Source organism: Methylobacterium sp. GXF4, assembly GCF_000272495.1.
In the GTDB taxonomy this organism is placed as follows: Bacteria; Pseudomonadota; Alphaproteobacteria; order Rhizobiales; family Beijerinckiaceae; genus Methylobacterium; species Methylobacterium brachiatum.
In genome coordinates, this window is the sequence record NZ_AKFK01000085.1 from 110,012 (window position 1) to 163,719 (window position 53,708).

The window sequence follows — 53,708 nt, forward strand, 5'->3', positions numbered from 1 at the left end:
GGGTCAGCCCCGTGGCGGTGATCTGCCAGGTGGCGAGGCCGTCGCTGACCCCGACCCGCTCCAGATGGCCGATACTCTCGAGAGCCGTGAGTCTGCTGTGATCACCCGGCCAGGATGCGTCCGGATTCCGCTGAATGGAGATCCGATAGTTATCGGACCCGGCGGCTTTATTGAGCAGGCGGCGCTCGTGATTGACCAGCATTGGCACTCCTAGGCAGTTCCAATCGAGACGCATTACTTACGTACAGGCTGGCCTATATGGTCAAGCTTGGCAACCCCACCGGTCCAAACGCCCCTGTATCGCGCCCGCCCGGCGCCCGGATCAGGACGCCAGCGCCAGGTCCGCGCCGGCGCAGCCCAGCCCGGCCAGGAACAGGCATCCGCCCATCCCTTCGAGGAGGGCCCGGTGCCGGGGCGCCCACAGGGAGGCGGCGGCCAGGCCGGCGCCGGCCACCACACAGAACACGCCCAATCCCATCATGACGGCCTCCACGTCGCCCTGGCGACGCGAGAACGACGATCGCGACAGCCGGAAGGTTTCCGGGATTCCGGGTTGTCGACAGGCAAATCGGCCGCCGACAGCGGAAGGGCCGGCGTGGCGGCCGGCCCTTCGGAGAATCGGGACGCGTTCGCGGCCGGACCGCGCCGGCGTCACTGGAACATGTCGGGCTGCGTCGCGGCGATGTGGCTGTAGAGCGTCTGGAAGTGCAGCCAGCCGATGTAATCGCTGCCGACATGCTCGCGGCTGTAGCGAGCGGTCTTCTCCGACAGGAGCTGCGGCTTGATGCCGGTCGCCTCGACCAGGAGCTGCTGCTGGCAGGCCCGCTCCAGGGCGATGAACCAGAACGCCGCGTCGTCGATGCTGTGGCGGCTGCAGGTCAGCAGGCCGTGGTTCTGGTGCAGCACGCCGCGGTTGCGGCCGATCTGCTGGGCCACCGAGAGGCCGCTCGCCTTCTCGACCGCGACCGCCCCGGCCGAGGCGCCGATCACCGCGTGGCTGTCGTAGAAGGCGGCCGCGTCCTGGCTGATCATGTCGAGCGGCCGGCCGGTGGCGCACCAGGCGGTGCCGTAGGTCGTGTGCGCATGGCACATCGCCATGACGTCGGGATACTCGTCGTGGACCGCCGCGTGCAGCACGAAGCCCGCGCGGTTGATCGCATAGCGCCCCTCGACCACGTCGCCCTTGTGGTCGGCCAGGATCAGGTTCGACATCCGCACCTGCGAGAAGTGCACGCACATCGGGTTGGTCCAGTACAGCTCCGGACGCTCCGGATCGCGGATCGTGAGGTGCCCGGCGAAGCCGTAATCGAAGCCGTGCAGCGCGAAGGCCCGGCAGGCCGCCACGAGGTGCTGCTTGCGGTATTCCCGCGCCTCGGCGTGGCTGGCGAATTCCGGCATCTCCGGGAAGATCAGGCCCGCCTGCTCGGGCTGGTAGATCGAGGTGCGCCTGCGGCCGGCGCTGTCGTTGGGCAGGTCGATGGCGATGTCGCTGCCGTGGGCCTGGTCGTCGAGCATGACGCGTCCTCTCATCGGGCCGTCCTCGGCCGTCTTCGCGGTCTGACAGGCACTATCGTGCCGGGCCCCGACATTGACAAACGACGAGTTTTCACGGTTTTCGTGAATCCAATTCATGGATCGCCCGATGCGCCGCATCCCGAGCTTCCCCGCCCTGCGGGCCTTCGAGGCGGCCGCGCGCCTCGGCAGCTTCGCCCGGGCGAGCGAGGAGCTGCACCTGACGCCCTCGGCGGTGAGCCATCAGATCCGTGCGCTGGAGCGCAACCTCGGGCGTGCCCTGTTCCGGCGCGCCAACCGGCAGGCGACGCTCACCGCCGACGGCGAGCGCCTGAGCGCGGGCCTCGCGCAGGCCTTCGACGCCATCGAGGCAGCCTGCGCCGAATTGAGCCCGCCGCCGCCCTCGGCGCTGGCCGTGCATTGCACGCCGAGCTTCGCCGCCAAGTGGCTCGGCCCCCGGCTGCATGATTTCGTGGAGGCGCATCCCGATATCGGCATCCGGCTGTCCAGCAACGCCGACCCGATCGACCTCGGCCGGCACGCGGAGATCGACATCCTGATCGCCTATGGCCGCCCGCCGCGCGGCCCGGGGCTGACGGTCGAGGCCCTGGGCCGCGAGGAGATCGCGGCCCTGTGCGCGCCGGAGCTGGCCCGCTCCCTCGGGCCGATCGAGCCCGCCACGGCCCAGCGCTTCCCGCGGCTGGATTCCTCGTTCAGCCCCGTGCGCTGGCCGGACTGGTTCGCCCGCAACGCGTTCTCCGCCCCGGCCGCGGCCTCCGGGCCGGCCTTCGATCGCGGCTCCCTGGTGATCGCGGCGGCGGTCCAGGGCCTCGGCGTCGCGCTGGAGAGCCTGCGGTTCGCGCAGGACGAACTCCGCGCCGGCCAGCTCGTGCGGCTCGGCGACGGCCGGCTCGAGAGCCTGTACCGGGACCTGCACTTCATCTGCTACCGCGAACGCGACCGGGACCTGGACAAGATCCGCGCCTTCCGCCGATGGCTACTGGAGCGGGAGCAGGAGAGCCGCGCCGGGGGATAGGCGCCGCCCGTCCGGAGCCGCGCACCTGCGCCCTCGCATGGGCACGCACGGCAATGCATGATAATGCCAAGCTCGCACGAGGATGCAACGCGGCGGGTACGGACCCCGAGGCTCGACCGACCGTGGGACACCGCCGGGAGAGCGCCATGTCGATGTTCGCCAAGCTGCAACGCCGCGCCGACGAAGGGCGCCCCGTCCGCGTCGGCCTGATCGGCGCCGGCAAGTTCGGCTCCATGTACCTGTCGCAGGCGCCCCGGACACCGGGCGTCCACCTCACCGCCTTGGCCGACCTCTCGCCCGACCGGGCCCGCCAGGCGCTGCGCCGGGTGGGCTGGGACGAGGCCCGCTTCGCGGCCCCGACCCCGGAGGAGGCCGCCCGGACCGGCGCGACCTGCGTCACCGACGATGCCGACGCCCTGATCGCCAGCCCGTTCGTGGACATCGTGATCGACGCCACCGGCAGCCCCGCCGCCGGCATCCACCACGCTCTCAAGGCCTGCGCGCACGCCAAGCACATCATCATGGTCAACGTCGAGGCCGACGTGCTGGCCGGCCCGCTCCTGGCCCGCCGGGCCGCGGAGGCCGGGGTGATCTACTCCATGGCCTCCGGCGACCAGCCGGCGCTCATCGCCGAGCTGGTCGACTGGGCGCGCACCATCGGGCTGGAGGTCATCTGCGCCGGCAAGGGCACGAAGTACCTGCCGGCCTATCACGCCTCCACCCCCGACACGGTCTGGGGGCATTACGGCTTCAGCGCCGAGCAGGTCGCGGGCGGCGACTTCAACCCGCAGATGTTCAACTCCTTCCTGGACGGCACCAAGTCGGCCCTGGAGATGGCCGCGGTGGCCAATGCCTGCGACCTGACCCCGCCGCGCGACGGCCTGGCCTTCCCGGCCTGCGGCGTCGACGACCTGCCCACGCTCCTGCGGCCGGTGGCGGATGGCGGCATCCTCACCGAGCGCGGCACCGTCGAGGTCGTGTCCTCCCTGGAGCGGGACGGGCGCCCGGTGTTCCGCGACCTGCGCTGGGGCGTCTTCGCGGTGTTCGCGGCGCCGAGCCGCTACGTGCAGGACTGCTTCGCGCAATACGGGCTCAAGACCGACGCCAGCGGCCGCTACGCCGCCACCTACAAGCCCTACCACCTGATCGGCCTCGAGCTCGGGATCTCGGTCGCCTCCATCGCGGTCCGCGGCGAGGCCACGGGTGCCACCGGCGCCTGGCGCGGCGACGTGGCCGCCACCGCCAAGCGCCCCCTGAAGGCCGGCGAGCGCCTCGACGGCGAGGGCGGCTTCACGGTCTACGGCAAGCTGATGCCGACGACCGATTCCCTCGCGCAGGACGCCCTGCCGATCGGGCTCGCGCACAACCTGGTCCTGACCCACGACGTCCCCGCCGGCCGGGCAGTGCGCTGGAGCGACGTGACCTACGACGCCAACCACCCGGCGATCCGCGTCCGCCGCGAGATGGAAGCCCTGTTCCGCGCCGAGCTCGGCCTGGGTTCAGCCGCACAACGGGTCGCCTGAGCGGCGGATGCGCCCGGCCGTTCGCGTCCGGCCGGGCGTTTCAGAAGGACATAGGCCCTCGGTGACGTCTCGGTCGCGCACTGCGCTCGATCCGAAGGTTGGCTGGTCGCCGTCCGCGGGACAGGGCCATGCCCCCGCATCCGCTGAGTTCCTTGTAAAGATGGCGCCCGAAAGGACCCGAACCTCTGGCCTCCCAGATTCCATGTCGGGCGGGCGGCATGAGCCATCACCCTGCATTCCACTCCGTCGATGGCATGGAAGGGTCGTTCGGCACTTGGCCCTCCGGGCCAGCGTGCTCAACTGCATGGCCACGGCCTCAGATCCCATAGATCCAAAGGACATCTGGCTCACCAGCAGGGTGCTGTCAGCCATGGCTAAGCGCCGCGACGCGCACCGCCCGGAAGCGTTGTGCAAGGTCGGGAAGAGGGCCTGATGGCTGCCTCGACCCGCCGGGCCGCGCTCGGCGCCATCCTCGCGGCCCCGCTGGGGACCGCGCCGGCCGTCGCCAGCGCTACGCACCGCCGAGCGTTCGGCGACCTCGCCCGAACCGGTTCGGCTGATCGCCGGGCACGATCGCATCGATGCCCTACGCGACGCCGCGTGCGACGCGGACGGCATGGGCCGCAACAGAGGCTTGGTCCAAGCCGCGGGGGCGATCCGGACGCGTGGCGGGCCTTCCGTCTCGCGGCTGCCGGACATCCTCCGCCAAGGCTGAATGCCGCGCGAGCCTCGACCCGCTCCCTGAGGCCGAGGAACAGGTAAGAGGGTCGATCAACGGCTACGCCGACCTCGACGATATGTCGGTAGCGCTCGCCATCGCGGTGATGAAGCTGGCGGAGGGCACGCTATGCGCCTGACGGTTGGCAATGCCGGTCGAAGTCGAGGGGATCGTCTATCCAACGAAGATGCGGATGAAGTCCGCGCAGGCGACGGCCAGCAGAAACAGCATTCCCCAGCCTAATTTGCGGATCTGGCGTTCCGCCTCGGAGGCCTTCGCTTCCAGCGCGAGGATACGCAGCCGCAGCCATTGGACCTCCTCGTCGGGGTTCATTCTGAGCTCCATGGCCGGCATCGCAACTTCCGATGGTAGGCGGCGTGGGCCCGCTGTCCATCCATCCCGGCCGCGCCAGTCCGTCATCGGACGGTGCGAGCCGACCGCTCATAACGGTCTGGTTGCAGGTTCGACTCCCGCTGCCCCGCCAGCGCATGCAGATGCCAGGAGGCGCCTGCAAGCACGCTACCGTGACAGGGCAGGGATCACTGGTTCGCGGCCCCGCGCGCATCCTGCGCGGGCGACAGCCGTCGCCGGCCGGTTTCGCTGTTACCCACAGCGTTACCCCAGTGCATGCGGCAGGTTTTGAGATGATCGCTAAGTGATGGCGCGCCCACCCAGCGACGTTTCGAACGAATTGTTTGACACGCTGGCTCAGTGGAACGCCTTCCTGGAGCACCGCAAGTCGCATGACTTGCAGGTGCCGCCATGTCCCTAGGCAGCACCTTTCATGCCGAAGCGGCAGCCCCGCCTCCCGCTAAACCCCGCCGAATCAGAAAGGCCAAGGCACCGGCACCCTTTAGCTTGCGGCTTTCGGAGGCCGAGCGCGCCCGCCTGGCTTGTGAGGCCGCGGGCGCTCCGCTCGGCACCTACATTCGCGCGAAAGTTCTGGGTGAGTCGGTCCCGGCCAGAGTCCGCAAGAGCGGCATCTCGATTGCCGACCGGAAGGTGCTGGCTCAGCTCATCGCCCTGCTCGGCCGTTCGCGGGTATTCAGCAACCTAAACCAGCTCGCCCATGCGGCGAACACCGGCTCGCTTCCCGCGACGGAAGAAACCGAAGCCGCCCTCGTCCAGGCGCTTGCCGACCTCCACGAGATTCGCCGCCTGCTGCTGATCGCCCTCGGCCTGAAGCCGGAGGCGCAGCCATGATCTTGAAGGGATCACAGCGCGGCGGCGGTCAAGACTTGGCCGCCCACCTCATGCGGATGGACGACAACGAGCATGTGCGCGTCCACGAGCTGCGCGAGTTCGCCTCCGACAATCTGCGGGGTGCGTTCAAAGAAGCCGAAGCGATCTCGCGCGGGACGAAGTGCCGCCAGTATCTCTTCTCGCTGTCACTGAGCCCTCCGGAAAACGCGGCCGTCACTGAGGCCGAGTTCGAGAAGGCGATTGACGACGCGGAACGCCGTCTCGGATTGAATGGGCAGCCGCGCGCGATTGTCTTTCACGAGAAGGAAGGCCGCCGCCACGCTCATGCTGTCTGGAGCCGCATCGACGCGGCCACCATGACAGCGCGACCGATGTCCTTTTTCAAAAGGAAGCTCGTCGGCCTCTCGCGCGATCTCTACCTCGAACATAGCTGGGATATGCCGCGCGGTATCGCGCGCGAGGGCATGCGCGATCCGCGCAACTTCACCCTGTCCGAATGGCAACAGGCCAAGCGCCAGGGGCAAGACCCGCGCTGGCTCAAGGCTGCTGTTCAATCCTGCTGGCAGGCGTCCGATAGCGGTCCTGCCTTCTCCCGCGCACTGGAGGAGCATGGCTGCTTCCTCGCGCGCGGCGATCGTCGCGGCCATGTCATCATCGACCATGACGGCGAGGTGCATTCGCTCCCGGGCGTCCTCGGTCTCAAAACCAAGGAGGTGAAGGCGCGCCTTGGTGATGGCGATGCGCTGCCCTCCGTCGAAGCGACACGCAAGACGCTGGCCGAGCGGATGACACCGGCGATCAAGCGACACGTCGCGGAGTCACGGACCAAGTTCCAGAAATCCGCAGCTACGCTCTCCCACGCCAAGATGGAGATGACCCATCGCCACCGGGATGGGCGCGCGAAGCTCGACCAGGATCAGACGCGCAGCTGGGACGCCGAAACGAAGGCGCGAGCGGCGAGATTGCCAAAAGGTCTGCGCGGCCTGTGGCACCGGATCACCGGCCAATATCAAAAGGTCCGCGCGCAGAACGAAGCGGAAGCCAAAGCAAGCCGCGACCGGCAGTCGCAAGAGCGCCAACAGCTGATTGATCGGCAGCGCGAAGAACGCGCCCGCCTCCAGGTCGAATTCAAATCCCTACGCAAGCATCAGGCGGAAGAGCTGCTGGAATTACGGCGCGAGCTTGGACGCTTCTTCAAATTCTCGCGCGGTCTTGATCCTGGGCCAGCCCTTAAGCGCGAGATGTCTATCGGGCTGGGTCTGAGCCGCTGAAGGCTTATGGAGACGGGCCATGCAAACCGGAAAGAGCAACGAGTTCGCCTTTACGTTGGCACTTATCGGAGCAGCACTATATGTAATTGCAGCTCTTATATTTACCTTCGCGCTATTCGCATCACTCTGTCTTACGGTGCTTTGTCTATTTGCCTGGAACAAACCGCTCAGATTGTTTGGCAATGTTCTGACGCCGGAAGAGGCGCGGGAATTCGTGGGACGCGGACTGCTTGCCCTAGTCCTCATCCCTTCCTTCGTTCTGTTCGCCTCTATCGTCCTGCAGATTCCGATGAGCGATGAGGTTTGGCCCTATCTGATTTTCGGTAGCTACACGGTTGGCTCGCTCAGCTTGGCGTTTGATGAGAGCAACGATGACGACGACCTTTCGCAGCTGCAGGTCCTGAAAGGATCGGACATCGAGCCTGCGCAGCCTGCGCCAGATACCGAATACCAGATTACTCCAGAGAAGCCTGCTTCCCCGCCCTTCCGCTTCGCCACCTGGGACGATGAAGAGGAGCTGCGCAAGTGAGCCTGCGCAATCTCGTCGAAATCCATCAGTTCCTGTTCAGCCTCCAATCCCAGGCAGCCCAGCGGCTCACCTGGGAGGATGCCGAGCAGGCGCGGACTGCCAGAGCGCGGGCGGAAGCGGCTGCGGCCGCCCGCCTTCGCCAGATGCTCGACGCGAACCCGAGCGGCCAGCTCGGGAACGCCAAGCTTAACGACATAGAGGCCCTGATCCGTTCGGGGCTGCTATGACCGTCCCGGCCCGCACCTACCGGAATATCCGTCGGGGGATCGAACTTGGATTCATCGACGGATATCCGCTCGTCTACGACGGCACCGAGCCGGTGGCGATTGATGCCCAAGCTGGAAAGGGCAAGCTTACCCGCTTCTTGGGCGTGAACCTCGTCTCGCCCCGCACGGACCATCTCACCAAGATCATCACCGATCCGAAGGACGGCGAGCTTGCCTGGGTGTCGTGGGTGACGCTCAAGCGCCAGGGCTATCGCGTCCTGTTCATCAACGCGGGCAACCACCACGGCTACCCGTCCGAGAGTTACAACATCAACACGCGTCTCATAGAGACGGCGGCGAACCCTGCCCTGCGCGGCATCGTCGGTGAGGCAGCCTATGACGCTGCAAGCTTTCTGGTCCCGCAGGACCCGGACTCGAAGAACCGCTGGGTGAGCCAGGGCGTCCGTAGCTTCTTCACGCTCTACAACAAGGTCACCGCCCTCTACCCCAACGAGCGCTGGCCCTGTTCACCAAGCGGCCTTTGGGATTTTTGGGGACGGCCGCGAGAAGAAATCGCCGACGATCTGCTGCTTTGGGCTGCCGATCGCCGCATGCAGGACGAAGCCGGTATGTGCCGCCTCGTAGCTGGTCTGACCGCCTCGCCAGACCAATGGAACGCTTATGCCTCGCTGATCGTCGAGCGGCTGCAAGGCTTCCAGCCGGGAATGGCTGCGCGTGACCTCACAAGCCGAAACACCTTCGATCCGGCCGATATGAAGCGCGAGCCCACTGCCCTCTTCCTGATCGGCTCGGCGCGCTCCGAGACCAGCCGGACCTTCGTCGGCGCGATGACGGCCGCCGTGATCGAGCGCTTTGCTGATGCTCAAGGCCCGATCCGCGCGCTCGTGATCGGCGAGGAGTGGGGGCAGCTATACGTCTCGAATTTCTATGAGGTGCTGACCCTCTACCGCCAGGGTGGGATCAACTTCCTGGGCGTCTTCCAGAACGCGGCGGCCCAAATCGAAACCCGCTACGGGCGAGAGACCGCGCGCATCTGGAAGAAGGCTGTGGCTCACACCCTTTATCGGGGCCTGCCGGACAGCGACACGCTCAGAGAGATTGAGCACCGCTCCGGCAAAACGTCGGTGATGGTGCGCGGCTTCAACGTGAACTCGAACCAGGTGAATGGTTCGGGCGACAACCTCGCAGAGCAAGCTCGGCCGCTGCTTCAGGTCGAAGATATCAGGTGGGCAACGAGCGGAGAGACCGCCCTGCTCGATGCGCGCGACTGGGGCTTCTTTCGTTTGGAGATGCCGGAATTTTGGAAAAGATTAGATATGACCAACCGGCTCCGTCTCGCGAAACAGCACGAGCGAAAATCGTAGCGTTGTTATCGTTTCAAGCGGGTAAAAACGACTTTTCCAGCCGTGTTCATAGCCCTCTGCCACATCCTAGCAGTCCAGAAGACGCCTTCGAGGCGATCCGTGCGGTAATCATAGATCAAGCGAGCAGCCCCATAAAATTCCACATCGTCTGATACATTGGCCGTGGAGCTCGACTGCTTGTAAAAATAGCAAATTGCAGGAGGCTGCAGCTTAATTCCTGGTATAGGCTCAATAACGATAGTGTCGGATCGTTCGATTGGTGTGTCGCGATTCGGATTCTCGAAAGACATCTCCAACGACCACCAAGTTTGCTTTATTTCCGCCTTCGATTTTACGACCGACAAATCCTCAAGTTGGCCCTCAGGCACATGCCTCATATCGAAGGAAGCATCCTGAGCGTTCGCGGCTAGAAGTAGCTGCTCTTGACGCGACCAATTCGAGTGAAGCTCAACGTTCCATTCGCCATTCAAGTCAGGAAACCATTTGTTGAGAAAAGGATACTTTCTCCAGATTGCTCGCCAAATAGGATTCCACAGAACTGCTGATAAAACGATCCAAGCCAGCCCTGGGATAGAAGCTAGTTTTATCTCAAAATGGACTAAATGTTCCAAAAGTCGCCCGAGGAACAATAATCCTACGAGCAGCCATCCGAACAGAAGGAACAAAACCTTTTTATCTAAAATCCTGTACATATCCTACGCATCATAGTTGCATTCGACCCGAAATCCAATCACCTTAGAACAAAACATGATCGATTCGGCCAGCCCATGACCCTTGCAAACGCACACGCACTTTTCACCGGTCTCAAAACGGACCCAAGCTTTTTAGCGAACCTGACCATATCCGATCGGGAGCGCAAGGCGCTTCTAGAAGCGCGTCAAGAGATTCGCACAACTTTAAAAAATGCAGCTGCCCGTATCCCAATAGACGACACCTATTGGCAGGCAGACTACACCCGGAAGGTCGCGGCGCGCCAGAGACCTCAGATACAGATAAAGTTCATGACACAAGGAAGTTTTGCATACGGCACACTGAACGCGCCTGCACAAAAGCCTGCACAGGAGATCGACCTAGATGACGGGATGTATGTCCCTGTCGATTTCTTAGAAAGCGGCGAGCCCTCTCTCGCTGCCAAACAGTTATTCAAATTTGCGGAAGAGGCATTGAAACCGTTATGCGAAAAGCAAGGGTGGTCGCTTGATGACACGAAGGATTGCTGCGTTAGAGTAAAACTCTGGCCCGGCGCGCACGTTGACCTGCCTATCTATTCAATCCCTAGGGATCGCTTCGTTCAATTGCGCGAAAACATGGAACGCACTGCGACTGCCAAAATGACGTTTGATTCCATCAAAGGTTCGTGGAAGCTCCCTTCGGATAAGATAATGCTCGCGCATCGGAACGGTGTTTGGAAGCAGTCCGATCCACAGCAACTCCACGATTGGGTTGATGAGCGCGTCGATCGGTACGGGCCAATTTATCGCCGCTTGTCACGGTTCTTCAAAGGCTGGCGCGATCACACCTGGGAAAAGTCCGCGCTGTCGTCACTCTGCTTGATGTGTGCAATCGACGAGGCGTTAAAGCGTATCGACGGATTCCCAACGGAAAGCCGCGACGATGAAATCACTATGGAAGTGGCTAAACTTCTCCCCGAGATTTTGGGGGGGAAGGTAAGCAACCCCGTAATAAAAGAACTTTGTATCAATGAATGGGATCAAAAGGACCGGGAGGCCATCGTGGACGGCGCCAAAGCGCTGCGAGATGAGATGACAGCCGCTCTTGAGCGGACCGGAGATGCCGAACAGGTAGTTATCAAGCTGCAGAAAAGATTCGGGGTTCGCATACCCTATCGCCCCGACGCAGTGAAGATCGCACCGAAGATAGCAGCAATCCAAAAAGCTCCTGCGGCTGTAGTTGCGGCCCCCAGAGTGACTGCCTCGACATCCGGATAATGGACCGCCGGCAAGCACTCCGTACAATTGACGCAACGCTCAAGGCTGCGGGATTTGTCTACACTGGTCCCGGAGCTTGCGAATACGAAGGTCCGATAGCCGTACATGGCAAACCTGTTCAGGTCTTGCTGAAAGTTCCGGATGTTCTTTTTGCGACCAAACCCATAATCAACTTAAAAGATCGTTCGCAGATCCCGGCCGAGACACTTGCGCATGTGGAGGAAATAACCGGGATCTGTTACGCATCCGGCGCGGGATTGCCGCTGGATATCTATAAACCCGGCGAAGCTATTCTAAGGGTGATTGATGAGGTGCGTCGTACGCTTGAGCTCTCGTATGCGGGTCGAGGCAAGCAGGAACTTATCGATGAGTATCAGCAGTATTGGAAACCCACCCTTTCAGTTCGATGTTTCTTGCCGAAAAAAGAAGTTGGTCGCAAGCGAAAAGCCTCCTTGTTTGTTGCTAGTAAGGGTGGCGAGCCAAAGTTTGTGGGCTTGTCCGAAGCAAAAGAACTAACGGGCTTTGAGGTCGGCGCCATCACGCCTGCACGTGTTTTGCCGGTGCAAGGCAATCTGCACCCGGCAGCTTCTATAACTATACCACACCAGCTAGCTCAGCTTAGAACGTGGTACGAGGGTCAAGCAGGAATTATCGACGGTCCCTGGGCGGAGATTTACAATTTCTTACTTGATGGCGGCACGTGTTTTTTAGCTGCGTCAAATGCATTTCTAGGTTTTCGTATCAGCGTCCCGGCGCATATTGCAGCGGCGGTAAAAAAAGGCAGCATCAGAAAGACGAGTCTGCCATCCATCGTGGAAAGAATGGCTAGCAGCGTGGCTGTCGAGCGACTTTCCGGCCGTTGGTCGAGCCTTCCCGATATCGTAGCGCGAAACAATCCATCAGATAAAAATCTTTCGTCATGGAAAGTGGCGATTGTCGGCTGCGGAACCATAGGTAGCCATTTGGCGCGACTGTTAGTTCAGACAGGCGCCGGATGTGAAAACGAATTGAGCTTATTCGATCCTGAGATCCTGACGGAAGGGAATATCGGCCGACATCTTCTTGGCCTAGATTCAGTTGGTGATTTCAAATCGGAGGCAACTGCGAAAGAGCTGAAGCGATTCCACCCACAAGTGAAAATAAACGCGTATGTTGACAGCGCCTTAGACCGTGTCGACTTGTTAAGAAAGCATGATCTTGTAATCGATGCTACAGGGGAATGGAATGTTCAATCCAATTTGAATAATATGTTTTTAAACAATGCTTTGACCGATACAAAGGCGCTGCTTCATTCTTGGGTTTTCATGAACGGGGCCAGCGTGCAAAGTTTTCTTAATTTGCGTGACGAATTTGCTTGTTTCAGGTGCTTGAAGCCTGTGTTTGACGGCCCGTGGCGCTTTCCAGCAGGCGACGAGCGCGATGAGCTGAATCTTCAGCCCGCGAGCTGTGGAGATGGCTCGTTCATTCCGTTCACCGTTGATGCTTCCACGACGGCGGCGAGCCTCGCCGCTCGCGCAGCCTTGGATTGGGCAAACGGTGCACCTGGCGCACGCTTGCGGACGGTTGTCGTGGATTATAATCGCGGTCGTGTTCAGAAGCCGCGCTCTCCGTCGTTCTCACCCAGCTGCCCAGCTTGCTCGCCGTTCAGGAGCCGGGAATGACGAGCGTCCTCATCCCACGTTCTTTGACGCTCGCGATGCAGGAGCATTCAATCCATTGGCCGAAGGGGAAAGAGCGCGGCGGCATACTTTTAGGATTTCGTAAAGTAGAGGCACTCCAGATTACCAGTCTAACATTTCCAGGGCCATGGGATTCAGCAACTGCGACTCGATTCTTTCGTTCGAACCGTGCACATCGAATGCGAGCCATTAGAGAGTGGCTTAGGTCCGGAATGACCATTGATTGGGTGGGCGAATGGCATACGCATCCTGGTTCCTCGGCGAGCCCCAGTTCTGTCGATCAATCAAGCTGGCGGGCGATTGCAAAGAGCTCGAACAAACCAATGGCGTACGTCATATTGTCCGACGCGGAAATGTATGTCGGGATACAGTTCCCCGGTGCAAGGGAGGCCCAAAAGCTTCACCAGCAGGAACAAGACGAAGCGTTTGTGCTGTTTGGCTAGTGCCGCTCGCCGGAGCGAGCACAGCGTTCAGGCTGAGGCGTTTCGGGCGGACAGCAGTACCGCGAGAATACCGCATCCAACCCGGCGCGAGGGTTGGCCTTGCGGGAGGATCAGGGTCCAGGGGCACGAAGGCTCTTGGTCGCGTCCAGGTGCGATGAACCTCGTGCAGGGTTCCAAGGGCGGCACACGCCTTTGGTCGATGGGGTCCAGGGGAGAGCGAAGTCTCCTCCTGGTCGTGGTCCAGCGGCGAAGCGCTTGGTCTGGGTGGGTTTCGGGAGGGGCAGGAACGCCACCTCCTGAACGGATGAAACGGCGGACGTTTTTGTGGTGCGATGAGGCTCGATGCCGAGGGAGCGCCGCTGCGTGGGGGATGCAACGGGGGCGCGCAGCGGCCCCCTTGCCAAGATTGCGGTGTATTACACCGCACATCTTGCACGTCGCGCTAACCGCTCTTCCAGGCTCAAACAGACGGTCACCGCTTCGGACGTCGCAGCCAGCTCCAAGCCCCTGCTCCGTGCCCAATTGCCGTCTAACACGTCTCTCGCATTCTGCTGGAGCTGTACCAATTTTTGGTATAAACTGGTAGCTAGAGGTAGGCCATGGCTAGAAACACATCGATCTCACTCGGAGATCACTTCGCGCAGTTCATCGACCGTCAGGTGGAAGGTGGGCGCTACGGCTCTGCCAGCGATGTGGTCCGTGCGGGCTTGCGCCTCCTCGAAGAACGCGAAGCCAAGCTTGAGGCGCTGCGATCCGCCCTGGCCGAAGGCGAAGCCAGCGGGGACTTTCTAGAGTTTGACAGCAACGCCTTCCTCGCCTCGATGCGCCAGTCTGCCGGGTAATAGTGCGCGTCCGCCTTTCCGCCGCCGCCCGCCGCGATCTCTCCGGCATATGGACCTACTCGGCCAAAAGCTGGGATGCGGCTCAGGCTGACCGCTATGTGCGCCAATTCGCCGATAGCTTTGACAGCCTCGCCCGCGGCTCTCTCAAGGGCCGCAGCGCAGACGACATCCGCACCGGCTATTCCAAGCTCGCGGTCGGCTCTCACCTCGTCTTCTACCGGATGGGCGCGGCTGGCGTCATCGAGGTCGCGCGCATCCTGCATCAGCGCATGGATATCGACCGGCATCTGTAGCAAATTCACCCAATCTTTTAGCTGCGCTGCTTTCGAAGAAAATAATGCCCGCTCGTTTTAGCGCTGGTCCAGTAATTTCCAGATATTTCGTCGCTAGCCGAGTTAGACAACTTCAATATTGCCGCTCCTTGATACGGCGGCCCAGATCCAGGATTTGTGTTATTGGGAAATACGTTGAAAACATAATATAACTGAGCCCTGCCAGAATTTTTGTCTTTTTGCGCCTGTGCTATTAGCGTTTCCGACTCTGATCCCGGAGAGGTGACTTCCATACTAATCGTCAAGATTGTCTGCTTGATATGTGCGAGCGCCGCAACCTTTCCAGATTTGCCTTCTGCGTTGTGCCAATGAATCTCCATGTCCCACGCCCCATTCAGGTCTGGAAAAATCCATCGATTCAGAGGGGGAACAAGCCACCATATCCATCGCCAAGCGACAATCACAATGAACGTAAGCAACAGTCCTAGACCTGTCGTTCCCGCAAATGCGATTTTCGCCTTCGATACTACGTCGGAGAAATTACCGTAGTCCATACCGTACAAGACGGCCGCTATCGAGGCCGCGGCATATAGACCGGCAATAGTTATGATAATCCGCAAGACGGGAAGAATGCTTATCATAGCTCGCCTTCGAAGTGTATCTCGCGTCCTTCCGAAAAAGTTGCTACTCCGAAACCGCGAGTAGCAATTCCTGTCAGTTTGACACCAGGAAGACACGATCCGAATAAGGCTGCCAAATACCTTCCACCAAAGGGCTTGCGTTGAGTAATAAGCGCTTTCTTCGATATGGGCGGCGAGAAATATTGCGCAATCTTTGTAACCTCCATTCCTTCAGAGAGTATATGAAAACCATCGTGATAGTCGCCAGCGGCCTGTGATATTTCAGCAAGATAATCTACTGTATCCTCATGAAAGTGGGGGTTTTGCCTGCTTCGCAGTGGGTAGATGGGCAGGCCTTGGGGGTTGTCGCAGACAATCAGTCCAATCCCGGAAAACCCAGGACCCGCGGCCTCCATTGTACTTTTCAAAACATCTGCAAATCGACAAATTGAAAATTCTAGGGATGCGGAATAATCATCACTCCGCAGTGCTGTGCTTCTAAACATGGTTCTCGTCATATCGAAATTAGTTGCCTACCATGGATCATAAATCAGATATACCCGGGGGTCGAGTTTCATCCGCAATCCGGATGATCTCGGCCACAAGGCCAGCGGTTCGCTCTGTCAGCTCGGCGTCATGTCGAAGCTGCTGCACAGGGCCAAAGGTACCCTCGTCCATCGTGCATAGGCGTTGAAGCCGGGCCAGATCGAGAGCCAGCATGCGAAGGTAGCGGAATGCGGCTCGCTGCTCGTCGGCCGTCATGGTGCGGGCCGATACCAGTCGAGAATGCGCAAATTTTTGAAGGGCCGACGCTCATAGAAAGCGCGAAGCTGGTTCTCCCATAGGTCGGCCCACTGCGCATGAAACGCCGTCATGTGGCCGCGCTCTGGTTCCGCTGCTGCCCTGCGGTGCGCCGCAATCCGGTGCTTCACGAATGCGAATGAATAGCTATAGGTCGAGTGGAGACGTTCAGAACGGTATGTTGTCATCCTGCGGCCCTTCTGGTGGGACGTAAGGAACGGCAATGGAAAAGATGCAGTTACGGACCTTGACGATATACGGGCTATCTTCCGGTATGAGGTCGGCTTTCCCGTCAATCCAGTAAGCGCGGCGGCAACCAATGTCGTATGCCAGCACATTATCGAATTTTTCTTGGTCTGCCGCCTGTTTGAACCATACGGCCCGGACCGCATCGGCCTCTTGCCTCGATTCCGTTATGGCGTCGCCAAAATGCCGTTGCCCGTGCCGGTACTGATAGAAGTTGACCCAAAGGCCGCGCCATTCCTCGGCCTCGGTGGCATTTTCGGGCCGGGCGGTTTCAAGATGGGCGGTCATTCTGGCCGCTCCTGGTGATCGAATGCAGATTCTACCGCGAAAAGCCGCGCTGTGAATCCCCTTTGTCTCGACGGTAGGTCGCCGGAGGCCCGCGCCCCCAGCGCTGTAGGGCCGTAGGCGGCCGGTCAGGATCGAGCGCAGGAACCGCCCTCCAGCTAGCGCAAGCGGCTCTCGTCAGGTCAGGGAAGCAGGCTCATCCGCGCCAGCCTTGTCCGTTCGCGGCTGAGGGCCATAGATTGGATTGGTGAAGAGCCTTGGAGAGCGGAGAAGCCATACGTTTACGATAGGACGCACGGTAGCCTTATGAGGCTTTTGCGTTGCAGGTTAGCAATTGCCGCGAGTCAATTCGCGGCCATCGGGTCTATGCGCCATGCCAGTATAGGAATATATTCTTGTAATTGTCGGCTTTGTGGCGTATGGTTCTCTATTCCCGCCCAGCAACAAAGAAGGAGGACGGCCATGACAATGGACGACGAACACCGCTTTTCTGAGCGGATCACCAAGGAAGCGACATCGGTCTCGATGGCCGACTTCGACCTCGATGCTTACCGTCCCTATCTCGATGGCATTGACCTCGACGCGGCTCAGGAAGCGGAGCTACTGCGGACCCTCTGGGACATTGTTCGATGCTTCGTCGAACTCGACGTTCCTTCAGAAACCTGGGGGCAAATTGTCGCCAGCCTGACCGAAGGCATCGAAGATGATTCGGCTCCGATAGAATAACGAACCGACACAGGAGACCACATTCAGCTTAGAGGAGACCGGCACATGACAACACGAACAACAAGAAGGGCAACGAGCCAGCAGACTCTTGCCGTGATTTACTGCCGGATTTCCAGCAAGAAGCAGGACCGTGAGGGCGATGGCCTTGCCTCGCAGGAGACGCGCCTTCGCGAGTATGCCGCCCGCTGCGGCTACGAGATTGTAGAAGTGTTTCGCGACAAGCTGACGGGCAGCGAGAGTCAGCGCCCCGGCCTTCGCGATATGATCGCCTTCGTAGCTGGCGATAAGAAAAACAGCTACCGCATCCTATTCGATCACCTCGACCGCTTCACTCGCGATTTTTACCTCCATGCGGATTTGCGCCGCGCGGTCGCGAAGACCGGCGCGCTGCTGGAGACGCCTGCGGGTGTTTTGGACGGACGCTCCTCGTCGCGCCTGATGGAGAATGTGACGGTCGCATTCGCGGACTATCACCGCGTCAACAACGCCGAGCAGACGCTCAACCGCATGAAGTCGCGTCTCCAGAATGGCTTCGCGGTGTTCTGCGCGCCGAGCGGCTATCGTTTCGGCCGCGTGTCCGGCTTGAACGGCAAGGTGCTGGTTCGGGAAGAGCCCACAGCCTCCATCGTTGTCGAAGCGCTGGAAGGCTACGCGTCAGGCCGGTTTGAATCCCAAGCCGATGTCGTTCGCTTCCTGGAGGAGCATCCCTCCTATCCCAAGCCCAAGAACGGCAAGGTTCCCCATCAGCGCGTGGGCGATATGCTCCGCAACCCGATCTATGCGGGCTACGTCGAAGCGCCCAAGTGGGACATTGCTCGCCGCCAGGGCCACCATGAAGCCCTCATCAGCCTGGAGACGCATCAGCGCATCCAGGACCGGCTCAACGGCCTGCGCTCGACCTACCGCACCGACCTCAGCGTCGATTTCCCGCTGCGCGGCTTCGTGGTCTGCGACGACTGCGATGGCACCCTGACTTCCTGCTGGTCCACGAGCGGCAGCAGCCAGCGCAAGCGCCATCCCTACTACCAGTGCTTCCACAAAGGCTGCGCGAGCTACGGGAGGACCATCCGGCGCGATGTGATTGAGGGAGAGTTCGAGGCGATCCTGAAAAGCGCCCAGCCCCGCCCGCAGCTCTTCCAAGCCGCAACGGCGATGATGAAGGAGCTATGGGCTCGCAAACAGAAGAACGTGGCGGCGGAAACGAAGGCGCTTCAGGCGGGCCTCGCCCAGATCGACAAGCAAGTCGATCAGCTGGTGGACCGCATCGTCGAAACGAGCGTCCCGGCTGTGGTCCGCGCCCTCGAAGAAAAGCTGCAACGCCTCGAGAATGAGAAGCTGCTCCTGCGTGAAAAAATCGCGTCCGGTGTCGTTCCAGCTGGCAGCTTCGACCTCCGACTTAGAACCGCCCTCGCGTTCGTCGCAAGCCCTTGGAATCTTTGGAGTACAGGCCGGATCGAGGACCGCCGCGCGGTGCTCAAACTCACCTTTGCCGACCGGCTTCGTTACAAGCGCGGCGAAGGATTTAGAACCGCAAATTTGACCTTGCCGTTCAAGGTCTTAGCGGACGTTTTTGGCGGTGAAATGGGAATGGCGCGCCCGAAAGGATTCGAACCTCTGACCCCCAGATTCGTAGTCTGGTGCTCTATCCAGCTGAGCTACGGGCGCCTGTCACGGCGGCGGGGCTTGGCCCGCCGGTGTGAAGGGGCTTCTAGAGGGTCGGATCGGGCTTGGCAAGACCGATTGTGCCGCGCCCGAAACGACCGGCTTTACGGGGCCCGGGCGCTCGCCTGCACGCGCTCCTCGGCGGCGCGGATCGCGTCCGGGGTGCCGACATGGAGCCACTGGCCGTCGAGGCGCATGCCGGACAGGCGTCCGGCCGCGATCGCCCGGTCGAACAGCAGGTTGAGCGAGAAGGCCCCCTCCGGCGTGTCGTCGAACAGGCCAGGCTGCAGGATCGCCACGCCCGCATAAATGAACGGGGCGACCTCGCGCTCGCCGCGGCGCTCCAGGCGGCCGTCCGCGTCCATCACGAAATCCCCCGCGCCGTCGTAGCCGAGGCTGGTGGCGGTGGGCGCCACCAGCAGCAGGGCGTCCATGCGCGCCGGGTCCCAGGCGTCGATCAGCCGGCGGAGATTGGGGGCCGGGCCTTCGAGCCAGAACGAATCCGAGTTCAGCACCACGAAGGGCGCGTCGCCGAGCAGCGGCAGCGCCTTGCGGATGCCGCCACCGGTCTCGAGCAGCGCGGCGCGCTCGTCCGAGACCTGGATGGCGGGCCCGCCCGTCCGGCGGGCGAGATGCCCCTCGATCAGGTCGGGCAGGTAGTGGACGTTGACGATCGCGGTCTCGATCCCGGCCTCGGCGGCCCGGTCGAGGGCGTGGTCGAGGAGCGCCTTGCCGGCCACCTCCACCAGGGGTTTCGGCACCGTGGCGGTCACCGGCCGCATGCGCTTGCCCAGGCCCGCGGCCAGCACGAACGCACGGGTGACGGCGGGGGCGGGCTCGCTCATGCGGGAATCCGGATCAGGCGTTGATGATCATGGTTTCAAAAGGTCTGGGACCTTTTGCGGGTGCAGGGCGGAGCCCTGCGAACCTCGGGACGCCGTCCCGAACCCTGCCAAAGGGCCCCGGGCCCTTTGGGATCCCGTTTCTTTCGCGCGCGACTCGATGTCGATAGACATGAGTCCTAGGACTCGGAGTCGGAAGCGACGAGGCCCGGCAGGTGCGCCGCGTGCCAGGCCCGCAGCTCGGCCAGCGCCGGATGGGCGAGGTTGCGGGCGAGATAGCCCTCGATCCGCGGCAGGTGGGCGAGATAGCCGGGCTTGCCGTCGCGCCGGTCGAGCCGGGCGAAGATCCCTAAGATCTTGGTGGCCCGCTGGGCGGCCAGCAGGGCGTAGGCGGTGGCGAAGGCGCCGACATCGAAGGCCGGGTCCCGGCTCCGGCGCTCGCGGGCGTAGAGGCCGAGCAGCCGCAGCTCGAACTCCGCGCTGGTATCGACACGGGCATCCTGCAGCAGCGAGGCGACGTCGTAGGCCGGGTGGCCCATCACGGCGTCCTGGAAATCGATCAGCCCGACCCGCTCCAGCCCGTCGCGCTCGGGTAGCCAGATCAGGTTCGGCGAGTGGTAGTCGCGCAGGGTCCAGGTGGCGCGGTCGGGGATCGCGTTCTGCAGGGCCGCGCGCCACAGGGCCACGAACTCGGCCCGGGTGTCCGCCGACAGGGTGACGTTCCGGATCGCCGGCGCGTACCATTCGGGCATCAGCTCCGCCTCGAACAGCAGAGCCGCCTCGTCGTAGGTCGGCAGGACGTGCTCGATGCCGTCCGCCACCGGCAGCACCGCCGGCAGAGGCGTGGCGTGGAGCTTGGCGAGCAGGCGCACCGCCTCGGTGTAGCGCTCGGGCCGGGGCGCGCCGCCCTCGACCACGGGCTCGCTGCCCAGATCCTCGAGGATCAGCAGGCCCTCGGGCAGATCCTCGCCGTAGATCCTGGGGGCCGAGAAGCCCAGCGCCCGCAGGCCGCGGTCGAGGGCCACGAAGGCGTGGACGCTCTCGGCCAGGTGCACGATGGCGCTGTAGGGTTTTCCGTCGCGGACCGCCGGGCCGTCGGGCCGGGGCGGGGCGATCATCAGCACGGCGCTGGTGCCGTCGGGCTTGGTCAGGCGCTCGTAGGCGCGGGACGAGGCGTCGCCCTGCATCAGGATGCGCTCGGCGATGTCCCAGCCGCTGCGCTCGAGCAGGCGGCGCACCGCCCGGGCCCGGTCGAGCCGGGCGCGCATGCCGCCGGTGCCATCGATCCGGGCGAGGCGCGCCTCGGCGCCGAACTCCGCCCGCAGGGACAGGTCGATCGTGAGCACCGGGCCGTCGCGGGGCGGCATCCGGTCCGGCCACTCGACCAGGGTGATCGCGTCCTCGGCCATCTCCTCGAAGCCGAGCTCCACCAATTCGTCGGGGTCGCGCAGGCGGTAGAGGTCGGCGTGGACGATCGCCCGGCCGTCGCGGGCCGTATAGGGCTGGATCAGCGTGAAGGTCGGGCTCGGCACCTCAAGGCGCGGATCGCCGGCGAGCTCGCGGATCACCGCCCGCGCCAGGGTGGTCTTGCCGCCGCCGAGGCCGCCCGAGAGCGCCACGACGTCGCCCGGGAGCAGGAATTCGGACAGGAACAGGCCGAGATCCTCCGTGGCCGTCTCCTCCGGCAGCACGAATTCCCAGGGTGCCGGCGGCGCGGATGCGCCCGCCGTCTGTTCGTCCCGATCGTCCCCGTCCAAAGCCCGCCTCCGAGACCCGAGGGCGCATGGTCTTAAAACGGGCCGCGGATGCAAGCGTTTCCGGCCCCGGCGGCGCGCTTCCCGCCCCTCCGGTGCATCGAAACCACGCTTCGAAGCGTCAACCGCCGGTTGGCCGCGCTCGGTCATCCTTGGCCATCGCCGCGGAGAATTGGCTGGCGTATCCCTTGCTTCGGCGCGGATCCCGCGCGTTTCGGCCCAGCCGAGGCCGCAGGCCGCGTTCCGCCCGCGGCCCTACCCCAACCCGCCTGATCCCCACACGGAGCCCCGCATGAAGCGCGCCGACCTGACCGAGAAGCTGCTCGACATCAAACGCGAGAAGGGCTGGAGCTGGGCCCATATCCACGAGGCGATCGGCGGCCTGTCGCCGTTCCTGATCACCGCGGCCTGCATGGGCCAGATGAAGCTGCCCAAGGCGCAGGCGCGGCGGGCGGCGGAGCTGTTCGGCCTGACGGTCGCCGAGGAGCGGATGCTCAACGAGGCACCCTATCGCGGTTCGATCCCGGCGATGCCGCCCACCGACCCGCTGATCTACCGGTTCTACGAGCTGGTGATGGTCTACGGCACGACCTTCAAGGAGCTGATCCAGGAGGAATTCGGCGACGGCATCATGTCGGCGATCGACTTCAACATGGAGATGGCCCGGGAGGCCAACAACAAGGGCGACCGGGTGAAGCTGACCATGTCGGGCAAGTTCCTGCCGTACAAGTATTACGGCAACGACGACGACACGCCGGAATACGGCTTCAAGGAGGGGTAGGGGCGACGCCCCGGCGCGTCCCCGTCACCCCGATCGCGGCGACGGGGAGGCGCCAGCCGACACGACGGACATTCCGAACGACTCCCCGCATCCCGAGGCGACGAAGCCCAGCGGAGGCCTCCAGGCAGCGCGCGGCCCGCTCGAGGGCGCCTTCGAGGCGCGCTCCGCCCCGCCTCAGGATGAGGGCGCGGGTGGGACATCGCCCTCACGCCGCCGCCGCCCGGCCCTCCGCCTCCAGATAATCCTGCACCGGCTGCGCGGGGCCGCTGCGCAGCAGCACGTAGAGGAACGGCACCAGCAGCAGGGTCGCCGGGGTGGCGAAGGCGATGCCGCCCATCACGGCGCGGGCCAGCGCGGCGTTCTGCTCGCCGCCCTCGCCGGTGCCGAGCGCCATCGGGATCAGGCCGAAGAACATCGCCGAGGCGGTCATCAGCACCGGCCGCAGACGGGTCTCGCCGGCGGTGATCGCCGCCTCCAGGGCGCTGCAGCCGGTGGCCTCCCGGTGCTCCTTGGCGAAGGTGACGAGCAGGATCGAGTTCGCCGAGGCGATGCCCACCGACATGATCGCCCCGAAGATCGACGGGATCGAGAAGGCGGTCCCGGTGATGAACAGCGCGAAGGTGATGCCGCAGAACGCCATCGGAAGCGCGGCGATCACCACGAACGGCTCGCCCCAGCTCTGGTAGTTCACCGCCATCAGCAGGTAGACGGCGATCAGCGCGATCCCGAGCCCGACCTCCAGGCGGAAGAACGCGCTGCGCATGTTCTCGATCTGGCCGCGCACCGTGATCTTGTCGGGCGCCTGCAGGTTCTTCTGCTCGTCCTGCACGATCGCGTCGATGTCGCGGGCGACCGAGCCGAGGTCCCGGTCCTGGACCGAGGCGAAGATGTCGAAGGTCGGCTGGATGTTGACGTGGTTGATCACCGTCTGGGTCGGCACCCGGCGCAGCTCGGCCAGGCTCGAGAGCAGGGTCAGCACGCCGGGGCCGGTACCGGCGGTGGCGGCCGCGCGCACGAACATCGGCGTGTTGCGCAGGTCGGTGAGCGAGGCGTTGCGGTATTCCGGCGTCTGCACCCAGAGCTGGTAGGGGATGCCGGTCTTGGGGTCGGGCCAGAAGTTCGGTGTTACCTGGTAGCTGCCCGACAGCGAGATGTTCATGTTCTGCGCCACCTGCTGCTCGGTGAGCCCGAGCTCGGAGGCCAGGCGCCGGTCGACGTCGACGTAGAATTGCGGCGCGTTGACGATCTGCTGGAGGTGGACGTCGACCAGGCCCTTGGTGTGCTTGAGCCGCTGGACGATGCGCTGGGCGACCTCCAGGTCCTTCTCCTTGTGCCGGCCGGAGACCTGCACGTCGATCGGCGTGATGACGCCGAAATTCAGGATCTGGGTGATCATGTCGGCGGGCTGGAAATAGGCGATCAGGTCGGGAAAGCGCTTCATCAGCACCGCGCGCAGACGCTTCTTGTAGAGCGCCACCGAGCCGTGGCCCTCCTTGAGGCTGATCAGCATCTGGCCGTCATTGTAGGAGACGAACGAGCCGTCCGAGAAGGCGAAGTTGTAGTTGGTCGAGGGCAGGCCGATATTGTCGAGGATCTGCTCGATCTCGCCCGGCGGGATCACCTCCCGGACGGTGTCCTCAACCTCGGCGAAAACCTGCTGGGTGGTCTCGATGCGCATGCCCGTGCGGGTGCGCAGGTGCAGGGTCATCTGGCTCGCCTCGATCTCGGGGAAGTAATCCTCCCCGACGAAAACGAACAGCACGCCGGTCATCCCGAAGACGCAGCCGACCACCGCCAGGGTCGCGATCCGGCGGGCCAGCACCGCGTGGAGCAGCCCGACATAGCCCCGGTGGAACCGGGTGAAGCCGCGCTCGAACGCCCCGTGGGCGCGCCCGGCGAGGCGGAACGCCGGCGCGGAGACGAGGCCGAAGGCCCGGGCGATGCGGCCCTGGCGGGGCGGGGCGCGCTCGTCCCGGTCCTTGGCGTGCTTCTGGGCGTATTCCGGCGCCACGATCACGTCAATCATGAGCGGCACCAGGGTGCGCGACAGCAGGTAGGAGGTCAGCATCGCGAACACCACCGCGAGCGCCTGCGGGGTGAACAGGTATTTCGGCGTGTCGGTGAGCGCGAACACCGCCGTGAAGGCCGCGCAGATCGACAGGGTCGAGATCAAAGCCGGCTTGGCGATGCCGGCGGCGCCGTGGACCACGCTTTCGCGGAACTCCTCGCCCTCCTCGAACAACCGGTAGGTGTTCTCGATCGCCACCGTGGCGTCGTCCACCAGGATGCCGACCGCGAGCGCGAGGCCGCCCAGGGTCATGACGTTGATGGTCTCGCCCAGCGCGGCCAGCACGGCCAGGGAGGTCATCACGCAGAGCGGGATCGAGATCAGCACGATCAGGGTCGAGCGCCACGAGCCCAGGAACAGCAGGATCGCCAGCCCCGTGAGCGCCGCCGCGATGGCGGCCTCGTGCAGCACGCCCTCGATGGCGTTCGAGACGAAGACCGACTGGTCGAACAGCGGCTTGATCGTCAGCCCCTCGGGGGCGGCGGCCCGGATCGTCGGCATCGCCGCCTTGACGTTGTTGACGACGTTGAGGGTCGAGGCGGTGCCGTTCTTGATCACCTGCATCAGCACGGCCTGGCCGCCATCGGCCCGGACCACGTTGATCTGCGGCGGCCCGCCGTCGCGGACATAGGCGACGTCGCGCATCAGCACCGGCTGGCCGGCCACGACCTTGATCGGCGCGAGGTTGAGGGTCTCGATCGAGGGCGGCGTGGCGTTGAGCTGGATCGGGTATTGCTGCTCGCCGATCTTGGCGAGGCCCGACGGCACCGTGAGGTTCTGGGCCGTCATGGCGTTGGTGACGTCGAGCGGCGTCAGGCCGAGCGCCTGGAGGGCGTTGAGGTCGAGATCGACCATGATCTGGCGCGGCGCCCCGCCGAACGGCGACGGCAGGGTCGAGCCCGGCACCTGCGCGAGCGTCTGGCGGATCCGGTACTGCGCGTAGTCGTAGACCTGGTTCAGCCCGTCCTTGGCCGAGGTCAGGGCCAGCTGGATCACCGGGACCGAGGAGGCCGAGTAGCGCACGATGATCGGCGGCTGGGTGCCGGCCGGCATCGCGGCCCGGATCGAGTTGGTCGAGGACACCACCTGGGCGATGGCCAGATCGATGCTGACCGCGGGATCGAAATAGACGCGCTGGACCGCCGTGCCCTGGAGCGTGGTCGATTCCATGCGGCGGATGTTGTTGACGTTGTTGGAGATGCCGTACTCGGCATAGGTCGTGATGCGCTGTTCCATCTCCGGCGTGGACAGGCCGGTATAGGTCCAGACCACGACGACGACCGGGATGTCGACGACCGGCAGCACGTCCTTGGGCATGACCACGATCGCGCCGACGCCGCCGAGCATCATCAGCACGGCGAGCACGTAGGTCGTGATCCGGAACTTGAGAGCGTAGAGGACGAGGCCCATGCGGTCTCCGCCGGCCGGCGCCAGGCCAGCCCCTTCGCGTCGCGTGCCGGCGCACCGGACGCCAAGCCTGTTTCGCTATCATGTCCGCTAGAGCAAGGGACGGGCCGCGACGCCGCAGGGCGGGCCTATCCGGGCGGATTGGTCGCGCAGATCGCCCGCAGCGCCGCCCAGGACGGGGCGTCGAGGAGCGGCGGCCGGTCGGCGGCCGGCGGGGCGGCGCGCGAGCGGATCGCGGCGGCCCGCTCCCGGGTGAACGGGTGGCTGCGCAGGAAGGCGAGGCTCTCGTCCCGGTCTTCGGCGATCCGCTCCAGGATGGTCGCGAGGGCGGCCGCGTCGCCCCCGGCGCGGGTGACCGCGGCGACCGCATAGGCGTCGGCCGCCCGCTCGGCCTCCCGGCTGTAGCCGGCGGAGAGCACGTTCTCCCCCAGCGCGACGATCACGGCCGAGCCGGCCACATCGCCGACGAGGTAGCCGAGCAGGTAGGCGATGCCGGAGCTCCGGATCAGGGACCGGGTCGGGTCCCGGGCCGCGACGTGGCCGAATTCATGCGCGAGCACGCCGGCGAACTCGTCCGGCGAGCGCGCCTCATCGAGCAGCTTCGAGAGGACCACGACCCGGCCGCCCGGCAGGGTCAGGGCATTGGCGTCGGTGCGGGAGCGGCGCACGCTCACGCGCAGGCCCGGCGGCAGGTCCCCGCGCAGCCGGGCCACCAGCCGGTCCAGGGCGGCCCGCCCCTCCGGCGCCGCGCAGGCCGGCGGGTTGCCGAGCAGAGCCCCGATCTGGTCCTCGACCAGGGCGCCGATGCGCTCCTCCACCGCCGCGGGCACCAGCGGCGCGATTGCATCAGCCAGGACCGGCACGCCGAACGCCGCGAGGCCGAGGAGCGTGATCCCGGCCGCCATCGACCAGAGCGCCACCGTCAGGGTGCCCCCCTGCCCGGCCGGCCCGGCATGCAGGTCCGGGCAGAGCGCCTCGAGGGCCGCGGCCAGGGCCTCGTCCGAGAACTCGACCCGCTCGGGCGTGTCCGCCGGCCCGACCCGCATCAACGGTGGGCGCGCATCCTCGGCCCGCAGGTCGAGGCCGTTCCAGTCGCGCCGCAGGTCCGGGCCCGACACCGCCAGGCGTCCCGCTTCGAGGCGCAGGGAGACCGGCACGGGCCGCGCGGTGCGGCCGTCGAAGTAGCGGCCCGCGCCGGTGAGCGCCGCCATGCCCGGTCCCTCAAAGCCCGATATCGATGATGCCGTGCCCGTCGAGGGCATCGGCCATGCCCTCGCCCAGGCTGCTGCTGGCGCCGCGGGCAGCGGCGACGATCGCCCCCAGGGCGGCCGCATCCGAGATCCACGTGGTCTCGGCGACGGCGCGCCAGAGCCCGGCCTTCAGGACGCGCACGTACAGGACCACCGAGGCGGCCAGGTACCAGGCATAGATGGCCACGACGATCGCCATTCCGAAGATCGGGCCCTCCCCGTTCTGCGAGACCGCCTGGCCGAAGAACAGCGTGGCGAGCACCGCCAGGACGGCCGCCCCGAGGGTGATGACGACACCGAGCTTCAGGCACTGGACGATATAGGCCAGGTACGGCCGGTAGAGGTCCCACGCCGTCAGGTGCGAGACGAGGCGGACCTCGTCCAGCCGGATGGCGCTCAGGAAGGCCCGGGTCTCGCGGGCGCGGTAATAGGGATACAGCACCAGGACCATCGGGGCCGCCACAACGAGCAGGACCACGAACACGGCCGCGAGGACCTGGACGACGCTGTCGCAGCCGATCGGCACCCAGTCGGGCAGCACTTCGGCCCTCTCCTTCGGCAAAGTCAGGGGGGCATCCAGCATCGGCCCGCACCCATCCTCGGCCAGGCCAAGGGCCAGCAGAAGCACGACCGGCACTGCCACGAGGGCCCAGAGCAGCAGCCAGCTCCGCAGCACCGCCAGGCCGCGGGCATCCGATTCCATCCGGCTCGTGCCGACCAGAGTGTGGCGGATGCGGTAGCGCTCGAGGGCCGCGCGCATGAACGGGAAGGCGAGGCCGAGGGTCGCGAGAACCAGGAGCCACCCGGCCGTGGCCAGAGCCGCGTAGGCCAGGCCCGAACCGTCCTGGCCGAGCCGGATGCCGCGCCACAGGGTCCGGGTGGCCCGGTAACGCCGCCCGCGATAGAGCGCGAACTGCCCGAGCAGGAACAGCACGCCGAAGCCGAGGCCGGAGGCGACGAGGGGGGAATCGGGCAGGAGCAGCGACAGGGCGGACAGGCCGGTGGAGATCGGCGCCAGGAGCACGATCGCCACGAGGAAGCCCAGGAACAGGTCGCGGCCATGGCCCGTATAGGCGGCGGGCGAGCCGTCCACGAGGGTGCGGCTCCAGAAGAACCGCCGCAGGTTCGTCGCGTACCAGAACCGATAGATGCCGAAGGTGACCAGCGTCAGCAGGAACCCCTTCACGACGATCCCGGTCAGCCCGGCGAGCGACCTGTCGAAGGCGATCTCGCCGCCGCGCTCGGGCATGTCAGCCGAAACCGTGTTCCGAACGTCCATCCCGCGCCCCACGCGGGCCGCCGATTCGCGGCCGGCCGGAAGCGTTGCGCATCGCGCGGAGCGGTTCAAGCAACGCCCGGCCCGCGCCAAGCTGTCGCCCAGGCGCGCAAGGTCGATCCGCCGGAGGCCGCAGGTTGCGGCGGGTCAAACCCCGCCGGACGACCCGCCGCCGAAGCGGCTCACCGCAGCAGCGCCGACTTGTCGACCTGCAGCGCCGCGCCGATCTCATCGAGCGCCTTGTGCTCGACCTCGCTGATGCCGCCGAAATCGGCCACGTCGGCGCCGATCAGGAACACGTCCTGGCGCTGGTCGATCGGCCGCTCGACGATGGCGCCCACCAGGCGCAGGTTCTCCAGGCGGCCGGCGCGAGTCTTGGCCCGGGCGATGGCCTCGTAGAGTTCCTGCTCGACCCGCAGCGTGTCGTAGGACTTCTCGAGGATCGGGTTGGCGCGGATGCCGCTGATCGCCGATTCGATCTCCTCCTCGGCGACGTCGCCATCGGCCACGATGACGTTGGCCGCGGCCGAGACCGCGGCCTGGAGGAAGACGGCATCGCCCGCATACGACATGATCGTGCGGCCGAACCGAAGGATGGCGTCCTGGAAAATGCTCATGCCGACCTCCCGTGCGGTCGGAGATGGCGGATATTGTGGCGGCCGAGTCAAGATCCGGCCGCGCTTGCGCCGGGGACTGATGGTCGGCGCTCGCGTTATGGTTTCGCAGGCCGGCGCATTGCGGCGCCGCATCCGGTTTCTGGTTGAAGGCGGCCGTCCCGCCTTCTCCGTCATTGCGAGCGCAGCGAAGCAACCTAGGGACGCGCTACCTTCGGGGATCGCGCGCTGCCCTGGGTTGCTTCGCTGCGCTCGCACTGACGGTGCGAGACCACAGGCCCCGCACCGTTTGACGCCGGCGTCACCGCCCCCGTCAGCAGCAGCGGAATCCCGAGGTGTTCCCCACACCGAAGCGGGCGTTCTCGCGGTTGCGGAAGAACTCCAGCTCCGACATCGGCGCCTGGTCGGGATGGGTCTGGCGGATATGGGCGGCATAGGCCGCGTAATCCCCCTGCCCCACCATCAGGCGGGCGCCGTCGCAGACGCATTTGGACAGCGTCTGGAGGCGGCGGCGCAGGCTCTGCTGTGGTTCCATGGCGCGCCCTACTCCGCCGCGGCCAGGCGCGGCTCGGTCTCAAGCGCGGTCCAGCGGTCGGCCCGCCACGCCTTCAGGCAGGCGGCGATGCCGAAGCCCGCGATGGCGACCACGAGGCCGATGAACAGGGCCGCCAGCACGGCGTCGATCCGGTCGTTGAGGATGATCTGGTCCATCTGGGCGGCGTTCTTGGCCGGGGCCAGGAGCTTGCCCTCGGCCGCGGCCGTCGCGTAGCGCTCGGCATGGGCCAGGAACCCGATCTTCGGGTCGGCGGAGAACAGCTTCTGCCAGCCGGCCGTGAGGGTGCACAGGCACAGCCACGCGGTCGGGATGATGGTCACGAACGCGTAGCGCTCGCGCTTCATCTTGAAGATCACCACCGTGCAGAGCGTCAGCGCCACCGCGGCCAGCATCTGGTTGGAGATGCCGAAGAGCGGCCACAGGGTGTTGATGCCGCCGAGCGGGTCGGTCACGCCCTGGTACAGGAAGTAGCCCCAGGCGCCGACCGCGATGGCGGTGGCCGCGATGCTCGGCCCCCAGGAAGTGGTGTTCTTGAACGAGGGCACCGCCAGGGCGACGAGATCCTGCACCATGAACCGGCAGGCGCGTGTGCCCGCATCCACGGCCGTGAGGATGAACAAGGCCTCGAACAGGATGGCGAAGTGGTACCAGAACGCCATCATCGCCTTGCCGCCGATGGCCGAGGAGATGATGTGGGCCATGCCCACCGCCAGGGTCGGGGCGCCGCCGGCGCGCGAGATGATCGTGTGCTCGCCGACATCCGCGGCGGTCTGGGTGATCACCTCGGGGGTGGTGGCGAAGCCGAGCTTGGTCACGGCCGCGGCGGCGGTCTCGGGGGTGGTGCCGAGCAGCGCCGCGGGCGAGTTCATGGTGAAGTAGACGCCCGGGTCGATCACGCAGGCCGAGACCAGCGCCATGATCGCCACGAACGATTCCATCAGCATGCCGCCGTAGCCGATGAAGCGGGCATCCGCCTCGTTGGCGATGAGCTTCGGCGTGGTGCCGGACGAGATCAGGGCGTGGAAGCCCGAGACCGCGCCGCACGCGATGGTGATGAACAGGAACGGGAACAGCCCGCCCGCCCAGACCGGGCCGGTGCCGTCGACGAACTTCGTCATCGCGGGCATCTGCAGGTGCGGGGCGACGACGGCGATGCCCAGCGCCAGCCCCACGATGGTGCCGATCTTGAGGAAGGTCGACAGGTAGTCCCGCGGCGCCAGCAGCAGCCAGACCGGCAGAATCGAGGCCACGAAGCCGTAGCCGATCAGCATCCAGCACAGCTGCGGGCCCGTGAAGGTGAAGGCCGGGCCCCAGACCGGGCTCGCGGCCACCGAGCCGCCGCCCACGATGGCCAGCATCAGCAGGACGAAGCCGAGGATCGAGACCTCGCCGATCCGGCCCGGGCGGATGTAGCGCGAGTAGACGCCCATCAGCATGGCGATCGGGATCGTCGACATCACCGTGAAGGTGCCCCACGGGCTCTCGGCCAGCGCCTTGACCACGATCAGCGCCAGCACGGCCAGCAGGATCACCATGATCAGGAAGGTGCCGAACAGCGCGATGATACCCGGCACGGTGCCGAGCTCGGCCCGGATCAGCTCGCCGAGCGACCGGCCGTCCCGGCGCATCGACACGAACAGGACCATGAAGTCCTGGACCGCGCCGGCCAGCACCACGCCGGCCAGGATCCAAAGCATGCCGGGCAGGTAGCCCATCTGCGCCGCCAGGACCGGGCCGACCAGCGGGCCCGCGCCCGCGATCGCCGCGAAATGGTGGCCGAACAGGACGCCGCGATTGGTGGGCACGTAGTCGAGCCCGTCATTGTGGCGCACCGCCGGCGTGAGGCGCTTCGGGTCGAGGCGCATCACCTTCTCGGCGATGAACTTGGAATAGTAGCGGTAGGCGATCATATAGACGCAGACCGCCGCGACCACGATCCAGAGGGCGTTGATCGTCTCGCCGCGCTGGCTGGCCACGATCGCCAAAGCCGCGGCGCCGAGCGCTCCCACGAGGGCCCATGGCCCGTGCCTGCCGATCGCCGTACCCATCTCGCGTTCCCTTCGATTGCCTCGCGCTCGGGGCCGCCCAAGGCCGCCGGCTGGGACTCGCGGGTCCCGGGCTACACCGGCGGTTTATCCTATTCGTCCGGCGTTGACGCAAGCGATCCGAGCTGTGATGCAGCTTCGCGGGCGGCATGACGCCCCAATCTGTCACATCGGGTCATCGGCACGGCCCCGACCGCCCTCACGGGCCGGCCTGTGGCCCCCGTCGCCGCCCGGCGTGAGCGAAGGAAGGGCGCCGGCGCGGTCCGGCCCTCGGAGGAGCGGACAACCATGGCGAAGGTCGCATTCCTGGGTCTCGGCGTGATGGGCGGCCCGATGGCCGGGCACCTGGCCAAGAAGGGCCACGACGTCACCGTCTACAACCGGACCACGCCCAAAGCCGACGCCTGGGTGAAGGCCCATGGCGGCGCCTTCGCGGCCACGCCCCGGGAGGCGGTCGCGGGCGCCGAGATCGTGTTCGCCTGCGTCGGCAACGACGACGACCTGCGCAGCGTCGTGCTGGGCGATGACGGCGCGCTCGCCGGCATGGCGGCCGGTTCGGTGTTCGTCGACCACACCACCGCGTCGGCCGAGGTCGCCCGGGAACTCGCCGAGGTGGCCAAGGCCAAGGGGCTCGGCTTCATCGACGCGCCGGTCTCCGGCGGCCAGGCCGGCGCCGAGAACGGCGTGCTCACCGTGATGTGCGGCGGCGAGCCGGAGACCTACGCCAAGGTCGAGGCGGTGATCGGCGCCTTCGCCCGCGCCTGCCGGCTGATGGGCCCGGTGGGCTCCGGCCAGCTCACCAAGATGGTCAACCAGATCTGCATCGCCGGCCTGGTCCAGGGTCTGTCCGAGGGCGTCCACTTCGCCAAGCGCGCCGGCCTCGACGTGGAGGCGGTGCTCGACGTGATCTCCAAGGGCGCCGCCGGCTCCTGGCAGATGGAGAATCGCGGCAAGACCATGAACCAGGGCAAGTTCGACTTCGGCTTCGCGGTCGACTGGATGCGCAAGGATCTCGGCATCCTGCTGGACGAGGCCCGCCGCAACGGCGCCAAGCTCCCGGTCTCGGCGCTGGTGGACCAGTTCTACGCCGAAGTGCAGGCCATGGGCGGCAACCGCTGGGACACGTCGAGCCTGGTGGCGCGGCTGGAGCGCTGAGGCTGGCACATCTCCCCTCGCCCCGCTTGCGGGGAGAGGGGAACCTACGCCCCGCCTGGAAAGCTGCGCGACTGCGGCTCCAGTTAAGACATCGCCCTCACAACCCAGCCGCCTCGTCCGGATCGAGCCAGCGCCAATCCGTGCCCATCTGGTGGCGGAACCATGTGAATTGCCGCTTGGCGTAGGCCCTCGTATCCGCCTGGCCGCGGGCGATCGCTTCTTCTAGATCCAGCGCCCCGTCGAGATGGGCGATCAGGCCCGGCACGCCGTGGGCGCGCATCACCGGCAGCATCGGGTCGAGACGCCGGGCGTGCAGGCGGGACACCTCGTCGAGGGCGCCCTCGGCGATCATCGTGCGGAAGCGGGCGTCGATGCGGGCGCGCAGCTCCGCCCGGTCGGGCGCCAGGAACAGTTTCTGGAGGTTCCGGCCGGCGAGCGGCCCGGGCACGGGGTCGCCATAAAAACTCGCGATCGGCCGGCCCGTGGCCAGGAAGATCTCCAGGGCGCGCATCACCCGCATGCGGTCGCTCGGGCGCAGGCGGGCGGCGCCCTCCGGGTCGTGCCGGGCGAGGTCGGCGTGCAGCGCCTCGGTCGGGCGGCCCTCGGCCGCCTCCCGTACCTGCGCGCGCACCGCGTCGGGGACCGGCGGCAGCTCGGAAAACCCCTGCTCCAGGGCCCGGAAATACAGGCCGGTGCCGCCGACGAAGATCGGCAGACGGCCATCGAGTTCCACCAGCAGGGCGGTGGCGTCCCGAGAGAACTGCCCGACGGAATAGTTCACAGCCCCGTCGACATGGCCGTAGAGCCGGTGGGGCACCCGCGCCTCTTCCTCGGGGTCGGGCCGGGCGGTGAGGCGGCGCAGGTCGCGATAGACCTGCATCGAATCGGTGTTGATCACCACGCCGCCGTGGCGCAGCGCCAGACGGGCGGCCAGCGCCGACTTGCCCGAGGCGGTGGGCCCTGCGATGAGGATCGCCGCCGGGCGCCCCCCGGTCTCCTCCCGGTCTGGCAAGGCGAAACTCCACGATGCTGGTCGCGGTCCTGATAGCAAACCCGGCTCGGCCGTCCATCACCGGTGCGGTGCTGGCCGGGGCGCGCGCCGTGCTCGGGACGGAGCACCCGCCGCGGATCCTGCACGGGGAGGTTGCCGCCGAAATCCTGGTGCCGGGCGATCCCGCTGACGCGGGTGCTCTGACGGAACGGCTGCGGACCGCGCTCTCCGGCGAGCCGATCGACCTCGCCGTGCTGCCGGCCGACGCGCATCGGCGCAAGCGGCTGTTCCTGGCCGACATGGATTCGACCATGATCGAGCAGGAATGCATCGACGAGCTTGCCGGGACGCTGGGTCTCAAGGACCATGTCGCGGCGATCACCGAGCGGGCGATGCGCGGCGAGATCGCGTTCGAGCCGGCCCTGCGCGAGCGCGTGGCGCTCCTCAAAGACATTCCCGTGACGGCGGTGGACGGGCTGATCGCCGATCAGCTCAGCCTCACCCCGGGCGGGCCGACGCTGGTGCGGACGATGCGGGCGCACGGCGCCCGCACCTGCTTGGTCTCCGGGGGCTTCACCCTGTTCACCGGCCCGATCGCCGGGATGATCGGCTTCGAGGAGCATCGGGCCAACGTGCTCGGCGTGGCGGACGGGCGGCTCACCGGCACCGTGGAAGACCCGATCGTCGGCAAGGCGGAGAAGCGCGCGACGCTGATCGCGCTGCGCGACGCCCTCGGGCTCGCCCCCGCCGAGACCCTGGCGGTCGGCGACGGCGCCAACGACCTCGACATGCTGGCGGAGGCCGGCCTCGGCGTCGCCTTCCGGGCCAAGCCCGCGGTGGCGGCCGCCGCCCGGGTCCGGATCGAGCACGGCGATCTCACCGCGCTCCTGTACCTGCAGGGCTACGCCGCGGCCGAGTTCGTGGGGTGAGGGTTCAGTGAAAGGTGCGGGTGAGCGTGATCACCGCGCCGAGGATGGCCAAGGTCTGAAAGCCGATTGCGCCGACGAGCCAGCGCAAAGTTTCAACTTTCGCGGACGCGATATCGGCCTGAGTCGTGAGCTGCAGCGCTGCGATATCGCCGCGGGTCTGGATCTTCAGGGCTTCGATGTCCCCGTGGACGACCTGTATGTCCGCCAGCGCGTCGGCGAACCCTTCAGCCTGCTCGGGCGACAGCTTCGCCTTCTCGCGCAGGGCGCGGGCGAATTTCAGGGTGTCGAAGGCGACGGCGGCCATGGCATTCGACAGGCTCCGAGCCGCACCGACTCGCCGGAGCGGTGTGCGGCACCGATCCGCCGCGTCAATGCAGCCGCTCCCATCCCCGAAAACGCGAAGGCCGCCGCTTCCTCTCGGAGCGACGGCCCTCGGTGTCTCGATGCGGGATCGGCTTAGAGCACCTCACAAAACTCCCGGTTCCCGGGAGCTCTCCCTTCGCACGCGACGGTGCGGCGGGAGTTTTGTGAGAGGCTCTTATTCAAGCCCGAGCGCCACGAAGCGCACGTCGCCGGTGGCGCTCGCCACCAGCAGCAGGACCGACTTGCGCCCGTCCTTCTTGAGGGCCTCGACCCGCTTGGTCACGTCGGCGGGGGTGTTCACAGCCTCCTGGCCGACCTCGACGATCACCTCGCCGGGCTGGATCCGCTTGTCGGCGGCGGTCGAGTTCGGATCGACGCGGGTGACGACCACGCCCTTCACGGTATCCTTGATCCCGAACTTCTTGCGCAGCTCGTCGGTGATGCCGGAGAGGTTGAGGCCGAGCGCCTGACGGGTCGCGCTCTCGGGCTCAGGCTGGCGCAGGTTGGCGAGCTGCGGCTTGTCGGTATCCTCGAGCCGGCCGAGCGTGACCGGCTTGGTCAGCTCCTCGCCCTTGCGGACCACGACCACGTCGACCTTCTGGCCGACCGGGGTCGAGGCGACGATCCGGGGCAGGTCGCCCGACGCCTTCACGGGGGCGCCGTTGAACTTCACGATGACGTCGCCGACATCGATCCCGGCGGTCTTGGCCGGGCCCTTCTCGTCGACGCCGGCCACCAGGGCGCCGCGGGCGCCGCCCTTGAGGTTGAGCGCCTCGGCGGTGGCGTCGTCGACGTTCTGGATGCGCACGCCGAGCCAGCCGCGGCGGACCTCGCCGAAATCGCGCAGCTGGTCGATCACGGGCTTGGCCGTGTCCGAGGGCACCGCGAAGCCGATGCCCACCGAGCCGCCGGTGGGCGACAGGATCGCCGTGTTGATGCCGATCACCTCGCCGTCCATGTTGAACAGCGGGCCGCCGGAATTGCCCTTGTTGATGGCCGCGTCGGTCTGGATGTAGTTATCGTAGGGTCCGGACTCGATGTTCCGGCCGCGCGCCGAGACGATGCCGGCCGAGACCGAGCCACCCAGCCCGAACGGGTTGCCGATGGCGATCACCCAGTCGCCGGGGCGCATCGTGTCGGACTTGCCGAACGGCACCGCCTTCAGCGGGCGCTCGGCGGTGGGCTTCACCCGCAGCACGGCCAGGTCGATCTTCGAATCCTTGCCGATGATCTCGGCCTTCAGCTTGGTGCCGTCGTGCAGGATCACCTGGATGTCGTTGGCGTCGCCGATGACGTGGTTGTTGGTGACCACGATCCCGGAGGCGTCGATGATGAAGCCGGAGCCCAGGGAGTTCGACTTGCGCTGCTGGCGCGGGGTGTCGTTGTCGCCACGCTCGCCGCCCTTGCCGCCACCGCCGCCGCGGCGGTTGAAGAACTCCTCGAACAGGTCCTCGAAGGGCGTGCCCGGGGGCAGCTGCGGCATGGTGCGGCTGTTGCGCGCCTCGACCGTGGTGGAGGCGGAGATGTTGACCACCGCGTCGGTGACCTGATCGGCGAGGTCGGCCAGGGAGGCCGGGCCCTTGGCGAAGGCCGGGACCGGCAGGGACGCGGTCGCGAACGAGGCGCCGACCAGGATCGCCGCCATGAAGGAGCGGGCGCGGGAACGGGGCTGCGCCTGCGCGCGGCCGAAGGGCGCCCGGCGGGCGCTCGCGACGGGGTGCATGGTCGACCTCTTCAAGAACGCGTTTCCGGTTGCGCGGGCCGCCGACCGGGATCGGCCGCCCGCGGATTGTCTCGCATCGTAATCCGCTGGCGCCGGGGCGCCAGCGGTCAGCGCGTCGCGCCGGTCGAGGCGGTCGGGTCCGTGGGCCCGCGGGGCGTGCGCGGCGCCGAGGCCGTCGCCCGACCCTGCGGGTCGCTGAAGTAGCGGAAGAAGTCCGAGCTGGGGCTGATGACCAGCCGCGTATCGGAGCCCTTCAGCCCGGTCTCGTAGGCCTGCATCGAGCGGTAGAAGCTGAAGAAGTCCGGGTCCTTGCTGAACGCCTCGGCGAGGATCCGGTTCTTCTCGGCGTCGCCCTGGCCACGCAGCTGCTCGGATTTCTGGGTCGCCTCGGCGAGGATCACGGTGACCTCGCGGTCGGCCTTGGCCCGGATCGTGGCGGCGCTCTGGTCGCCGTTGGCGCGGATGTCGGCGGCCTCGCGCTCGCGCTCGGTCTTCATCCGCTTGTAGACGGCAGCGGAGTTCTGCGCCGGGAGATCGACCCGGGTCATCCGAAGGTCGACGATCTCGATGCCGAGCGCCTTGGCCTGCCGGTTCACGTCCTCCTGGATCTGGTGCATCAGCTGGCCGCGCTCGGTCTTGACGATGGCGTCACGGGTCGAGCGGGCGAGCACGTTGCGCAGGCCGGAATTGGTGAAGCTGGCGAGCCGCTGGTTGGCGAGCCCGATATTGCCCACCGCCTGGTAGAAGCGCAGCGGATCGAGGATGCGGTAGCGCGCGAAGGCGTCCACCTCCAGGTTCTGCCGGTCGGCGGTGAGCACCGTCTGGACCGGCAGGTCGAGGTCGAGCACGCGCTTGTCGAAGATCACGACGTTCTCGACGAACGGCACCTTGAAGTAGAGGCCGGGCTTTTCCTCGCCGGTGGCGTTGAGCACCGCGCGGACGCGGCCGAATTGCAGGACGAGGGCCTGCTGCATCTGGCCGACGGTGAAGATCGAGGCGTAGAGCCCGATCGCGACGATCGCCGCGATGGCGATCAGGCCGGTGCGGAGAGCCTGTTTCATCGGGCGGCTCCCGTGGCGGCCGGGGACTGGGCGCGGGCGCCGAACTCGGTGAGCGGCAGAACCGGCAGGACGCCCGCCGCGGCGGTGCCCGAGCCCGGCTGCGCGCCGTTCTGGTCGATGATCACCTTGTTCACGGAGCCCAGGACCTTCTCCATCGTCTCCAGGAAGAGCCGCTCGCGGCTGATGGCCGGGGCGGCCTTGTAGGAGGCGTAGACTTCGCTGAAGCGGGCGGCCTGGCCGGTGGCGTCGGCGGTCGCCTTCGTCCGGTAGGCCTCGGCCTGCTGGAAGATCTGCGACGCCCGGCCCCGAGCCTGCGGCACCTCACGGCTGGCGTAGGTCTTGGCCTCGTTCTGCGCCGTGTCGGCGTCCTGCTGGGCGGCGTTCACGTCGATGAAGGCCGGCCGGACTTCCGGCGGCGGGTTCACCGAGACGAGCTGCACCACCTCGATGCGCACGCCGGCGCCGTACTCGTCCAGGGCCTTCTGGACCATCTCCTTGACCTCCTGGGCGATGCTCGACTGCTCGTTGGTCAGGATCGCCTGGATGTTGCGGCGGCCGATCACCTCGCGCATCGCGCTCTCGGAGATCGCCTTGATGGTGCCCTCGGGATTCTGGAGGTTGAACACGAAGTCGGAGGCCTTGAGCGGGTTGATCCGCCACTGCACCTCGAAGTCGAGATCGACGATGTTCTCGTCACCGGTGAGGATCAGGCTCTCGTCCGGGACATCGCGGTTGCGGCCCTGGCCGCCGGGGCCGGCGCGGAAGCCGATCTGGATGGAGTTCTGCGAGCCGACATCCGGCTTGACCACGCCGCCGATCGGATAGGGGAAGTTGTAGCGCAGGCCCTCGCCCTTGGTGCCGACGTAGCGGCCGAAGATCGTCTCGATGCCGACCTGGCGCGGGTAGACGGTGTAGAAGCCGGTGGCGAGCCAGACCGCGACGGCCAGCGCCGCGATCACCGCGGCGCTGCGTCCGCCGCCGATGCCGCTCGGGCTGCCGCCGCCATAGCCGCCGCCGGTGTTGCCACCGCCCGGGATCAGACCGCGCAGGCGGTCCTGCCCGCGCCGGAGCAGGTCCTCAAGGTTGGGCGGGGTCTTGCCGCCGCCGCCGCCACCCCACGGGCCGCCGCCGTTGCCGCCGGGCCGACCCCACGGGCCGCCGCCGCCACCGCCGCTCTGATTGCTCCAAAGCATCCTAGCCGTCGTCTCCTGCCTGCCCGCGCCCGGTCCGCACGCTGAGCGTGCTCCCCGGGCTGCGTCTCCCTGCCTGAACGGCCACGCTCACCCGCCTAGTCCCGCCCACCGGCCCGCTCGCGATGCGGGCGGGTTGGTTTGGCGGCTAAACGCCTGCGCGGGCGTCTCTTCTCGCGAGGCGCGGAGCCCCATGAGAACGCATGCCCGACAGGCACCTGCGGGTGTGCGCCCCATGCTGTCAAGGCTGGCAGGTGGGCACGCACAGGCCGGAAGACAACCGCGGCGGCGCGCCTCAGCGGATGCGCGCCCAATCGACGAACGCGAAGGCGTGCTCGTCGCGCGGACCGGCCGGGTGCGCCTCGCGGAACGTCTCCCGGAACGCGGCGCGATCGAAGGCGGGAAAGCGCACGTCGCCCTCCGGCTCCGCCTCGACCTCGGTGAGGTGGAGCCGGTCGGCATGCGGCAGGGCCAGGGCGTAGATCTCGGCCCCGCCCACCACCATCAACTCCGGTGCGGCCGCGGCCGCGACGGCGGCGTCCCAGTCGTGGACGATCTCGGCGCCCTCGGCGTGGAAGCCGCGGTCGCGGGTGAGCACCAGGGTGCGGCGGCCCGGAAGCGGGCGTCCGATCGAGGCCCAGGTCCGCCGGCCCATCAGCATCGGCTTGCCCATGGTGAGCGCCTTGAACCGCTTCAGGTCGCTGGACAGGTGCCAGGCGAGCCCGTTGTCGCGGCCGATCACGCCGTTGCGGGCGACCGCCACGACCAGCGCGATGGCGGGGCTCATACCGCCACCGGGGCCGAGATGGCCGGGTGCGGGTCATAGCCCGCGATGGTGATGTCCTCGTACCGGAAGGCGAAAAGGTCACGGACCTCCGGGTTGAGCGCAAGCCGCGGCAGCGGGCGCGGCGCCCGGTCCAGCAGGGTCCGAGTCTGCTCCAGGTGGTTCCGGTAGAGATGCGCGTCGCCGAACGTGTGCACGAAGTCGCCGACCCCGAGCCCCGTCACCTGGGCGATCATGTGGGTCAGGAGCGCGTAGCTCGCGATGTTGAACGGCACGCCCAGGAAGGCGTCGGCCGAGCGCTGGTAGAGCTGGCAGGAGAGGCGCCCGTCGCTCACGTAGAACTGGAACAGGCAGTGGCAGGGGGCGAGTGCCATCCGGTCGAGATCCGCCGGATTCCAGGCCGAGACGATCAGGCGGCGGGAATCGGGGTTGCGCCGGATCTCGCTGAGCAGCCAGGCGATCTGGTCGACGCTGCCGCCGTCGGGCTTGGCCCAGGAGCGCCATTGCTTGCCGTAGACCGGGCCGAGATCGCCGTGCTCGTCCGCCCACTCGTCCCAGATCGTCACGCCGTTGGCCCGCAGGGCGGCCACGTTGGTGTCGCCCGCCAGGAACCAGAGCAGCTCATGGATGATCGAGCGCAGATGCAGCCGCTTCGTGGTGACCAGCGGGAAGCCCGCCGACAGGTCGAAGCGCATCTGGTGGCCGAACACCGAGAGCGTCCCGGTTCCGGTCCGGTCGTCCTTGGCCACGCCCTCGTCGAGGATGCGCCGCAGCAGGCTGTGATAGGCGTCCATCGGATAGTCCTGCGCGTGAGAGGGGCCGCGGGCAAGCGCACGACCAGTCTATCCACGATCATCACCGGTGACGAAGGGGCCTGACCGTCGTCCCGCGCTCAGGTCGGCCAGAGCACGTAGGTCACCAGGGCGAGGTTCGACCAGCCATGCAGGGCGATGCCGGGCCAGAGCCGGCCGGTGCGCCAACGCAGCCAGCCGAGCACCAGCGCCAGGGGCAGCAGCGAGACCGGCCGGGCGAGCCCCCAGGACGAGACATGGGCGGCGGCGAAGATCACGGCCGTGACCAGGATCGCGCCGACCGGCCCGACCGCGTCCCGGGCACGGGCGAAGGCCTCGCCGCGCAGCAGCAGCTCCTCGGCCACGGGGGCCAGCACCGCGAGATAGAGCAGCCAGGCCACGACCGCGCTCTGGCTCATGAACGGCGACAGCGTCACCTTCCGGCCGAAGCTCGCGCCGAACAACTCGGCCGTGCCGGTGACCCAGGCGATGTGCAGCACCGGCCAGACCAGGAGGAGCGCCAGCAGCGCGACCGGCCGCATCCCGTTCGGGCGCTCGCGATCGAGCGCCAGGCGCCGGCGCCAGCCGGCCCGGTCGCGCCACCACGCCCCGCCCAAAACCAGGGCGGCGAGGTAGACCTGGCGCAGGGCGTCGACCGCGAAGGCGCGGTGGGCGAGGTCCACCGCGCCGAGGAACGGGCGCCGCTCCGGCGGCAGGAACGGGTCGATCCCGGCCCAGAGGTCGAAGCCGACCCGGACGCTGGCGAGGGACAGCAGGCTCGCGGCGCCGAGATAGGCCAACACGAGGGCGACGAGCGCGCCGAGGCGCCAGGTCGCCCTCCAGATCCGGTCGAGCCGGCTCGACCCGTCGGGCGCGGAACCGCGCGACTGCGCATTTCCGGCAACAGCCGCATCAAGAGGTTCGCCCTGAGACAGTGGCGCGACACGATCGGGCTTCAAAACCGGACCGATCCCCTCTATATCTTGGGAGCCGGTCGCGAGGCCGGCTATGGCGATAAACGGTCTTCGAAATAAACCTATCGGACCCGGGGGCGGTACCCGGCGCCTCCACCTGAGCCCAGGACCGATGGCCGCAAGGCCGACGGAGACGGACTGGTCTCAGGCGGGGGCGAAGCTAGGATCGACGAAGGCGTAAAGGTAGATCTTTCGCTCGGCATGGTTCCGCCGTTATCGGGCCGCTGCAAGAGTTGCCAACGACAACTTTGCTCCGGTGGCGGTGGCCGCGTAAGCGGTCTCCAAGATCGGTCTCAAGTCCTCGCGGTTAGCATCGCGTAGGCGGGGCAGGAAGGCGCCCGGCACCAGAAGCCTTCACTCATTTCCTCGGTCCGGCCATCCGCGGCGGGGCGCCGGGCGCAGACCGGGCTAGAGCGCGACCGCAGATGGCAGACGACCTGATTCGCTACGATCTCCTGGTGCAGGACGCCCTTCGCGGGGTGGTCCGCAAGGTGCTGACCGACGCCGCCCGGGACGGCTTGATGGGGGACCATCACTTCTACGTCTCGTTCCGGACGGAGGCGCCCGGCGTGCGGATGTCGCAGGCCCTGCGCGAGAAATACCCGCAGGACATGACCATCGTCCTGCAGCATCAGTTCTGGGATCTCAGCGTCAACGAGCACACGTTCGAGGTCGGCCTGTCCTTCTCGGGCGTGCCGGAGCGGCTGCTGGTGCCGTTCGACGCCCTGTCGGGCTTCTTCGACCCCTCCGTGCAGTTCGGCCTGAAGTTCGACCTCACCGAGGCCGGCGAGGTGCCCGAGGAGGCCAACGCCGCCCCGGCCAAGACCGGCCCGCGCGGGGCCGGCTCCGAGCCGAGCGAGGTCCGGCCGAAGGGCTCCGGGCTCGCCACGATCGGCTCGGCCGCTCCGAAGGTCCTGCCGGCGCCGGCCGCCCAGGGCGACAAGCCCGGCGCGAAGCCGGACGAGAAGGCCCCCCGCCCCGCCGCCAAGAAGGACGGCGAGGAGGGCAGCGCCGAGGTCGTGAGCCTGGACGCGTTCCGGAAGAAGAGCTGAACGCGCCGGGCCGAAACGTCGGCCCGGGGATTCATCGGTGGACGAGACTGTCGCGCCGCCGTCATGTCGACGGCGGAGCGCGCACATCGCGCGAAACGCTTCGACGAAGATGTGAAGCTCGCCGCGACGTTCTTCGACGCCACGGCCATTCTCGCGATCGGAACAGCGTTCAGCGTCCCGCGGATGTGTTCACCAACGACGGCCGGGCTTTCCCGCTCGCGTCCCTCATCCGACATCTGATCGGGCAGATCGCGATTCGGGTGTTCCTGGGCGCCGAGGCGCTTCGATCGCCCTCCGAAAGATCACCTCAATATCGCGGCGCGCCTGCGCCTAATCCGTCGTCGGCGCGGCTTCATGCGCCCGAGCCGGCGTTTCGAGCTCGGTGACGGCGCGGCGCTCGCCAGCACCTCGAAGGGCGGTCGTCACGAGCCGAGCAGTTTGACGAAAGCCGCACCGGCCCCGAAGAACGCGGCCGCGGCGGCGATGCCGGCGAAGCCGATGGAGAGCGGGCCGAGCAAGCGATCCCGACCGATCTTCAGGGCCTCGGCCTGAAGCTTCGACTGCTCCGCGATCAGCTTACGCTGCTCCGCCACGAACGTTTCCGTCTCGGCGCAATCCAGCGTGGCGGGCGCAGCGGTATCGGACATCGGGGAGGCTTCGTCCGGTCCACAAGGCGCGAACCGGCAGGGACTGCGTCAACCCGCTCGGGCCCGCAGCTCCGCCTCCATCCGCAAGCCGTGCTCCGGCCGGAGCGTCACCCGGTGGAGCGGCGTGACCGGCGGGTGATCCGCCGGCAGATGGAAGCGCACCGCCCGGACCACGTGGGCCAGCACGATCACCGCCTCCTGGATGGAAAAGCTCTGGCCGATGCAGACCCGCGGGCCGGCGCCGAAGGGCAGGTAGGCGAAGCGCGGGATCGCGTCCCGGTTCTCCGGCAGGAAGCGTTCCGGCATGAACGCCTCCGGGTCCTGCCACAACGTCCGATGGCGGTGGAGCACCCAGGGCGCCACCATCACCAGGGAGCCGCGGGGCACCTTGATCCGACCGAGGCGATCGTCCCGGGTCGCCTGCCGGCTCAGGAACGGCACCGGCGGGAACAGGCGCATCGCCTCCTCGATCACCGCCCGCGTGTAGGGCAGCCGCTCGACGGCGAAATCGCCCTCGCCGGCCGCGTCCACCTCGGCCTCGACCCGGGCCTGCGCGGCGGGATCCTGCGACAGGCAGTAGAGCGCCCAGGTCAGGGAGTTGGCCGTGGTCTCGTGCCCGGCCGCGATAAAGGTTACGATGTTGGCCTTGACCGCGAGGTCGGAGAGGCCGTTGCCGGTCTCGGGATCCTGGGCGGCGAGCAGCAGGGTCAGCAGGTCGCGGGGCGCCTCGCCCCGCGCCATCGCCGCCTTGCGCCGGGCGATGAGCTCGTCGACCACCTCGGCGAAGAACCGGCCGGCCGGCCGCGCCCGCAGGCGGCCGATGCGCGGCACGAAATCGGGCACCCCGAACACGTCGAGGGGGTCGATCGGCCCTACGGCCTCCAGGAACCGGGTGATGGCGCGCCCCAAAGCGTCCGGATCGCCCGGTAGCCCCTGGGTAAAAATCGTCCGCTCTAGCACGTCGAGGGTGACGCGGGTCATCTCCAGGGCGACGTCGACGGGCTTGCCGCCCCGGCGGGCGAGGCGGCGCCCCAGCTTGGCCCCGGCCGCGTTCATCGCGTCGGAAAAGCCCTGGACCGTGCGGGCGTTGAAGATCGGCGCGAGGGTCCGGCGCTGGAGCCGCCACTCGTCGCCCTCGGCGCTGAGCAGGCCGTTGCCCAGGCCCGGCGCCAGAACCCGGCGCTGGAGGTCGTCCTTGCGGTAGCCCTCGACATTCTCGACCAGGAGATAGCGAATCAGCGCCGGGTCGCTGACCACGGTGATCCGGCCCATGGCGCCTTCGGCGGCCACCACCGGCTCCTTGAAGTGGACGTCCATCCAGGTGGTGATCGGGTTCTTGCGGGCGGCCCGGAGGAAATCGAACAGGCCCAGCGGCTCGTGCAGCGGACGGGGCACGGGCGGGCGGAACCGGACGGCGGGCGCCCCCTCGGCCAGATCGCGGTCGGTTCGGTCGATCGTCGCGCTCATCGGCTCCTTGTCCGGCGGGAACAGAGCCCCGCTCTTGTCCGGCGCCGGGGAAAACCGGCATCGCGATTCACCCGCGCCTCATTTAAGTAGGCACCGCACTGCACCAAACGTAGAGGCCACGATGTCGCCCACCGAGACCGGAACCGCCACCCGCACCGAGTCCGACACCTTCGGGCCGATCGAGGTCCCGGCCCACCGGTACTGGGGGGCGCAGACCCAGCGCTCGATCCAGAACTTCAAGATCGGCACCGAGCGCATGCCAGCGCCGCTGGTCCACGCGCTGGGCCTGGTGAAGCAGGCCGCCGCCCTGGTGAACAAGGATCTGGGCGCGCTGGAGCCCAAGCTCGCCGACGCCATCGCGGCCGCCGCCGCCGAGGTCGTGGCGGGCAAATACGACGAAGAATTCCCGCTCGTGGTCTGGCAGACCGGTTCGGGCACGCAGTCGAACATGAACGCCAACGAGGTGATCGCGAGCCTCGCCAACGAGGCGCTCGGCGGGAAGCGCGGCGGCAAGACGCCGATCCACCCGAACGACCACGTCAACCGCGGCCAGTCCTCGAACGACACCTTCCCGACCGCCATGCACATCGCCGTGGCAAGGGAGATCAGCGGCCGGCTGATGCCGGCGCTGACCCATCTGCACACGGCGCTCGACGCCAAGGCCAAGGCGTTCGAATCGATCGTCAAGATCGGCCGGACCCACCTGCAGGACGCGACCCCGGTCTCCCTCGGCCAGGAATTCTCCGGCTACGCCGCCCAGGTGGCGCTCGGCGGCTCGCGCGTCGCCGCGACGCTGCCCGGCGTGCTGGCGCTCGCCCAGGGCGGCACCGCGGTGGGCACCGGCCTCAACGCGCATCCCGAATTTGCGGATAAGTTCGCCGCCAAGGTCGCGGCGCTGACCGGCCTGGAATTCACCAGCGCCGCCAACAAGTTCGAGGCGCTTGCGACCCACGACGCGCTGGTGTTCACGCAGGGCGCGCTCTCGGCGCTGGCCGCCGGCCTGTTCAAGATCGCCCAGGACATCCGCCTGCTCGGCTCCGGCCCGCGCTCGGGCCTCGGCGAGTTGTCGCTGCCGGAGAACGAGCCCGGCTCCTCGATCATGCCCGGCAAGGTCAACCCGACCCAGTGCGAGGCGCTGACCATGGTGTGCTGCCAGGTGGTCGGCAACGCGACCACGGTGAGCTTCGCCGGCTCGCAAGGCAATTTCGAGCTGAACGTGTTCAAGCCGGTGATCGCCAACGCGGTGCTGCAATCGATCCGGCTGCTCGCCGATGCGGCGGTGAGCTTCACCGACAATTGCGTGGTCGGCATCAAGGCCAACGAGGACAAGATCGCCGACCTGATGAGCCGCTCGCTCATGCTGGTGACCGCGCTCGCCCCCTCGATCGGCTACGACAAGGCCGCCGAGATCGCCAAGACCGCGCACAAGAACGGCACCACCCTCAAGGAGGAGGCGCTGCGCCTCGGCTACGTCACCGAGGAGGAGTTCGAGCGCGTGGTCCGGCCGGAGACGATGCTGGCCCCCAGCGCCGACTGACCTTTTTGAGTGCGGCCGGCGCGGGTCACGCTGCGTCGGCCTCCGGAACCGGGAGGCGATCCGTGGCCGAGATCATCAACCTGCGCCAGGTCCGCAAGGCCAAGACCCGCGCGGCCGAGGATGCCAAGGCCGAGGAGAACCGGATCGCCTTCGGGCGTCCGAAGAAGGCCAAGACCCTGCAGCAGCGGCGCAAGGCCCTGGAGATCGAGCGCCACGAGGGCCACCGGCTCGAGCGCGGCGAGCCGGAGCCCGATTCGTCCCCATGACGCGCGCATCGTGAGCGCGGGGCTCAGCAAGCGCTCGGTGGTGATCGCGGGCCATCGCACCAGCGTGTCCCTGGAGGACCCGTTCTGGGCGGCGCTCCGGGAGGTCGCGGAGACGCGCGGCCAGTCGGTCCAGGCGCTGATCGGCGCGATCGATGCCGGCCGGGGCGGCCAGAACCTGTCCTCGGCGATCCGGGTGTTCGTGCTGGACGCGGTGCGGGCCGGGCCAATCGGCAAATCGTGAGCACGATCCGGCCGGGTCGGTCTTCCGATCCGACGCCGCGTATGGAATCTGCGCGACACAACCACGCAGGACGCTCGAGTCATGACCAACCGCGAACCGCTGCTCAAGCCGATCCCGATCACCGAGCTGCGCCCGACCCAGATGACGGTGGGCTACCGGGAGGTCGCCGAGAAGCGTCGGCGGTGGCGCAGCTACGACGGCGAGAAGAAGAAGGCGTTCCTCGGGGCGCACATGATCCCGACCGTGCTCGGGCCGAAGAAGAACCACTACGTGGTCGACCATCACCACCTCGCCCGGGCGTTGCACGAAGAGGGCGTGGAGAGCGTGCTGGTCACGGTGCTGGCCGATCTGCACCATCTGGAGAAGGACGCGTTCTGGACGGTCTGCGACCACAAATCCTGGGTCTATCCCTACGATGCCGAGGGCGTGCGGCGGGACTTCAAGGACATCCCCAAGGCGATCGACGACCTGGCCGACGACCCGTTCCGGAGTCTCGCCGGCGAGCTGCGCCGGGCCGGCGGCTTCGCGAAGGACACGACGCCGTTCAGCGAGTTCCTCTGGGCGGACTTCCTACGCCGCAACATCAAGGAGAAGCGCGTCGAGAACGATTTCTCGGAGGCGCTGGAGAAGGCGATGGCGCTCGCCAAGTCCAAGGAGGCCGGCTACCTGCCCGGCTGGTGCGGCCCCTCGGAGGGCTGAACCGCCGCCGGCTCAGATCCCCCAATAGGGCGCGGCGTCGTAATACCGGTGGATCTGCTCCTCCCAGGCGCCGTCCTCGGCCGGGTCGGTGCCCTCGGGGGTGCGGGCGGGGGCGGCGCGCAGCTGCTCCTCGGTGATGTCGAGCACGTAGGCGTCCTGCTCGGGCTCGAAGTGCAGCACCGACCAGGGCAGCGTGTAGAACTCCTCGCCGAGGCCCAGGAAGCCGCCGAAGCTCATCACCGCGTAGGCGACCCGGCCGGAGATCTTGTCGAGCATCAGCCGCTCGATCCGGCCGACCTTGCTGCCGTCCGGCCGACGCACATCCGTGCCGATGACCCGATCGCTGGCGATCAGGCTGCGCGGCTGCCGCGCCGCGGGTTGAGGATTGGCCGCCATGCTCGCCTCCCGGGTCGTGATCGGCGTTTCGATCTCTGCCCGAAAAACGCCCCGGCCGTGGGCGACGTTCCGGTCCGGGCCTGCGCCCGCCCCCTCAGCCGGACGAACAGCTCCCCGCATGCCGATCCCGCGTCTCACCCCGAATCGCCGCGCGCGCCTCGCGCTCGCCGCCCTGATCCTGTCCGCCGCGGGGGCGCACGCCCAGGACCGCGGCAGCGTCAACCCGAAGCCGCTGCCGCCGCTCGAGCATCCGGACGCGCCCTCGACCCCGGCCAAGGCGCTGTTCGGACGCGTGACCCGGGCCTCCAGCGGGCCGGCCCATATCTACGGCTTCTACGCCAAGGGCTGCTTTTCCGGCGGGCAGGCGCTGCCCCTCGACGGGCCGAACTGGCAGGTCATGCGCCCGTCCCGCAACCGGATGTGGGGCACGCCCTACCTGATCGATTTCGTCGAGCGCCTGTCGCAGAAGGCCGCCCGGGTCGGCTGGCCGGGCCTGCTCGTCGGCGACATGGCCCAGCCCCGCGGCGGCCCGATGATCACCGGCCACGCCTCGCACCAGATCGGCATCGACGCCGACATCTGGCTGACCCCGATGCCGGACCACCGCATGAGCCGGGCGGAGCGCGAGGAGACCTCGGCCACCGACATGGTCCGCCCCGACCGCCTCGACATCGACCCGGAGGTCTGGACGCCGACCCATCTGCAATTGATCAAGGTCACCGCCGAGCAGCCGGAGGTGGAGCGCATCTTCGTCAACGCGGCGATCAAGAAGGCCCTGTGCCGGGAGGCCTCGGGCCGGAGCTGGATGTCCAAGGTGCGCCCGATGTACGGGCACAATTACCATTACCATATCCGGCTCGCCTGCCCGGCCGGCCAGGACGATTGCCAGCCTCAGGGCGCACCCGCCGCCGGGGATGGCTGCGACGACCTCAGCTACTGGTTCTCGGACGCGGTGCTGCACCCGAAGCCGCCCAAGGTGCCGCCGAAGCCGAAGCCCGCTATGACCATGTCGGCCCTGCCCGCCGCCTGCCGCGCCGTGCTGAAGGCGCCGTAGCCCGATGGAGCGTCACCGAATGCGGATCCGCAGCCTCCTGCCGATGGCGCTCGTCCTAACCCTCGCCGGGGGGCAGGCGTTCGGCGAGACGCCGACGGAGCCGCCGGCCAACGCCCTCAAGGCGGCCAAGCTCGCCGGGCTGGCCGGCTTCGTGAACACCCATTGCGAGACGCTGCGGACCGACGGCGACCGCTTCAAGAGCGTCGTCCAGGCCATGGGCGTCGATCCCGCGGATCTCGAGCGCGATGCCCTGCTGCTGCAGGCCCGGTCCTACCTGGCCGTGTACGAGAAGGACGTGCCGGCGAGCTGCACCCGCGCCGACGCGATGTTCGGCCGGACGGGCACGGTGGTCCCGGGCGTGTTCGTCCCGCGCTGAGGCGTTCCGACACGCGGCGCGCGGATCGTTCGCCGAACCGGGCGCGACGTGCTAACGCCACCGGATGCCCCGCTGGCTTTTCCTCATCCTCGTCACCGCCCTCGCCCTCTCGGTCGTGGGCGGCGTGCTCATCGTCCTGCGCAGCCCGAGGAGCAGCACGCCGCAGCCCGACCCGGCCGCGGTCACCGCGCCCGCGGCGCCGGCACCGCGGCCGGGCGGCAACCCGTAAGGGTCAGGCGGCGATCCCGGTCCCGACCGGGCAGCTCACCCCGGTGCCGCCGAGCCCGCAATAGCCCGCCGGGTTCTTGGCGAGGTATTGCTGGTGGTAGGCCTCCGCGAAGTAGAAGGTCTCCAGCGGCACGATCTCGGTGGTGATGTCGGGGAAGTCGCGCGCCCGCAGCGCCCCGGCATAGGCCGCGCGCACGGTTTTGGCGGTGGCCTCCTGCTCCGGGCCGTTGGTGTAGATGCCCGAGCGGTACTGCGTGCCGACATCGTTGCCCTGGCGCATGCCCTGGGTCGGATTGTGGCTCTCGAAGAAGATCCGGAGCAGCGCGTCCAGCGGCAGCACCGCGGGGTCGAAGGCCACCAGCACGACCTCGTTGTGGCCGGTCTGGCCGGTGCAGACCTCCTCGTAGGTCGGGTTCGGCGTGTAGCCCCCGGCATAGCCGACCGCGGTGACGAACACGCCCTTCGGCAATTGCCAGAACCGGCGCTCGGCGCCCCAGAAGCAGCCGAGCCCGAGCACGATCGTCTCGGTCCCCGGGGGATAGGGCCCCTTGAGCGGGTTGCCGTTGACGAAATGGGTCTCGGCGGTCGGGATCGGGTTCGGGCGGCCCGGCAGGGCGTCGGCGGGGCTCGGCATCTCGGGGCGCTTGCGGAACAGGAACATCGTCTCTGGCCTTCAGGGTCTTCAGGGCGTGATCCGAATATGGGCACGCCCGGTCCGGCGAGAAAGCTTCGGGCTTCCGTCCCGACCGTACAGACCGCGCGAAAACCCGCCGCGCCGTTCAAATCGCAGCCGGAGCACTGGACCGGAGCCGCAATTTCCGGCTTGTAAGCGCGCGAGGCCTCGACCCGCAGGTTGAGGCGTGAAGGGCTGAGCCGGATGGACGCGGGCTGGACCGCTACGAGCCACGTGCTGGACAACCTCCGGGCGGAGTCGAACCGGGGCGACCCGTTCGCCGCGGCCGTGCGGGCAACCCGGATGCCGACGATCGTCACCGATCCGCGGCAATACGACAACCCGATCGTCTTCGCGAACGACGCCTTCCTCAACCTCACCGGCTATACGCGGCTGGAGGTGACCGGGCGCAATTGCCGCTTCCTGCAGGGGCCCGGGACCGAGGCGGCCGCCGTGGACCGCCTGCGGGCCGCCATCCGGCAGGGAGTCGACATCAAGATCGACCTGCTCAACTACCGCAAGGACGGCTCGGTCTTCCAGAACGCGCTCTATGTCGGGCCGGTGCGGGACGCGACCGGGACGGTCGTCTACTACTTCGCGTCCCAGATCGACGTGAGCGAACACTACGCCCTCACCGCCGAGATCGCGCGGCTGAAGGCCGAACTCGCCGAGGCCCGCGCCCAGCTCGCGGCGCGGTAGGGCCGCGCCCTCAGGGCTTCGTCAGGAACCCGATCGGCTCCCGGCCCGGCTGGCCGAGCCAGAGCAGGACCGCGCCTAGCCCCAGCCCGATCAGCGAGGCCGGGGCGAGGGTCAGCGGCAGGCCCAGCAGGTGCCAGAGCCAGGGCGCAGCCCCTTCGAGGCTGCCCTGCAGAGTGCCGGACTTGTCCTTGGACAGGGTGGCGATCACGTCCGAGAGCGGCGTCACCCGCAGGCCATTGTTGGCGATCGAGCGGGCGCCGTCATAGACCAGCGCGACGAAGCCGCCGGCCATCAGCAGGAAGCCCAGGACGCGGGCCAGGAAGCGGAACATCGCGGGGTCTTCTGAGCCATGCCTGCGCGCCCGGGCGGGCGCCCGAACCGGGAGTATGGGGCCGGGCCGCCCGGTGCAAGCCGCGGCACGCAGGGACTCGCCTGCGGCGCGCTCGGAGTCGCCTGCGGCACGCACAAGGTGCGCTGCGGCATAGGCGCGGTTGCCGCCCCAAGGGGGCCATGCCACAGGGACGCCCGGCGGCGGAGGGTCGTCGAGGACAGACGATCTTGGACGTGCACGCCCAGAAGCCCGGCCTGGTGATCTTCGATTGCGACGGCGTCCTTGTCGACAGCGAGCCGCTGAGCCTCGCCTGCCTGACCGCCGGCCTCAACCGGATCGGCGTCGCCATCGAGTTCGAGACCGTGCGGGCGCGCTTCACCGGCACCTCCATGGTGTCGATCATGGAGCACATCGCGCGCGATTACGGCGTCACCGCACCCCCGGGCTTCGTCGAGGCGGTCAAGGCGGAGACGCTCGCCCTGTTCGATGCCGAGCTGCGGGCGATGCGCGGCGTTGCGGAGGCGGTCGCGGCCCTGGGCCTGCCGTCCTGCGTCGCGTCGAGCAGCGACCCGGTGCGGCTGCGCCATTCCCTGAGCCTGACCGGGCTGCTGCCGCTGTTCGGCGAGAACGTCTTCTCCTCGGCGCAGGTCGCCCGGGGCAAGCCCTTCCCCGACCTGTTCCTGTTCGCCGCCGCGCGCATGGGCGCGGCGCCGGAAACCTGCCTGGTGATCGAGGACAGCGTGCCCGGCGTCACCGCGGCGAGGAGCGCCGGCATGCGGGTCGCGGGCTTCACCGGCGGCGGCCATTGGGGCCACGACCCGGCGGGGGCCGACCTGGTGCGGGCCGGTGCCGGCCGGGTCTTCTCGGATTTCGCGGACCTCGCCGCGGTGATCGCCGGGGCCTGAACCATCGCGTCTCCCGGGCGGCCGGGCGGGACCGGTTTCCTGCCAAGCCGGCGCCGAAAATCGGAAGCGCGTTCCGTTGACGGGCCGGCGCCCCGGGCCCATCTTTGCCCTCGCCGAACGGGGCGGACGTCCTGGCCCGCCCCCACGGCCGCGGTGATTTGAGAAGCGTAGCTTGCGCCGCGTCATCAAACGCTAAAGCACTGCGACGGCGCACGCGCCGCGCGGTCCTTCAGTCTGGAGGACATTGGATGTCGATCCGAACCGGCTCCTTTCGCCACCCGCTCCGTGATGCGCACGGTGCCCCGACCTGCTGGCGGCGCTGTCGACTCCGAGCGGATGACGCGCCCATGGCCCGCGGTTTCGCGTCGAAACCGGGCCTGCGCGCCAAAGCCTGAACGGGCCGCGATCCGGCCCGACACGGCAGGCCCGCCGGGCGCACGCGCTGCCCGATCGGCGATAGCGCGTTCGTCACATCAAGGGGCTAGAGACCCGCACGATCGACGTGATCGGCGAGACCTGAGCCGCACCGAACCTTCGCAGCACTTCCCGCATTCCGGCACGGCCCTGGCGCCGGCCAAGGCAGGATTCCGTCCCATGCACAGTCTCGATGTCGGGCTTCCGCCGACAAACCGTCCCGACCCCTTCACCGACGACCTCGCCCCCGAAGACGTCACGCTCTCCGACCGGACGGCGGCGGATCGGGCCGAGCCGCCGCGGGTGATCGAGATCGGCGAGGTCACCGCCGGCATCGCCGTGCCCGAGGGGCGCGGCGTGCGGTTCTTCTCGTCGTCACGGGATTTCGACGGCCTCGACGGCGCCGTGTTCCGCAACGCCGAGCAGGCGGCCCGCGCCGCCCGCGAGCGGGCTGCGGCCCGGGCTCGTGCGAACGCCCGCGGCGGCCAGGCGGCGGAGATCCGGCGCCGCCGGGCCTGACCCGGCCGTTACTTGGCGCACTCGTCCCGGGTGCGCTTCATCGCCTCCGCGAACCCGGCGAGCGCGTATTCGTCGCTCGTCGGGTTGCCGCGCAGCGAGGTGGTCTTGATCACGAGCTTCGGGTTGCGCGCGCTCATCTCGGAGACCACCCGGGCCTCCTCGGCCGGGTTCTGCAGCCAGGCATTGCCGTCCTTCACGACGAGGCCGTAGCGTCCGGTGCCGAGGTTGAGGGTTGGGTCGGTCGGCGCGGCCGCCGAGCCCGGCTTGATCTGGGAGGCCGCGGGCTTCGACGGGAAGCCCAGCATCACCGCGACCTCGTTCTGGACGTTCTCGCCCTTGCGCACGCTCACGAACAGGTAGGCGGTGTCGCGCTTGAGGGTCTTGGGCGAGCGCGCCTGCGGCTGGGCGATGGCGTAGCAGAGCTTGGCGCGGCCATCGCCGTTCACGAACACGTTCCAGTCGCCGAAGATCGCCACCGGGGTGGCCTGCTGCATCCCGGGGGGCGTCGCGGCCTTCCTCTCGGCCCGCGGGGCGCGTTCGCGACGCGACCGGCGCCCGCGCTTCGCCGGCTCAGCATCCGAGAAGCCGTCCGGCTCCGCCTGCTGAGCCTGAACCGCCGTCGCCGATAAGGCCGCTGCGCCGACCGTGGCCCCGACGAGGCCCGTGACGAGACCGGAGGCGAGCAGGGCGAGGGCTCCGACCGGGAGCAGGCGGGGGACGCGGACCATCTTCACTTCCTGAC

General features: G+C 67.3%; 60 protein-coding genes, 1 tRNA gene and 1 other RNA gene (1 of these 62 cut by a window edge). 30 read left to right on the forward strand and 32 right to left on the reverse strand.

What is annotated here, in order from left to right; all coding sequences use genetic code 11:
* From WYO_RS24170 to WYO_RS24175, 3 genes are all read right to left on the reverse strand, one after another.
* On the reverse strand, positions 1-202 hold the 5' portion of the coding sequence (locus WYO_RS24170; RefSeq protein WP_007567547.1) for a hypothetical protein. The gene continues 32 nt to the left of window position 1, outside the view; 202 of the gene's 234 nt are visible here — the first part of the coding sequence; the start codon lies at positions 200-202; the stop codon falls past the left edge of the window.
* Positions 203-322: 120 nt separating this feature from the next.
* Positions 323-481 (reverse strand): hypothetical protein, encoded by a 159-nt coding sequence (locus WYO_RS31755; RefSeq protein ID WP_007567548.1) that lies wholly within the window; start codon positions 479-481, stop codon positions 323-325.
* 170 nt (positions 482-651) lie between these two features.
* On the reverse strand, positions 652-1,530 hold the full coding sequence (locus WYO_RS24175) for a class II aldolase/adducin family protein (protein ID WP_244424291.1): 879 nt from the start codon (positions 1,528-1,530) through the stop codon (positions 652-654).
* 112 nt (positions 1,531-1,642) lie between these two features.
* Here WYO_RS24175 and WYO_RS24180 point away from each other — a divergent pair, with 112 nt between their 5' ends.
* The 3 genes from WYO_RS24180 to WYO_RS24190 all read left to right on the forward strand — a co-directional run bounded on the left by WYO_RS24180 (position 1,643) and on the right by WYO_RS24190 (position 4,928).
* On the forward strand, positions 1,643-2,548 hold the full coding sequence (locus WYO_RS24180; RefSeq protein WP_007567551.1) for a LysR substrate-binding domain-containing protein: 906 nt from the start codon (positions 1,643-1,645) through the stop codon (positions 2,546-2,548).
* 146 nt (positions 2,549-2,694) lie between these two features.
* Complete coding sequence (locus WYO_RS24185; protein ID WP_007567555.1) at positions 2,695-4,071, forward strand: Gfo/Idh/MocA family oxidoreductase; 1,377 nt, start codon at positions 2,695-2,697, stop codon at positions 4,069-4,071.
* Between the two features lie 665 nt (positions 4,072-4,736).
* Positions 4,737-4,928 (forward strand): hypothetical protein, encoded by a 192-nt coding sequence (locus tag WYO_RS24190; protein ID WP_039903979.1) that lies wholly within the window; start codon positions 4,737-4,739, stop codon positions 4,926-4,928.
* A gap of 35 nt (positions 4,929-4,963) precedes the next feature.
* Here WYO_RS24190 and WYO_RS31760 read toward each other — a convergent pair whose 3' ends face one another.
* Positions 4,964-5,122 carry a hypothetical protein gene (locus WYO_RS31760; RefSeq protein WP_163006140.1) on the reverse strand — a complete coding sequence of 53 codons (159 nt, stop codon included), beginning with the start codon at positions 5,120-5,122 and terminating at the stop codon, positions 4,964-4,966.
* Between the two features lie 525 nt (positions 5,123-5,647).
* On the opposite strand from WYO_RS31760, the gene WYO_RS24200 reads away from it, so the two are divergent.
* The 5 genes from WYO_RS24200 to WYO_RS24220 are packed head-to-tail and all read left to right on the forward strand — an operon-like array spanning position 5,648 to position 9,383.
* Positions 5,648-5,992, forward strand: coding sequence for a hypothetical protein (locus WYO_RS24200; RefSeq protein WP_244424293.1), 345 nt, complete (start codon positions 5,648-5,650; stop codon positions 5,990-5,992).
* On the forward strand, positions 5,989-7,263 hold the full coding sequence (locus WYO_RS24205) for a hypothetical protein (protein WP_007567559.1): 1,275 nt from the start codon (positions 5,989-5,991) through the stop codon (positions 7,261-7,263). The genes WYO_RS24200 and WYO_RS24205 overlap by 4 nt, the downstream gene beginning before the upstream one ends.
* Before the next feature lie 19 nt (positions 7,264-7,282).
* Positions 7,283-7,792 carry a hypothetical protein gene (locus WYO_RS24210; RefSeq protein ID WP_007567561.1) on the forward strand — a complete coding sequence of 170 codons (510 nt, stop codon included), beginning with the start codon at positions 7,283-7,285 and terminating at the stop codon, positions 7,790-7,792.
* Entirely contained in the window at positions 7,789-8,019 is a 231-nt protein-coding gene (locus WYO_RS24215) for a hypothetical protein (RefSeq protein ID WP_007567562.1), read from the forward strand. The genes WYO_RS24210 and WYO_RS24215 overlap by 4 nt, the downstream gene beginning before the upstream one ends.
* Positions 8,016-9,383, forward strand: coding sequence for a TraM recognition domain-containing protein (locus WYO_RS24220; protein ID WP_007567563.1), 1,368 nt, complete (start codon positions 8,016-8,018; stop codon positions 9,381-9,383). Before WYO_RS24215 ends, WYO_RS24220 begins: the two co-directional genes overlap by 4 nt.
* Before the next feature lie 5 nt (positions 9,384-9,388).
* Here the strand turns inward: WYO_RS24220 and WYO_RS30120 are convergent, their stop codons facing one another.
* Positions 9,389-10,048, reverse strand: coding sequence for a hypothetical protein (locus WYO_RS30120; RefSeq protein ID WP_244424295.1), 660 nt, complete (start codon positions 10,046-10,048; stop codon positions 9,389-9,391).
* Positions 10,049-10,150: 102 nt separating this feature from the next.
* On the opposite strand from WYO_RS30120, the gene WYO_RS30125 reads away from it, so the two are divergent.
* The 5 genes from WYO_RS30125 (at position 10,151) to WYO_RS24235 (ending at position 14,589) form a co-directional block, all read left to right on the forward strand.
* Entirely contained in the window at positions 10,151-11,332 is a 1,182-nt protein-coding gene (locus WYO_RS30125) for a cyclic GMP-AMP synthase DncV-like nucleotidyltransferase (protein WP_007567567.1), read from the forward strand.
* Positions 11,332-12,993 carry a ThiF family adenylyltransferase gene (locus tag WYO_RS30130; protein ID WP_007567569.1) on the forward strand — a complete coding sequence of 554 codons (1,662 nt, stop codon included), beginning with the start codon at positions 11,332-11,334 and terminating at the stop codon, positions 12,991-12,993. The genes WYO_RS30125 and WYO_RS30130 overlap by 1 nt, the downstream gene beginning before the upstream one ends.
* Positions 12,990-13,454 carry a Mov34/MPN/PAD-1 family protein gene (locus WYO_RS30135; RefSeq protein WP_081497031.1) on the forward strand — a complete coding sequence of 155 codons (465 nt, stop codon included), beginning with the start codon at positions 12,990-12,992 and terminating at the stop codon, positions 13,452-13,454. Before WYO_RS30130 ends, WYO_RS30135 begins: the two co-directional genes overlap by 4 nt.
* A 599-nt stretch (positions 13,455-14,053) precedes the next feature.
* The gene (locus WYO_RS24230) at positions 14,054-14,296 is read left to right on the forward strand and encodes a type II toxin-antitoxin system ParD family antitoxin (RefSeq protein ID WP_007567571.1); all 243 of its coding nucleotides are present in this window, start codon (positions 14,054-14,056) and stop codon (positions 14,294-14,296) included.
* Positions 14,297-14,298: 2 nt separating this feature from the next.
* Entirely contained in the window at positions 14,299-14,589 is a 291-nt protein-coding gene (locus WYO_RS24235) for a type II toxin-antitoxin system RelE/ParE family toxin (RefSeq protein ID WP_007567574.1), read from the forward strand.
* Between the two features lie 17 nt (positions 14,590-14,606).
* Here WYO_RS24235 and WYO_RS31145 read toward each other — a convergent pair whose 3' ends face one another.
* The 3 genes from WYO_RS31145 to WYO_RS31155 all read right to left on the reverse strand — a co-directional run bounded on the left by WYO_RS31145 (position 14,607) and on the right by WYO_RS31155 (position 16,523).
* Positions 14,607-15,209 (reverse strand): hypothetical protein, encoded by a 603-nt coding sequence (locus tag WYO_RS31145; protein WP_128755080.1) that lies wholly within the window; start codon positions 15,207-15,209, stop codon positions 14,607-14,609.
* Positions 15,206-15,694 (reverse strand): hypothetical protein, encoded by a 489-nt coding sequence (locus tag WYO_RS31150; protein ID WP_165486574.1) that lies wholly within the window; start codon positions 15,692-15,694, stop codon positions 15,206-15,208. The genes WYO_RS31145 and WYO_RS31150 overlap by 4 nt, the downstream gene beginning before the upstream one ends.
* Positions 15,695-16,157: 463 nt before the next feature.
* Positions 16,158-16,523 carry a hypothetical protein gene (locus tag WYO_RS31155; RefSeq protein ID WP_007567575.1) on the reverse strand — a complete coding sequence of 122 codons (366 nt, stop codon included), beginning with the start codon at positions 16,521-16,523 and terminating at the stop codon, positions 16,158-16,160.
* Between the two features lie 459 nt (positions 16,524-16,982).
* On the opposite strand from WYO_RS31155, the gene WYO_RS24240 reads away from it, so the two are divergent.
* Complete coding sequence (locus WYO_RS24240) at positions 16,983-17,246, forward strand: hypothetical protein (protein ID WP_007567576.1); 264 nt, start codon at positions 16,983-16,985, stop codon at positions 17,244-17,246.
* Between the two features lie 654 nt (positions 17,247-17,900).
* Here WYO_RS24240 and WYO_RS31160 read toward each other — a convergent pair.
* The 4 genes from WYO_RS31160 to WYO_RS24260 form a co-directional block, all read right to left on the reverse strand.
* On the reverse strand, positions 17,901-18,386 hold the full coding sequence (locus tag WYO_RS31160; protein WP_128755082.1) for a hypothetical protein: 486 nt from the start codon (positions 18,384-18,386) through the stop codon (positions 17,901-17,903).
* A 448-nt stretch (positions 18,387-18,834) separates the two neighbouring features.
* Positions 18,835-18,911 (reverse strand) — tRNA-Arg (locus tag WYO_RS24250).
* A gap of 101 nt (positions 18,912-19,012) precedes the next feature.
* Entirely contained in the window at positions 19,013-19,753 is a 741-nt protein-coding gene (locus WYO_RS24255) for a nucleotidyltransferase family protein (protein WP_007567579.1), read from the reverse strand.
* Between the two features lie 176 nt (positions 19,754-19,929).
* A complete protein-coding gene (locus tag WYO_RS24260) occupies positions 19,930-21,507 on the reverse strand; it encodes a bifunctional tRNA (adenosine(37)-N6)-threonylcarbamoyltransferase complex ATPase subunit type 1 TsaE/phosphotransferase (protein WP_007567580.1) in 1,578 nt (525 codons plus the stop codon).
* 289 nt (positions 21,508-21,796) lie between these two features.
* On the opposite strand from WYO_RS24260, the gene cynS reads away from it, so the two are divergent.
* The gene (gene cynS, locus WYO_RS24265) at positions 21,797-22,285 is read left to right on the forward strand and encodes a cyanase (RefSeq protein WP_007567581.1); all 489 of its coding nucleotides are present in this window, start codon (positions 21,797-21,799) and stop codon (positions 22,283-22,285) included.
* A gap of 205 nt (positions 22,286-22,490) precedes the next feature.
* On the opposite strand, the gene WYO_RS24270 is transcribed toward cynS, so the two are convergent.
* The 6 genes from WYO_RS24270 to WYO_RS24295 form a co-directional block, all read right to left on the reverse strand.
* Positions 22,491-25,763 (reverse strand): efflux RND transporter permease subunit, encoded by a 3,273-nt coding sequence (locus WYO_RS24270; protein ID WP_007567582.1) that lies wholly within the window; start codon positions 25,761-25,763, stop codon positions 22,491-22,493.
* A gap of 125 nt (positions 25,764-25,888) precedes the next feature.
* On the reverse strand, positions 25,889-26,971 hold the full coding sequence (locus tag WYO_RS24275; protein WP_007567583.1) for a M48 family metallopeptidase: 1,083 nt from the start codon (positions 26,969-26,971) through the stop codon (positions 25,889-25,891).
* Positions 26,972-26,981: 10 nt separating this feature from the next.
* A complete protein-coding gene (locus tag WYO_RS24280; RefSeq protein ID WP_007567584.1) occupies positions 26,982-28,259 on the reverse strand; it encodes a DUF898 family protein in 1,278 nt (425 codons plus the stop codon).
* Between the two features lie 209 nt (positions 28,260-28,468).
* A complete protein-coding gene (locus WYO_RS24285) occupies positions 28,469-28,903 on the reverse strand; it encodes a tellurite resistance TerB family protein (protein ID WP_007567585.1) in 435 nt (144 codons plus the stop codon).
* 310 nt (positions 28,904-29,213) lie between these two features.
* On the reverse strand, positions 29,214-29,435 hold the full coding sequence (locus tag WYO_RS24290; RefSeq protein WP_007567586.1) for a YbdD/YjiX family protein: 222 nt from the start codon (positions 29,433-29,435) through the stop codon (positions 29,214-29,216).
* Between the two features lie 8 nt (positions 29,436-29,443).
* Positions 29,444-31,504: a carbon starvation CstA family protein gene (locus tag WYO_RS24295; RefSeq protein WP_007567587.1), complete on the reverse strand. Its 2,061-nt coding sequence runs from the start codon at positions 31,502-31,504 to the stop codon at positions 29,444-29,446.
* Positions 31,505-31,789: 285 nt separating this feature from the next.
* Between WYO_RS24295 and WYO_RS24300 the strand changes: the two genes are divergently transcribed.
* Complete coding sequence (locus WYO_RS24300) at positions 31,790-32,656, forward strand: NAD(P)-dependent oxidoreductase (protein ID WP_007567588.1); 867 nt, start codon at positions 31,790-31,792, stop codon at positions 32,654-32,656.
* 97 nt (positions 32,657-32,753) lie between these two features.
* On the opposite strand, the gene miaA is transcribed toward WYO_RS24300, so the two are convergent.
* On the reverse strand, positions 32,754-33,668 hold the full coding sequence (gene miaA, locus WYO_RS24305) for a tRNA (adenosine(37)-N6)-dimethylallyltransferase MiaA (protein ID WP_007567589.1): 915 nt from the start codon (positions 33,666-33,668) through the stop codon (positions 32,754-32,756).
* A 14-nt stretch (positions 33,669-33,682) separates the two neighbouring features.
* On the opposite strand from miaA, the gene serB reads away from it, so the two are divergent.
* Positions 33,683-34,576, forward strand: a complete 894-nt coding sequence (serB, locus tag WYO_RS24310) for a phosphoserine phosphatase SerB (protein WP_007567590.1) — start codon at positions 33,683-33,685, stop codon at positions 34,574-34,576.
* 4 nt (positions 34,577-34,580) lie between these two features.
* Here the strand turns inward: serB and WYO_RS24315 are convergent, their stop codons facing one another.
* The 7 genes from WYO_RS24315 to WYO_RS24345 all read right to left on the reverse strand — a co-directional run bounded on the left by WYO_RS24315 (position 34,581) and on the right by WYO_RS24345 (position 41,447).
* Positions 34,581-34,880, reverse strand: a complete 300-nt coding sequence (locus tag WYO_RS24315; RefSeq protein ID WP_007567591.1) for a hypothetical protein — start codon at positions 34,878-34,880, stop codon at positions 34,581-34,583.
* 234 nt (positions 34,881-35,114) lie between these two features.
* On the reverse strand, positions 35,115-36,662 hold the full coding sequence (locus WYO_RS24320) for a Do family serine endopeptidase (RefSeq protein WP_007567592.1): 1,548 nt from the start codon (positions 36,660-36,662) through the stop codon (positions 35,115-35,117).
* Between the two features lie 107 nt (positions 36,663-36,769).
* Complete coding sequence (gene hflC / locus WYO_RS24325; RefSeq protein ID WP_007567593.1) at positions 36,770-37,723, reverse strand: protease modulator HflC; 954 nt, start codon at positions 37,721-37,723, stop codon at positions 36,770-36,772.
* On the reverse strand, positions 37,720-38,916 hold the full coding sequence (hflK, locus tag WYO_RS24330; protein WP_007567594.1) for an FtsH protease activity modulator HflK: 1,197 nt from the start codon (positions 38,914-38,916) through the stop codon (positions 37,720-37,722). Before hflK ends, hflC begins: the two co-directional genes overlap by 4 nt.
* Positions 38,917-39,208: 292 nt before the next feature.
* On the reverse strand, positions 39,209-39,700 hold the full coding sequence (locus WYO_RS24335) for a dihydrofolate reductase (RefSeq protein ID WP_007567595.1): 492 nt from the start codon (positions 39,698-39,700) through the stop codon (positions 39,209-39,211).
* Positions 39,697-40,491 (reverse strand): thymidylate synthase, encoded by a 795-nt coding sequence (locus WYO_RS24340; protein WP_007567596.1) that lies wholly within the window; start codon positions 40,489-40,491, stop codon positions 39,697-39,699. The genes WYO_RS24335 and WYO_RS24340 overlap by 4 nt, the downstream gene beginning before the upstream one ends.
* 98 nt (positions 40,492-40,589) lie before the next feature.
* A complete protein-coding gene (locus tag WYO_RS24345) occupies positions 40,590-41,447 on the reverse strand; it encodes a CPBP family intramembrane glutamic endopeptidase (RefSeq protein WP_039903995.1) in 858 nt (285 codons plus the stop codon).
* Between WYO_RS24345 and ssrA the strand changes: the two genes are divergently transcribed.
* The 3 genes from ssrA (at position 41,439) to WYO_RS31765 (ending at position 42,754) form a co-directional block, all read left to right on the forward strand.
* Positions 41,439-41,821, forward strand: a transfer-messenger RNA (tmRNA) gene (ssrA, locus tag WYO_RS30150). The genes WYO_RS24345 and ssrA overlap by 9 nt on opposite strands.
* A gap of 66 nt (positions 41,822-41,887) precedes the next feature.
* Positions 41,888-42,514 (forward strand): ClpXP protease specificity-enhancing factor SspB, encoded by a 627-nt coding sequence (locus WYO_RS24350; protein WP_007567598.1) that lies wholly within the window; start codon positions 41,888-41,890, stop codon positions 42,512-42,514.
* A gap of 63 nt (positions 42,515-42,577) precedes the next feature.
* Complete coding sequence (locus WYO_RS31765) at positions 42,578-42,754, forward strand: hypothetical protein (RefSeq protein WP_165486575.1); 177 nt, start codon at positions 42,578-42,580, stop codon at positions 42,752-42,754.
* A 182-nt stretch (positions 42,755-42,936) separates the two neighbouring features.
* Here WYO_RS31765 and WYO_RS24355 read toward each other — a convergent pair whose 3' ends face one another.
* Together WYO_RS24355 and WYO_RS24360 are read right to left on the reverse strand one after the other, a co-directional pair.
* Positions 42,937-43,161 carry a hypothetical protein gene (locus WYO_RS24355; protein WP_007567600.1) on the reverse strand — a complete coding sequence of 75 codons (225 nt, stop codon included), beginning with the start codon at positions 43,159-43,161 and terminating at the stop codon, positions 42,937-42,939.
* A 48-nt stretch (positions 43,162-43,209) separates the two neighbouring features.
* Entirely contained in the window at positions 43,210-44,628 is a 1,419-nt protein-coding gene (locus tag WYO_RS24360) for a cytochrome P450 (RefSeq protein WP_007567601.1), read from the reverse strand.
* Between the two features lie 121 nt (positions 44,629-44,749).
* Here WYO_RS24360 and fumC point away from each other — a divergent pair, with 121 nt between their 5' ends.
* The 4 genes from fumC to WYO_RS24380 all read left to right on the forward strand — a co-directional run bounded on the left by fumC (position 44,750) and on the right by WYO_RS24380 (position 47,371).
* Positions 44,750-46,165 carry a class II fumarate hydratase gene (gene fumC, locus WYO_RS24365; protein ID WP_007567604.1) on the forward strand — a complete coding sequence of 472 codons (1,416 nt, stop codon included), beginning with the start codon at positions 44,750-44,752 and terminating at the stop codon, positions 46,163-46,165.
* A 62-nt stretch (positions 46,166-46,227) separates the two neighbouring features.
* Positions 46,228-46,431 (forward strand): DUF4169 family protein, encoded by a 204-nt coding sequence (locus tag WYO_RS24370; RefSeq protein WP_007567605.1) that lies wholly within the window; start codon positions 46,228-46,230, stop codon positions 46,429-46,431.
* Between the two features lie 10 nt (positions 46,432-46,441).
* The gene (locus WYO_RS24375; protein WP_007567606.1) at positions 46,442-46,672 is read left to right on the forward strand and encodes a ribbon-helix-helix domain-containing protein; all 231 of its coding nucleotides are present in this window, start codon (positions 46,442-46,444) and stop codon (positions 46,670-46,672) included.
* 81 nt (positions 46,673-46,753) lie between these two features.
* Complete coding sequence (locus WYO_RS24380; protein ID WP_007567608.1) at positions 46,754-47,371, forward strand: ParB-like protein; 618 nt, start codon at positions 46,754-46,756, stop codon at positions 47,369-47,371.
* 12 nt (positions 47,372-47,383) lie between these two features.
* Here the strand turns inward: WYO_RS24380 and WYO_RS24385 are convergent, their stop codons facing one another.
* Positions 47,384-47,767, reverse strand: coding sequence for a PRC-barrel domain-containing protein (locus tag WYO_RS24385; RefSeq protein ID WP_007567609.1), 384 nt, complete (start codon positions 47,765-47,767; stop codon positions 47,384-47,386).
* 118 nt (positions 47,768-47,885) lie between these two features.
* On the opposite strand from WYO_RS24385, the gene mepA reads away from it, so the two are divergent.
* The 3 genes from mepA (at position 47,886) to WYO_RS31770 (ending at position 49,426) form a co-directional block, all read left to right on the forward strand.
* Positions 47,886-48,821 (forward strand): penicillin-insensitive murein endopeptidase, encoded by a 936-nt coding sequence (gene mepA / locus WYO_RS24390; RefSeq protein WP_007567610.1) that lies wholly within the window; start codon positions 47,886-47,888, stop codon positions 48,819-48,821.
* A 19-nt stretch (positions 48,822-48,840) separates the two neighbouring features.
* Entirely contained in the window at positions 48,841-49,197 is a 357-nt protein-coding gene (locus WYO_RS24395; protein ID WP_007567611.1) for a hypothetical protein, read from the forward strand.
* A gap of 64 nt (positions 49,198-49,261) precedes the next feature.
* Complete coding sequence (locus tag WYO_RS31770; protein WP_007567613.1) at positions 49,262-49,426, forward strand: hypothetical protein; 165 nt, start codon at positions 49,262-49,264, stop codon at positions 49,424-49,426.
* Between the two features lie 3 nt (positions 49,427-49,429).
* Here the strand turns inward: WYO_RS31770 and msrA are convergent, their stop codons facing one another.
* A complete protein-coding gene (msrA, locus tag WYO_RS24400; protein ID WP_007567614.1) occupies positions 49,430-50,086 on the reverse strand; it encodes a peptide-methionine (S)-S-oxide reductase MsrA in 657 nt (218 codons plus the stop codon).
* 216 nt (positions 50,087-50,302) lie between these two features.
* On the opposite strand from msrA, the gene WYO_RS24405 reads away from it, so the two are divergent.
* Positions 50,303-50,797: a PAS domain-containing protein gene (locus tag WYO_RS24405; protein ID WP_007567616.1), complete on the forward strand. Its 495-nt coding sequence runs from the start codon at positions 50,303-50,305 to the stop codon at positions 50,795-50,797.
* A 10-nt stretch (positions 50,798-50,807) separates the two neighbouring features.
* On the opposite strand, the gene WYO_RS24410 is transcribed toward WYO_RS24405, so the two are convergent.
* Positions 50,808-51,128 (reverse strand): hypothetical protein, encoded by a 321-nt coding sequence (locus WYO_RS24410; RefSeq protein WP_007567618.1) that lies wholly within the window; start codon positions 51,126-51,128, stop codon positions 50,808-50,810.
* A gap of 227 nt (positions 51,129-51,355) precedes the next feature.
* Between WYO_RS24410 and WYO_RS24415 the strand changes: the two genes are divergently transcribed.
* Positions 51,356-52,033 carry an HAD family hydrolase gene (locus WYO_RS24415; protein ID WP_039904000.1) on the forward strand — a complete coding sequence of 226 codons (678 nt, stop codon included), beginning with the start codon at positions 51,356-51,358 and terminating at the stop codon, positions 52,031-52,033.
* A gap of 594 nt (positions 52,034-52,627) precedes the next feature.
* Positions 52,628-52,966, forward strand: coding sequence for a hypothetical protein (locus WYO_RS32235; protein ID WP_007567623.1), 339 nt, complete (start codon positions 52,628-52,630; stop codon positions 52,964-52,966).
* An 8-nt stretch (positions 52,967-52,974) separates the two neighbouring features.
* Here WYO_RS32235 and WYO_RS24425 read toward each other — a convergent pair whose 3' ends face one another.
* Complete coding sequence (locus WYO_RS24425) at positions 52,975-53,694, reverse strand: hypothetical protein (protein WP_007567625.1); 720 nt, start codon at positions 53,692-53,694, stop codon at positions 52,975-52,977.
* Positions 53,695-53,708: the final 14 nt, after the last annotated feature.

Excerpts from the sequence above, each read along its gene's own strand:
- WYO_RS24350 (WP_007567598.1), top strand. The coding sequence starts at position 41,888 with ATGGCAGACGACCTGATTCGCTACGATCTCCTGGTGCAGGACGCCCTT.
- WYO_RS24335 (WP_007567595.1), bottom strand. The coding sequence starts at position 39,700 with ATGAGCCCCGCCATCGCGCTGGTCGTGGCGGTCGCCCGCAACGGCGTG.
- WYO_RS24270 (WP_007567582.1), bottom strand. The coding sequence starts at position 25,763 with ATGGGCCTCGTCCTCTACGCTCTCAAGTTCCGGATCACGACCTACGTG.
- WYO_RS30130 (WP_007567569.1), top strand. The coding sequence starts at position 11,332 with ATGGACCGCCGGCAAGCACTCCGTACAATTGACGCAACGCTCAAGGCT.
- WYO_RS30125 (WP_007567567.1), top strand. The coding sequence starts at position 10,151 with ATGACCCTTGCAAACGCACACGCACTTTTCACCGGTCTCAAAACGGAC.
- WYO_RS31145 (WP_128755080.1), bottom strand. The coding sequence starts at position 15,209 with ATGATAAGCATTCTTCCCGTCTTGCGGATTATCATAACTATTGCCGGT.
- WYO_RS24240 (WP_007567576.1), top strand. The coding sequence starts at position 16,983 with ATGACAATGGACGACGAACACCGCTTTTCTGAGCGGATCACCAAGGAA.
- WYO_RS31150 (WP_165486574.1), bottom strand. The coding sequence starts at position 15,694 with ATGTTTAGAAGCACAGCACTGCGGAGTGATGATTATTCCGCATCCCTA.
- msrA (WP_007567614.1), bottom strand. The coding sequence starts at position 50,086 with ATGTTCCTGTTCCGCAAGCGCCCCGAGATGCCGAGCCCCGCCGACGCC.
- WYO_RS24290 (WP_007567586.1), bottom strand. The coding sequence starts at position 29,435 with ATGGAACCACAGCAGAGCCTGCGCCGCCGCCTCCAGACGCTGTCCAAA.
- WYO_RS24315 (WP_007567591.1), bottom strand. The coding sequence starts at position 34,880 with ATGGCCGCCGTCGCCTTCGACACCCTGAAATTCGCCCGCGCCCTGCGC.
- WYO_RS24275 (WP_007567583.1), bottom strand. The coding sequence starts at position 26,971 with ATGGCGGCGCTCACCGGCGCGGGCCGCTACTTCGACGGCCGCACCGCG.
- WYO_RS31765 (WP_165486575.1), top strand. The coding sequence starts at position 42,578 with ATGTCGACGGCGGAGCGCGCACATCGCGCGAAACGCTTCGACGAAGAT.
- WYO_RS30135 (WP_081497031.1), top strand. The coding sequence starts at position 12,990 with ATGACGAGCGTCCTCATCCCACGTTCTTTGACGCTCGCGATGCAGGAG.
- WYO_RS24255 (WP_007567579.1), bottom strand. The coding sequence starts at position 19,753 with ATGAGCGAGCCCGCCCCCGCCGTCACCCGTGCGTTCGTGCTGGCCGCG.
- WYO_RS24230 (WP_007567571.1), top strand. The coding sequence starts at position 14,054 with ATGGCTAGAAACACATCGATCTCACTCGGAGATCACTTCGCGCAGTTC.
- hflC (WP_007567593.1), bottom strand. The coding sequence starts at position 37,723 with ATGAAACAGGCTCTCCGCACCGGCCTGATCGCCATCGCGGCGATCGTC.
- WYO_RS24285 (WP_007567585.1), bottom strand. The coding sequence starts at position 28,903 with ATGAGCATTTTCCAGGACGCCATCCTTCGGTTCGGCCGCACGATCATG.
- WYO_RS31760 (WP_163006140.1), bottom strand. The coding sequence starts at position 5,122 with ATGAACCCCGACGAGGAGGTCCAATGGCTGCGGCTGCGTATCCTCGCG.
- WYO_RS24210 (WP_007567561.1), top strand. The coding sequence starts at position 7,283 with ATGCAAACCGGAAAGAGCAACGAGTTCGCCTTTACGTTGGCACTTATC.
- WYO_RS24205 (WP_007567559.1), top strand. The coding sequence starts at position 5,989 with ATGATCTTGAAGGGATCACAGCGCGGCGGCGGTCAAGACTTGGCCGCC.
- WYO_RS24425 (WP_007567625.1), bottom strand. The coding sequence starts at position 53,694 with ATGGTCCGCGTCCCCCGCCTGCTCCCGGTCGGAGCCCTCGCCCTGCTC.
- WYO_RS24360 (WP_007567601.1), bottom strand. The coding sequence starts at position 44,628 with ATGAGCGCGACGATCGACCGAACCGACCGCGATCTGGCCGAGGGGGCG.
- WYO_RS31155 (WP_007567575.1), bottom strand. The coding sequence starts at position 16,523 with ATGACCGCCCATCTTGAAACCGCCCGGCCCGAAAATGCCACCGAGGCC.
- WYO_RS24175 (WP_244424291.1), bottom strand. The coding sequence starts at position 1,530 with ATGAGAGGACGCGTCATGCTCGACGACCAGGCCCACGGCAGCGACATC.
- WYO_RS24185 (WP_007567555.1), top strand. The coding sequence starts at position 2,695 with ATGTCGATGTTCGCCAAGCTGCAACGCCGCGCCGACGAAGGGCGCCCC.
- mepA (WP_007567610.1), top strand. The coding sequence starts at position 47,886 with ATGCCGATCCCGCGTCTCACCCCGAATCGCCGCGCGCGCCTCGCGCTC.
- WYO_RS32235 (WP_007567623.1), top strand. The coding sequence starts at position 52,628 with ATGCACAGTCTCGATGTCGGGCTTCCGCCGACAAACCGTCCCGACCCC.
- WYO_RS24180 (WP_007567551.1), top strand. The coding sequence starts at position 1,643 with ATGCGCCGCATCCCGAGCTTCCCCGCCCTGCGGGCCTTCGAGGCGGCC.
- WYO_RS24220 (WP_007567563.1), top strand. The coding sequence starts at position 8,016 with ATGACCGTCCCGGCCCGCACCTACCGGAATATCCGTCGGGGGATCGAA.
- WYO_RS31770 (WP_007567613.1), top strand. The coding sequence starts at position 49,262 with ATGCCCCGCTGGCTTTTCCTCATCCTCGTCACCGCCCTCGCCCTCTCG.
- WYO_RS24355 (WP_007567600.1), bottom strand. The coding sequence starts at position 43,161 with ATGTCCGATACCGCTGCGCCCGCCACGCTGGATTGCGCCGAGACGGAA.
- WYO_RS24300 (WP_007567588.1), top strand. The coding sequence starts at position 31,790 with ATGGCGAAGGTCGCATTCCTGGGTCTCGGCGTGATGGGCGGCCCGATG.
- WYO_RS24405 (WP_007567616.1), top strand. The coding sequence starts at position 50,303 with ATGGACGCGGGCTGGACCGCTACGAGCCACGTGCTGGACAACCTCCGG.
- WYO_RS24380 (WP_007567608.1), top strand. The coding sequence starts at position 46,754 with ATGACCAACCGCGAACCGCTGCTCAAGCCGATCCCGATCACCGAGCTG.
- WYO_RS24340 (WP_007567596.1), bottom strand. The coding sequence starts at position 40,491 with ATGGACGCCTATCACAGCCTGCTGCGGCGCATCCTCGACGAGGGCGTG.
- WYO_RS24385 (WP_007567609.1), bottom strand. The coding sequence starts at position 47,767 with ATGGCGGCCAATCCTCAACCCGCGGCGCGGCAGCCGCGCAGCCTGATC.
- WYO_RS24295 (WP_007567587.1), bottom strand. The coding sequence starts at position 31,504 with ATGGGTACGGCGATCGGCAGGCACGGGCCATGGGCCCTCGTGGGAGCG.
- cynS (WP_007567581.1), top strand. The coding sequence starts at position 21,797 with ATGAAGCGCGCCGACCTGACCGAGAAGCTGCTCGACATCAAACGCGAG.
- serB (WP_007567590.1), top strand. The coding sequence starts at position 33,683 with ATGCTGGTCGCGGTCCTGATAGCAAACCCGGCTCGGCCGTCCATCACC.
- WYO_RS24410 (WP_007567618.1), bottom strand. The coding sequence starts at position 51,128 with ATGTTCCGCTTCCTGGCCCGCGTCCTGGGCTTCCTGCTGATGGCCGGC.
- WYO_RS24320 (WP_007567592.1), bottom strand. The coding sequence starts at position 36,662 with ATGCACCCCGTCGCGAGCGCCCGCCGGGCGCCCTTCGGCCGCGCGCAG.
- WYO_RS24395 (WP_007567611.1), top strand. The coding sequence starts at position 48,841 with ATGCGGATCCGCAGCCTCCTGCCGATGGCGCTCGTCCTAACCCTCGCC.
- WYO_RS24280 (WP_007567584.1), bottom strand. The coding sequence starts at position 28,259 with ATGCCCGAGCGCGGCGGCGAGATCGCCTTCGACAGGTCGCTCGCCGGG.
- WYO_RS31755 (WP_007567548.1), bottom strand. The coding sequence starts at position 481 with ATGATGGGATTGGGCGTGTTCTGTGTGGTGGCCGGCGCCGGCCTGGCC.
- fumC (WP_007567604.1), top strand. The coding sequence starts at position 44,750 with ATGTCGCCCACCGAGACCGGAACCGCCACCCGCACCGAGTCCGACACC.
- hflK (WP_007567594.1), bottom strand. The coding sequence starts at position 38,916 with ATGCTTTGGAGCAATCAGAGCGGCGGTGGCGGCGGCGGCCCGTGGGGT.